Annotated in this window: 58 protein-coding genes (1 of these 58 only partly in view); 26 read left to right on the top strand and 32 right to left on the bottom strand. The window is 62.0% G+C overall.

What is annotated here, in order from left to right:
* The 4 genes from C484_RS06550 to C484_RS06535 all read left to right on the top strand — a co-directional run.
* Nucleotides 1-518: the end of a hypothetical protein gene (locus tag C484_RS06550; RefSeq protein ID WP_006825155.1), read on the top strand. Its footprint begins 1,285 nt before the window's first position; the window shows 518 of its 1,803 coding nt (coding positions 1,286-1,803); the start codon falls outside the window, past its left edge; its stop codon occupies nt 516-518.
* A 212-nt stretch (nt 519-730) separates the two neighbouring features.
* Complete coding sequence (gene pan2 / locus C484_RS06545) at nt 731-1,963, top strand: proteasome-activating nucleotidase Pan2 (protein WP_006825154.1); 1,233 nt, start codon at nt 731-733, stop codon at nt 1,961-1,963.
* 60 nt (nt 1,964-2,023) lie between these two features.
* The gene (locus tag C484_RS06540) at nt 2,024-2,503 is read left to right on the top strand and encodes a pyruvoyl-dependent arginine decarboxylase (RefSeq protein WP_006825153.1); all 480 of its coding nucleotides are present in this window, start codon (nt 2,024-2,026) and stop codon (nt 2,501-2,503) included.
* A gap of 216 nt (nt 2,504-2,719) precedes the next feature.
* Nucleotides 2,720-3,112: a DUF5811 family protein gene (locus C484_RS06535; protein ID WP_006665656.1), complete on the top strand. Its 393-nt coding sequence runs from the start codon at nt 2,720-2,722 to the stop codon at nt 3,110-3,112.
* 133 nt (nt 3,113-3,245) lie between these two features.
* Here C484_RS06535 and C484_RS06530 read toward each other — a convergent pair whose 3' ends face one another.
* From C484_RS06530 to C484_RS06520, 3 genes are all read right to left on the bottom strand, one after another.
* Nucleotides 3,246-3,746 carry a DUF6276 family protein gene (locus C484_RS06530; RefSeq protein ID WP_006825152.1) on the bottom strand — a complete coding sequence of 167 codons (501 nt, stop codon included), beginning with the start codon at nt 3,744-3,746 and terminating at the stop codon, nt 3,246-3,248.
* A gap of 6 nt (nt 3,747-3,752) precedes the next feature.
* Nucleotides 3,753-4,490, bottom strand: coding sequence for a V-type ATP synthase subunit D (locus C484_RS06525; RefSeq protein WP_049915069.1), 738 nt, complete (start codon nt 4,488-4,490; stop codon nt 3,753-3,755).
* Between the two features lie 97 nt (nt 4,491-4,587).
* Nucleotides 4,588-4,827 (bottom strand): zinc ribbon domain-containing protein, encoded by a 240-nt coding sequence (locus tag C484_RS06520; protein ID WP_006825150.1) that lies wholly within the window; start codon nt 4,825-4,827, stop codon nt 4,588-4,590.
* A 70-nt stretch (nt 4,828-4,897) separates the two neighbouring features.
* Between C484_RS06520 and C484_RS06515 the strand changes: the two genes are divergently transcribed.
* Nucleotides 4,898-5,185, top strand: coding sequence for a hypothetical protein (locus tag C484_RS06515; protein ID WP_006825149.1), 288 nt, complete (start codon nt 4,898-4,900; stop codon nt 5,183-5,185).
* A gap of 25 nt (nt 5,186-5,210) precedes the next feature.
* Here C484_RS06515 and C484_RS06510 read toward each other — a convergent pair whose 3' ends face one another.
* The 9 genes from C484_RS06510 to ahaH form a co-directional block, all read right to left on the bottom strand.
* Nucleotides 5,211-6,884 (bottom strand): long-chain-fatty-acid--CoA ligase, encoded by a 1,674-nt coding sequence (locus C484_RS06510; RefSeq protein ID WP_006825148.1) that lies wholly within the window; start codon nt 6,882-6,884, stop codon nt 5,211-5,213.
* A 243-nt stretch (nt 6,885-7,127) separates the two neighbouring features.
* Nucleotides 7,128-8,558, bottom strand: coding sequence for an ATP synthase subunit B (locus tag C484_RS06505; protein WP_006825147.1), 1,431 nt, complete (start codon nt 8,556-8,558; stop codon nt 7,128-7,130).
* Between the two features lie 2 nt (nt 8,559-8,560).
* On the bottom strand, nt 8,561-10,324 hold the full coding sequence (locus C484_RS06500; protein ID WP_006825146.1) for an ATP synthase subunit A: 1,764 nt from the start codon (nt 10,322-10,324) through the stop codon (nt 8,561-8,563).
* 3 nt (nt 10,325-10,327) lie between these two features.
* Complete coding sequence (locus tag C484_RS06495; RefSeq protein WP_006107798.1) at nt 10,328-10,696, bottom strand: V-type ATP synthase subunit F; 369 nt, start codon at nt 10,694-10,696, stop codon at nt 10,328-10,330.
* Nucleotides 10,693-11,775, bottom strand: coding sequence for a V-type ATP synthase subunit C (locus C484_RS06490; RefSeq protein ID WP_049915079.1), 1,083 nt, complete (start codon nt 11,773-11,775; stop codon nt 10,693-10,695). Before C484_RS06490 ends, C484_RS06495 begins: the two co-directional genes overlap by 4 nt.
* Before the next feature lie 70 nt (nt 11,776-11,845).
* Nucleotides 11,846-12,427, bottom strand: coding sequence for a V-type ATP synthase subunit E (locus tag C484_RS06485; RefSeq protein ID WP_006825144.1), 582 nt, complete (start codon nt 12,425-12,427; stop codon nt 11,846-11,848).
* 20 nt (nt 12,428-12,447) lie between these two features.
* Nucleotides 12,448-12,717, bottom strand: a complete 270-nt coding sequence (locus tag C484_RS06480; RefSeq protein ID WP_006107801.1) for a hypothetical protein — start codon at nt 12,715-12,717, stop codon at nt 12,448-12,450.
* 2 nt (nt 12,718-12,719) lie between these two features.
* Complete coding sequence (locus C484_RS06475; protein ID WP_006825143.1) at nt 12,720-15,020, bottom strand: V-type ATP synthase subunit I; 2,301 nt, start codon at nt 15,018-15,020, stop codon at nt 12,720-12,722.
* Nucleotides 15,021-15,024: 4 nt separating this feature from the next.
* Nucleotides 15,025-15,357 (bottom strand): ATP synthase archaeal subunit H, encoded by a 333-nt coding sequence (gene ahaH / locus C484_RS06470; RefSeq protein ID WP_006825142.1) that lies wholly within the window; start codon nt 15,355-15,357, stop codon nt 15,025-15,027.
* 190 nt (nt 15,358-15,547) lie between these two features.
* On the opposite strand from ahaH, the gene C484_RS06465 reads away from it, so the two are divergent.
* Nucleotides 15,548-16,171 carry a methyltransferase domain-containing protein gene (locus C484_RS06465; RefSeq protein WP_006825141.1) on the top strand — a complete coding sequence of 208 codons (624 nt, stop codon included), beginning with the start codon at nt 15,548-15,550 and terminating at the stop codon, nt 16,169-16,171.
* A 56-nt stretch (nt 16,172-16,227) separates the two neighbouring features.
* Here C484_RS06465 and C484_RS06460 read toward each other — a convergent pair whose 3' ends face one another.
* Nucleotides 16,228-16,752, bottom strand: a complete 525-nt coding sequence (locus tag C484_RS06460; RefSeq protein ID WP_006825140.1) for a type IV pilin — start codon at nt 16,750-16,752, stop codon at nt 16,228-16,230.
* Between the two features lie 76 nt (nt 16,753-16,828).
* Complete coding sequence (locus tag C484_RS06455; protein WP_049915067.1) at nt 16,829-18,067, bottom strand: DUF7096 domain-containing protein; 1,239 nt, start codon at nt 18,065-18,067, stop codon at nt 16,829-16,831.
* 347 nt (nt 18,068-18,414) lie between these two features.
* Here C484_RS06455 and C484_RS06450 point away from each other — a divergent pair, with 347 nt between their 5' ends.
* Nucleotides 18,415-19,761: a helix-turn-helix transcriptional regulator gene (locus C484_RS06450; RefSeq protein WP_006825138.1), complete on the top strand. Its 1,347-nt coding sequence runs from the start codon at nt 18,415-18,417 to the stop codon at nt 19,759-19,761.
* A 32-nt stretch (nt 19,762-19,793) separates the two neighbouring features.
* On the opposite strand, the gene C484_RS06445 is transcribed toward C484_RS06450, so the two are convergent.
* Entirely contained in the window at nt 19,794-20,600 is an 807-nt protein-coding gene (locus tag C484_RS06445) for a hypothetical protein (protein ID WP_006825137.1), read from the bottom strand.
* Between the two features lie 320 nt (nt 20,601-20,920).
* A complete protein-coding gene (locus C484_RS06440) occupies nt 20,921-21,916 on the bottom strand; it encodes a radical SAM protein (protein ID WP_006825136.1) in 996 nt (331 codons plus the stop codon).
* A 134-nt stretch (nt 21,917-22,050) separates the two neighbouring features.
* Between C484_RS06440 and C484_RS06435 the strand changes: the two genes are divergently transcribed.
* Entirely contained in the window at nt 22,051-23,322 is a 1,272-nt protein-coding gene (locus C484_RS06435; protein ID WP_006825135.1) for a DUF373 family protein, read from the top strand.
* Between the two features lie 113 nt (nt 23,323-23,435).
* On the opposite strand, the gene C484_RS06430 is transcribed toward C484_RS06435, so the two are convergent.
* The 5 genes from C484_RS06430 to C484_RS06410 all read right to left on the bottom strand — a co-directional run bounded on the left by C484_RS06430 (nt 23,436) and on the right by C484_RS06410 (nt 30,366).
* Nucleotides 23,436-24,278 (bottom strand): polyprenyl synthetase family protein, encoded by an 843-nt coding sequence (locus C484_RS06430; protein WP_006825134.1) that lies wholly within the window; start codon nt 24,276-24,278, stop codon nt 23,436-23,438.
* 97 nt (nt 24,279-24,375) lie between these two features.
* Nucleotides 24,376-27,033 (bottom strand): methyl-accepting chemotaxis protein, encoded by a 2,658-nt coding sequence (locus tag C484_RS06425; RefSeq protein WP_006825133.1) that lies wholly within the window; start codon nt 27,031-27,033, stop codon nt 24,376-24,378.
* Complete coding sequence (locus C484_RS06420; protein WP_049915064.1) at nt 27,033-28,307, bottom strand: ABC transporter substrate-binding protein; 1,275 nt, start codon at nt 28,305-28,307, stop codon at nt 27,033-27,035. Before C484_RS06420 ends, C484_RS06425 begins: the two co-directional genes overlap by 1 nt.
* Nucleotides 28,308-28,624: 317 nt before the next feature.
* Nucleotides 28,625-29,578 (bottom strand): electron transfer flavoprotein subunit alpha/FixB family protein, encoded by a 954-nt coding sequence (locus tag C484_RS06415; protein ID WP_006825131.1) that lies wholly within the window; start codon nt 29,576-29,578, stop codon nt 28,625-28,627.
* A complete protein-coding gene (locus C484_RS06410) occupies nt 29,575-30,366 on the bottom strand; it encodes an electron transfer flavoprotein subunit beta/FixA family protein (RefSeq protein ID WP_006825130.1) in 792 nt (263 codons plus the stop codon). Before C484_RS06410 ends, C484_RS06415 begins: the two co-directional genes overlap by 4 nt.
* A gap of 235 nt (nt 30,367-30,601) precedes the next feature.
* Here C484_RS06410 and C484_RS06405 point away from each other — a divergent pair, with 235 nt between their 5' ends.
* The 4 genes from C484_RS06405 (at nt 30,602) to C484_RS06390 (ending at nt 33,949) form a co-directional block, all read left to right on the top strand.
* Nucleotides 30,602-31,132 carry a TRAM domain-containing protein gene (locus C484_RS06405; protein WP_006825129.1) on the top strand — a complete coding sequence of 177 codons (531 nt, stop codon included), beginning with the start codon at nt 30,602-30,604 and terminating at the stop codon, nt 31,130-31,132.
* 348 nt (nt 31,133-31,480) lie between these two features.
* Nucleotides 31,481-31,945: a Tfx family DNA-binding protein gene (locus tag C484_RS06400; protein WP_006665680.1), complete on the top strand. Its 465-nt coding sequence runs from the start codon at nt 31,481-31,483 to the stop codon at nt 31,943-31,945.
* A 117-nt stretch (nt 31,946-32,062) separates the two neighbouring features.
* Nucleotides 32,063-32,890: an SDR family oxidoreductase gene (locus tag C484_RS06395; RefSeq protein WP_006825128.1), complete on the top strand. Its 828-nt coding sequence runs from the start codon at nt 32,063-32,065 to the stop codon at nt 32,888-32,890.
* A 99-nt stretch (nt 32,891-32,989) separates the two neighbouring features.
* Nucleotides 32,990-33,949 carry a hypothetical protein gene (locus C484_RS06390; protein ID WP_049915076.1) on the top strand — a complete coding sequence of 320 codons (960 nt, stop codon included), beginning with the start codon at nt 32,990-32,992 and terminating at the stop codon, nt 33,947-33,949.
* A 57-nt stretch (nt 33,950-34,006) separates the two neighbouring features.
* Here the strand turns inward: C484_RS06390 and ubaA are convergent, their stop codons facing one another.
* Complete coding sequence (ubaA, locus tag C484_RS06385; RefSeq protein ID WP_006825126.1) at nt 34,007-34,843, bottom strand: SAMP-activating enzyme E1; 837 nt, start codon at nt 34,841-34,843, stop codon at nt 34,007-34,009.
* A 209-nt stretch (nt 34,844-35,052) separates the two neighbouring features.
* Here ubaA and C484_RS22055 point away from each other — a divergent pair, with 209 nt between their 5' ends.
* The 4 genes from C484_RS22055 (at nt 35,053) to C484_RS06375 (ending at nt 39,027) form a co-directional block, all read left to right on the top strand.
* A complete protein-coding gene (locus tag C484_RS22055; protein ID WP_083867296.1) occupies nt 35,053-35,235 on the top strand; it encodes an HVO_0416 family zinc finger protein in 183 nt (60 codons plus the stop codon).
* Between the two features lie 95 nt (nt 35,236-35,330).
* Complete coding sequence (locus tag C484_RS25130) at nt 35,331-35,489, top strand: DUF7563 family protein (protein WP_006825125.1); 159 nt, start codon at nt 35,331-35,333, stop codon at nt 35,487-35,489.
* Between the two features lie 358 nt (nt 35,490-35,847).
* Nucleotides 35,848-37,725, top strand: a complete 1,878-nt coding sequence (locus C484_RS06380) for a UvrD-helicase domain-containing protein (RefSeq protein WP_006825124.1) — start codon at nt 35,848-35,850, stop codon at nt 37,723-37,725.
* A gap of 9 nt (nt 37,726-37,734) precedes the next feature.
* Nucleotides 37,735-39,027: a M24 family metallopeptidase gene (locus tag C484_RS06375; protein ID WP_006825123.1), complete on the top strand. Its 1,293-nt coding sequence runs from the start codon at nt 37,735-37,737 to the stop codon at nt 39,025-39,027.
* 41 nt (nt 39,028-39,068) lie between these two features.
* On the opposite strand, the gene C484_RS06370 is transcribed toward C484_RS06375, so the two are convergent.
* Entirely contained in the window at nt 39,069-39,353 is a 285-nt protein-coding gene (locus C484_RS06370; RefSeq protein ID WP_006825122.1) for a DUF7533 family protein, read from the bottom strand.
* Between the two features lie 112 nt (nt 39,354-39,465).
* Between C484_RS06370 and C484_RS06365 the strand changes: the two genes are divergently transcribed.
* On the top strand, nt 39,466-40,131 hold the full coding sequence (locus tag C484_RS06365; RefSeq protein WP_006825121.1) for a riboflavin synthase: 666 nt from the start codon (nt 39,466-39,468) through the stop codon (nt 40,129-40,131).
* A 59-nt stretch (nt 40,132-40,190) separates the two neighbouring features.
* On the opposite strand, the gene C484_RS06360 is transcribed toward C484_RS06365, so the two are convergent.
* Together C484_RS06360 and C484_RS06355 are read right to left on the bottom strand one after the other, a co-directional pair.
* Nucleotides 40,191-40,742, bottom strand: a complete 552-nt coding sequence (locus C484_RS06360) for an HD domain-containing protein (RefSeq protein ID WP_006825120.1) — start codon at nt 40,740-40,742, stop codon at nt 40,191-40,193.
* 58 nt (nt 40,743-40,800) lie between these two features.
* Complete coding sequence (locus C484_RS06355) at nt 40,801-41,826, bottom strand: PrsW family intramembrane metalloprotease (protein ID WP_006825119.1); 1,026 nt, start codon at nt 41,824-41,826, stop codon at nt 40,801-40,803.
* Nucleotides 41,827-41,945: 119 nt separating this feature from the next.
* On the opposite strand from C484_RS06355, the gene C484_RS23590 reads away from it, so the two are divergent.
* The 3 genes from C484_RS23590 to C484_RS06345 all read left to right on the top strand — a co-directional run bounded on the left by C484_RS23590 (nt 41,946) and on the right by C484_RS06345 (nt 44,155).
* On the top strand, nt 41,946-42,119 hold the full coding sequence (locus C484_RS23590; RefSeq protein WP_169332871.1) for a hypothetical protein: 174 nt from the start codon (nt 41,946-41,948) through the stop codon (nt 42,117-42,119).
* Between the two features lie 97 nt (nt 42,120-42,216).
* Entirely contained in the window at nt 42,217-42,600 is a 384-nt protein-coding gene (locus tag C484_RS06350; protein ID WP_006825118.1) for a DUF7532 family protein, read from the top strand.
* Nucleotides 42,601-42,688: 88 nt separating this feature from the next.
* The gene (locus C484_RS06345; protein ID WP_006825117.1) at nt 42,689-44,155 is read left to right on the top strand and encodes a DUF402 domain-containing protein; all 1,467 of its coding nucleotides are present in this window, start codon (nt 42,689-42,691) and stop codon (nt 44,153-44,155) included.
* A 41-nt stretch (nt 44,156-44,196) separates the two neighbouring features.
* Here the strand turns inward: C484_RS06345 and C484_RS06340 are convergent, their stop codons facing one another.
* The 3 genes from C484_RS06340 to C484_RS06330 all read right to left on the bottom strand — a co-directional run bounded on the left by C484_RS06340 (nt 44,197) and on the right by C484_RS06330 (nt 47,038).
* Nucleotides 44,197-44,664 (bottom strand): NUDIX hydrolase, encoded by a 468-nt coding sequence (locus C484_RS06340; RefSeq protein WP_006825116.1) that lies wholly within the window; start codon nt 44,662-44,664, stop codon nt 44,197-44,199.
* A gap of 152 nt (nt 44,665-44,816) precedes the next feature.
* On the bottom strand, nt 44,817-45,803 hold the full coding sequence (locus tag C484_RS06335; RefSeq protein WP_006825115.1) for a bile acid:sodium symporter family protein: 987 nt from the start codon (nt 45,801-45,803) through the stop codon (nt 44,817-44,819).
* 140 nt (nt 45,804-45,943) lie between these two features.
* Nucleotides 45,944-47,038: an aldo/keto reductase gene (locus C484_RS06330; protein ID WP_006825114.1), complete on the bottom strand. Its 1,095-nt coding sequence runs from the start codon at nt 47,036-47,038 to the stop codon at nt 45,944-45,946.
* 443 nt (nt 47,039-47,481) lie between these two features.
* On the opposite strand from C484_RS06330, the gene C484_RS06325 reads away from it, so the two are divergent.
* The 3 genes from C484_RS06325 (at nt 47,482) to C484_RS06315 (ending at nt 49,165) form a co-directional block, all read left to right on the top strand.
* On the top strand, nt 47,482-47,691 hold the full coding sequence (locus tag C484_RS06325; protein WP_006825113.1) for a hypothetical protein: 210 nt from the start codon (nt 47,482-47,484) through the stop codon (nt 47,689-47,691).
* Nucleotides 47,692-47,823: 132 nt separating this feature from the next.
* Nucleotides 47,824-48,723: an acyltransferase gene (locus C484_RS06320; RefSeq protein ID WP_006825112.1), complete on the top strand. Its 900-nt coding sequence runs from the start codon at nt 47,824-47,826 to the stop codon at nt 48,721-48,723.
* Nucleotides 48,724-48,823: 100 nt separating this feature from the next.
* Nucleotides 48,824-49,165, top strand: a complete 342-nt coding sequence (locus tag C484_RS06315; RefSeq protein ID WP_006825111.1) for a DUF7577 domain-containing protein — start codon at nt 48,824-48,826, stop codon at nt 49,163-49,165.
* Between the two features lie 85 nt (nt 49,166-49,250).
* Here C484_RS06315 and C484_RS06310 read toward each other — a convergent pair whose 3' ends face one another.
* A complete protein-coding gene (locus C484_RS06310; protein ID WP_006825110.1) occupies nt 49,251-50,147 on the bottom strand; it encodes a hypothetical protein in 897 nt (298 codons plus the stop codon).
* Between the two features lie 327 nt (nt 50,148-50,474).
* On the opposite strand from C484_RS06310, the gene C484_RS06305 reads away from it, so the two are divergent.
* The gene (locus tag C484_RS06305) at nt 50,475-50,726 is read left to right on the top strand and encodes a hypothetical protein (protein WP_006665699.1); all 252 of its coding nucleotides are present in this window, start codon (nt 50,475-50,477) and stop codon (nt 50,724-50,726) included.
* Between the two features lie 41 nt (nt 50,727-50,767).
* On the opposite strand, the gene C484_RS06300 is transcribed toward C484_RS06305, so the two are convergent.
* Both C484_RS06300 and prf1 read right to left on the bottom strand, forming a co-directional pair.
* Nucleotides 50,768-51,556 carry a helix-turn-helix transcriptional regulator gene (locus tag C484_RS06300; protein WP_006825109.1) on the bottom strand — a complete coding sequence of 263 codons (789 nt, stop codon included), beginning with the start codon at nt 51,554-51,556 and terminating at the stop codon, nt 50,768-50,770.
* A 188-nt stretch (nt 51,557-51,744) separates the two neighbouring features.
* Nucleotides 51,745-53,004 (bottom strand): peptide chain release factor aRF-1, encoded by a 1,260-nt coding sequence (gene prf1 / locus C484_RS06295; RefSeq protein WP_006825108.1) that lies wholly within the window; start codon nt 53,002-53,004, stop codon nt 51,745-51,747.
* Nucleotides 53,005-53,242: 238 nt separating this feature from the next.
* Between prf1 and minD the strand changes: the two genes are divergently transcribed.
* Entirely contained in the window at nt 53,243-54,148 is a 906-nt protein-coding gene (gene minD / locus C484_RS06290; RefSeq protein WP_006825107.1) for a MinD/ParA family ATP-binding protein, read from the top strand.
* 378 nt (nt 54,149-54,526) lie between these two features.
* Entirely contained in the window at nt 54,527-55,048 is a 522-nt protein-coding gene (locus tag C484_RS06285) for a hypothetical protein (protein ID WP_006825106.1), read from the top strand.
* 159 nt (nt 55,049-55,207) lie between these two features.
* On the opposite strand, the gene argS is transcribed toward C484_RS06285, so the two are convergent.
* On the bottom strand, nt 55,208-56,091 hold an 884-nt coding region (argS, locus tag C484_RS06280), incomplete at its 5' end, for an arginine--tRNA ligase domain-containing protein (RefSeq protein WP_006825105.1).

Genomic DNA, 56,091 nt, shown 5'->3' with positions numbered 1-56,091 from the left:
TGACTATCGCAACCGGACTCGCGACGCTCTTCTCACCGTACACGGGTGCTGAACGTGTCGGTCTGATCGCCCTGGGTGTCTTCCTCTCGTGTATCGCAGTCACGATTGCGCCAGCAGTCGGGATGTCCTTTCCACGGTTCAGCGCAATCTCCGTCGGACAGAGTCGCGATGTTATCCCACCCCGGATGAGTGCCGTCGCCGTCCACGCAGTACTGATAGTGCTCCCCGGCGCCGTGCTTGCAGGGCTTCTCATCGTCCCCAAACTGACTCGAGCGGTCCTGGGAAGCGTGTTCGGTACTCTTCCAGCGTTCCTCCTGGAACTGCTCGCCAGTCGGACCAGCAACGCGTTGTCGGTGCCGGCCGGCTGGTTTACCGCACTCGGTGACGGCATTCAAGAACTCGACCCGACACTCTTGCAGACTGGCGGTGGGTCGGTGCTTCTTATCGGCGGCGTTCTCGTCGCCATCATCTCGTACCGCTACGCAGTTACGCAGTTTGAACAGTTTACGACGGCCTGACGAGAACCGTTATCTCCCTTAGTTGTATTCACCCCGAGTCGTCGTCTCGTCTCCTCTCAAGCGTTCACTGCTATCGGAGTCGGGCTCTCCCAGTCGACTAGCCGACTAGCAGATCAGCCAAACGGTCGACCAGCCGACCACTCGCGGTGTCCGAAAACCGTCCGCGACCCAAAGGCACATTTATCGTCGGGGACTTATCCGTGCACGTCAAGATGTCTCGAAGCCCGTCTCTCCCCGAACGACCTCACCGCGATATCGACCCCGATCTCCCCGACGACGAGCGGTTCGAGGCGCTTCGTGGACACTACACGGAACTCGTTGATGTCAACGCACAACTCGAAGAGCAACTCGAAGACACCGACGAGCGCCGCGAGGACCTTCGCGAGCGCGTCGACCGCGTCGAACGCGAAAACGAGACGCTCAAGAGTTCGTCGCTGTACATCGCGAGCGTCGAGGACGTCGTCGGCGACGGCGAGGTCGTCGTCAAGCAACACGGCAACAACCAGGAGGTGCTCACCGAGGTCTCCCCGCGCATCGCAGAGCGCGTCGAAGCCGGTGACCGCGTCGCCGTCAACGATTCCTTTTCCATCCAGTCGATCCTCGATACCGAGACCGACGCGCGCGCACAGGCGATGGAGATCACCGACCGCCCCGCGGTCAGCTACGAGGACATCGGCGGCATCGACGACCAGATCCGGGAGGTCCGGGAGGCCGTCGAACAGCCCCTAACCCAACCCGAACGCTTCGAGGAAGTCGGTATCGATCCGCCGAGCGGCGTCCTGCTCCACGGCCCGCCCGGCACCGGGAAGACCATGCTCGCCAAGGCCGTCGCCAACCAGACCGACGCCACCTTCATCAAGATGGCCGGCTCCGAACTCGTCCGCAAGTTCATCGGCGAAGGCTCGCGGCTCGTTCGTGACCTCTTCGAACTCGCTCGCGAGCGCGAACCAGCAATTATCTTCATCGACGAAATCGACGCTGTTGCGACCACGCGAACCGAATCCAAGACCTCCGGTGACGCGGAAGTCCAGCGGACCATGATGCAACTCCTCTCCGAAATGGACGGCTTCGAGGCCCGCGGGGAAATCCGCATCATCGCCGCGACCAACCGCTTCGATATGCTCGATCGTGCGATCCTTCGCCCCGGCCGTTTCGACCGCCTGATCGAAGTGCCGGAACCGGACCGCGACGGCCGCGAGCAGATTCTCAAGATTCACACGCGCGGCATGAACATCGCTGACGGGGTCGACTTCGCCGATCTGGCCGACGAGACCGGGGGCTACTCCGGTGCCGAAATCGAAAGCCTCGCCACCGAGGCCGGAATGTTTGCAATCCGACACGACCGCGACGAGGTCCACCACGAAGACTTCGTCGACGCCTTCGATAAGATCGAGACGGACGATTCGAGCGACGTGATCTCCTCTGCGGGCTACTTCTACCAGTAACGCCGGCATCGACGCTGGATCGCAAGTCCTTACGCCACTCGGCGCTGATTCCACGGTAGCATGAGTACGATTCGAATCGTTCAGGGCACCGGGGAAGCCCCGACAGCGATGGCCTCCTACGACGCCGCACTCGCGGCTGCCGGCGTCGAAAACTATAACCTCGTCTCCGTCTCCTCCGTGATTCCCGCCGACGTTCCCGTCGAAGACGTCGGAACCGCTCCGGAGCTCGGCCCCGCCGGAGAACGGCTCACCGTCGTCGAGGCCTGTGCGACGACCGCCGGTCCCGGTCAGGTCAGCGCCGCACTCGCCTGGTCCAGTGCCGACGACTCCGGTCCCGGTCTGTTCTACGAAGTCGCCGGCGAAACCGACCCAGAGGACGTCGAGAACCGCGTTCTCAAGGGGTTAGCCGCCGGTCAGGACCTCCGTGAGTGGTCGTTCGGCGAGCCACGCGTCGCCATCGAACACAGTCAGTCCGAGTCGGGCGTCTATACCACGTCGCTCGTCCTCGCCGTCTATGGTGAGAGTGAGCCGATCTGTTGAGAACCACTCCCGTCGCTGCGACTCCCGACACTGTCATCGGAGCTACTACTATCACTACTATTACCACTACCACTACTACTGCTACGCCAGTCTCGCCGCCGGTAGCAGTCCGTCTCACTCTCGCATCACCATTACCGCACCACACCCACCAAATCAAAGAGTGTCCGAAGGCGAACCCTTTTGACCCGCCGGGCCCTGATAGCAGACAGGCTTCTCATGAACGGAAATACGCCGTATGCAGGGCTTCCGGGGGAAACAGCTGCTGGTCAGCGCGCTGCGGCGGACATCCCCGACCTCTCGAGTTCACAAAAGCGGGTCCTTCACCGCGATGTCTCGCGGATCGCCGCCCGAACTCGCGAGTTCCTTCCGAACGAGTACGTCGTCGACGCCGATGTCTCGACGGGTGCGACCGGCCCGCAGGTAACGGTTGCCGTTCGGCCGCCTGTCGGTCACGCTGTTAGTGCCGGGTTTACGCCGGAGATGGAGGACATCTCCGAGGAGATCATCACGGCAGACGAGCGCGACGAGGTTGCCCGCGGGCTGGCTGCAAGTGCGGCACTGCAGGTGAAACGGGCGGTCAGCGATGCGGTGACGCCGACGGCGAAGTAACCGATACGTGGCAACAAGAAATCAGTAACCCGAACTGTCAACGGATCGCTAACGCTGGCGCTGACACCTATACTTGGCAACCGATGCCTCCGTCTGCCGACCGCCAGCCGGTTTATTTCCCGCGTTTCGCAACTCAGTACAGCAACTGCTCGAGTTGGTGCTGTCGGCGATCGAGATCGATCGCCGGCTCCACCGACGGATCGCGCTGTAATCGATCCAGCACCAACAACGGGTCCGTCCCGGCGCGTTCGACATCTTCGAGAAGCGTCTCGATCGCCGATCGGTTCGTCGCCAGTGAACTCGCGAGTCCGATCGCGAGCGCGAGCGGGATCGCCTGTGCTCGACGCGTGGGAAACGCCTCGCTGACGGCGGCGAACCCGGGTTCGGTGCCGGTGTCAGTGTCGGCGTCGCCCGTACCAGTACCGTCAGCGGGACACTCGAGTCGCAGACAGTGCGTGCAGAACTCGGCCACGAGTTCAGTAGTGGTGTCGGTGTCGGTGCCAGTATCAGCACCATCAGCGTCAGCACCCGTCGACTGAGCCGTCGCAGAAGAGTCGGCCGACGAGCAAACGAATCGGTAGTCAGCCGGAACCGCAAACGCGACAGTCGGCGAGCCACACACCGGACAGGCCATGCCGAGTTAGTCGTCGTTCCCGGGAACGCCACCCGTCGCCGGCGGTTCCATATCCTCTTTCTCGACGCCCTCGGCTTCTGCGTCGTCGGATTCGTCCTCGGCCGCCGCTTCCTTTTCTTCCTGTTCTTTCTTCTCCTTGATCTTCTTCAGCCGGAAGGTTTCCTCGCGCTCTTGCTCTTCGAGTTTCTGTTCGATGTACTCCTGATTTTCGTAGAGGTCGGGGAGGAGTTTGAACTCGAGTGCGTTGACGCGGCGCTTAGTCGTCTCGATTTCGCGGAGCATCTTCTTCATCGCCGTCTCGACTTCCGCGGCGAGGATGATGCTCTCGAGTAAGTCTTCGTAGGCCTCGGCGGCCTCGTCGATGCGGGCCGAAGTCCCCATGATCCCGTAGCCACGCTCGCCCAGGTCCTTCGAGACGCGCGAGGACTCGATCTGCGGGACGACGACGCCCATGATGTTCTTCGATTCGGTCGTGATCTCGGGGTGTTCCTGCAGTGCAGCAGCGGCACCGCGAACGGCAACGTCGCCGTCCATCGCCCGCGCCATGTTGATCTTTCGCTGGGCTTGCTCGTAGTCGTTGGCCAGATCCCCGCGGACGTCCTGGGCCTTGTCCAGGATGTCCATGAACTCCATGATCAGCCCGTCCCGTTTCTTCTCGAGTGTCCCGTGCCCGCGTTCGGAAAGCTCGATGCGATCCTCGATCGCCATCAAGTTCTTGCGGGTGGGCTTGACATCGTTGGCCATCTTGTGGCGAGATTGCGCCCCCAGTCGGATAACTGTTTACAGTTGGTTCGCTCGTCCGGACAGTAGCGCTCGCGAACGGTTCTGTTCTCCGGCCTGCCTATCCAAGAAAGAGGTCGGCCAGGTCGCTCGTCTTTCCACCTTTGTAGAGTTCAGCGTAGCCGCAGTTCGTACAGGAAACCACGCGAAAGCGGCGGTTCTGAATGTCGAAGAACTTCGAGAACCCGGTTCCTGTTGTCGAGATATCGTCGACTTCGGTTTCCGTGTGGCCGCACTTCGGACAGCCGCTGTCAGTCTCGCTCCCGTCGCCGTCTTCGGGTCCATCACTGGAATCAATCATACGACAGCCTACGAAGAGCGTCAGCAAATGTTTTGTGCTCTACGTGAGAACAGAGAATGGAAGAGCGCCCATGGCTGTCACCATCATTATCGTCCTCTGTATTGGGTTCGCGTTCATGGCCGGCATGTATCTCCTGGTCGAGAGCGAAACGTCGAATCCGACCGTCGTGGACCGAGACCAGGCCGAACAGGCAGCAAAGAAACAGGGCGGACTCGATCGGGACCACGAGACTGACAACGACCGTACGACGTGGGAGACCACTCGGGAGAGTGCTGCTACCGGCGGCGAGACAAAACAGGATTCCAAAAGGGAGCCGCCGGCCGAATCACGAAACGGCTGGGAATTCGACCGAGAGTAACATCCGGCCGACGACCACTTGGTCGCTATCCCTGCCCGACCATCCCCTCTTCGTCCTCCCACTCCCGTTCGCGCAGTTCGTACTTCTGTACCTTCCCCGTCGCCGTCGTCGGCAACTGCGTGACGAACTCGACCCGCTGGACCACCTTGTACCCCGCGAGATTCTCGCGGGTGAACTCGATCAGTTCGTCCGCCGATACGCCGGGTTCGTTCACGTCACCGCTGGCGGGCATGACGAACGCCTTCGGCGTCTCTCCCCACTGGTCGCTCGGCGACGGGATCACCGCAACGTCGGCAACCTGGGGATGGTCGAACAGCGTATCCTCGAGTTCGATACTCGAAATGTTCTCGCCGCCGGAGATGATGATATCTTTCTTGCGATCCTGTATCGCGATCATGCCGTGTTCGTCGACGGTTGCGAGATCGCCCGTGTGGAAATACCCGTCGAGGCGCTCGGAAAAGGCCGCTGCAGTCTCCTCGGGCTTGTTCCAGTACTTCTCCATGACCTGATTACCGCGGACGACGACCTCGCCGATAGTCGTTTTGTCGCGGGGGACGTCGTTGCCGTCTTCGTCGACGACGCGGACCTCGGTCCCGAGAAAGCCGAGCCCCTGGCGCTTTTTGATAGCAAACCGGCCGTCGCTATCGGCATCGAGGTGTCGCCGGGCATCCGAGGTCGTGATCAGTGGCCCGGTCTCGGTCGCACCGTAGACGTGTTTCAGTTGCCAGTCGAACTCGTCTTCGACGGTACGGATGGTCGCCTCCGGCGGCGCGCTCCCGGCCGTTGCAATTCGCACGTCGCTCGCCCCGCTCGTTTCCGGGGGCGAGGACGCGTCCTCGTAATGGTCGATCAGCATGTTCAGCACCGTCGGCGCGCCACACAGGTACGAAATGTCCTCCTCGCGGATCGTCTCGAGAATCCACTCGGCATCGACCCCGCGCGTACAGACGTGTTTCGCGCCCATTCCCGTCACGGCATAGATGTGGCCCCAGCCGTTGACGTGGAACATCGGCAGTGTCCAGAGGTACGTATCGTCGTCCGTAATGTCCTGATGGATCGAGATCAGGTACGCGTGGAGCGACTCGGTGCGGTGGGTTCGACAGACGCCCTTCGGGTCGCCGGTCGTTCCCGAGGTGTAATTGATCGTGATGATGTCGTCCTCGGCCATCGTCGGGCGGTCGTACTCGGCGGTTGCGTCCGCGAGTAAATCGCCGAACGACTCCCACGCCTCGTCGGTTGCGTCTGATTCGTCCGATGCGGAGGCCCCAGTATCGCCACCCTCAGTCCCGATGGCATCGATGTCGTTCGTGATGAACGTCTCCGTTGGCACCTCTTCACGAATGGCCTCGACCTTCTCGGCGAACTCGTAGTCGGCGTAGATCACGTCCACGCCCGCGTCTTCGAGAATGTACGCGTAGTCCTCGGGCGTCAACCGATAGTTGAGTGGCGTATGGACCGCCCCGAGTTGCATCGTCCCGTAGGCCGCCTCGAGCTGGTAGTGCGTGTTCGGATCGAGCACTGCAACGCGATCACCCTTCTCGACGCCGCGATCCTGGAGCATCGACGCGAACCGGTCCGCGCGCTCCCCGAGTTCAGCGTAGGTGAACCGTTCCCCCGTTGTCGCGACGACGGCCTCCTCGTCCCCGTAGTGACGCCGTGCCCGGTCGAGAAAATCCGTCACGAGCAGTGGTTTGTGCATACACCTCAACCAGGACCAACAATGATTATGGTTGTTTTGGTTGGGGCAGTACTGGGCTCACGGATCGGTACCCGATAGTAGCCACTGCAAGTCAGTACACACCTGATCCACAGCTGTCGAGCGAGTGTGTAAACAGTTTCAAGTGGTACGTCGCTGCCACTGTGGCTCGCGGGACCGGTGTGTCATCGAGCCAGCTATCAATAGCAAACCGAACGAATGAACGTAAACAGCGACTGAAGGCGCTTAGGCCTCGACTTCGGCAGCTTCCTGCTCGTCTTCGCGGTAGTGCTCTTCGATGAGTTCTTCGTCGATCCGGTTGAGTTCCGTTTTCGGCAGGTCAGAGAGCAGATCCCAGCCGAGTTCGAGCGTCTCCTCGATGGATCGGTTGGTATCGTACCCCTGCTGGACGAACTCTGTCTCGAAGCGGTCGGCGAAGTCGAGGAACTTGTTGTCCCGCTCGGACAGCGCTTCGCGACCGACGATGTTCACGAGGTCGCGCAGGTCTTCACCTTCCGCGTAGGCGGCGTACATCTGGTCGGAGACGTCGCCGTGATCCTCACGGGTCAGGCCCTCACCGATCCCGTCGTCCATCAGTCGGGACAGCGACGGCAGGACGTTGACCGGCGGCTCGATACCCTGACTGTTCAGGTTCCGGTCCATCACGATCTGACCCTCCGTAATGTAGCCGGTCAGGTCCGGAATCGGGTGCGTGTCGTCGTCGCCGGGCATCGTCAGGATCGGAATCTGCGTGACCGAGCCGTCCTTGCCCTCGATCCGACCCGCACGCTCGTAGAGCTGTGCCAGGTCGGTGTACATGTATCCGGGATAGCCACGCCGGCCCGGAACCTCCTCGCGTGCGGCACCGATCTCGCGCAGCGCCTCACAGTAGTTGGTCATGTCCGTCAGGATGACCAGCACGTGATAGTCCTTCTCGAAGGCGAGATACTCCGCCGTCGTCAGTGCGAGTCGCGGCGTGACCTGCCGTTCGACGGCCGGGTCGTCCGCGAGGTTCATGAAGACGACCGACCGCTCGAGTGCGCCCGTTCGCTCGAAGTCCTCCATGAACTCGTTCGCCTCCTCGGCGGTGATACCCATCGCACCGAAGATAACGGCGAACTCGGAGCCATCCTCGTCGCCCTCACCGTCACCGTCTCCGTCACTCTCCTCCGGCACGGTCGCCTGTCGCGCAATCTGCAGTGCGAGTTCGTTGTGCGGCAGCCCGGAACCGGAGAAGATCGGCAGCTTCTGTCCGCGAACCAGCGTGTTCATGCCGTCGATGGCGGACACGCCGGTCTGAATGAACTCTTCTGGGTACTCCCGGGAGAAGGGATTGATCGCCTCGCCGACGATATCCTGGCGCTGGTCGGGAATGATCTCCGGCCCCCCGTCGATGGGGTTCCCGGACCCGTCTAGGACCCGCCCGAGCAGATCCTCGGTGACGGGCATCTTCATCGTCTCGCCCAGGAAGCGAACGGAGGCGTTGCGGTCGATGCCGCCAGTCCCCTCGAACACCTGAATCGAGACGACTCCCTCACTCGATTCCAGTACCTGTCCGCGCAGGGTCTCTCCCTGTGGTGTCTCGATCTCGACGATCTCGTCGTATCCGACGGGCTCGTCGACCTCGGCGAACACCAACGGACCGCTGATCTCCGTGATAGTCTGGTATTCTTTCATCGTTAGTACAGTGCTCGCAGTTGTTCCTTGAGGTCGCTCTCGATTTCGTCGATGAACTCGTTCCACTCCTCTGCGGTACCCATCCGATTGAGCCGCGGGGTAGCGTCGACGTCCTGAATCTCCTCGACCGGAACGCTCGCCTCGAGCGCCTCGAAGGCCTCGTCGTTGAACGTCTTGATCGCCTGGAGCATCCGGTAGGTCTTCTCTGGCTCACAGTAGGTGTCGACGTCGTGAAGGGCGTTCTGCTGAAGCCACGCTTCACGCAGGTAGCGAGCGACTTCGAGCGTGAGCTGTTGGTCTTCCGGCAGTGCGTCTTTCCCGACGAGTTGAACGATCTCCTGGAGTTCGTCCTCCTCGTCTAACACGTCGACGGCCCACTGGCGAACGTCGGACCAGTCGCCGGCGACGTTCGACTCCCACCAGGGGTCGAGTTGGTCCTTGTACAGCGAGTAGGATTCGTTCCAGTTGATCGATGGGAAGTGTCGTCGTTCCGCAAGGTCTGCGTCGAGCGCCCAGAAGGTCTTGACGATACGCAGCGTGTTCTGGGTGACCGGTTCGGAGAAGTCTCCACCTGGTGGCGAGACGGCCCCGACGACCGAAATCGACCCCTCGCCGCCGTTGATGAGTTCGAACTTGCCGGCGCGCTCGTAGAACTCCGACAGCGACGCGGCCAGGTAGGCAGGATACCCTTCTTCTCCGGGCATCTCCTCGAGTCGGCTCGATATTTCACGCATGGCCTCCGCCCACCGCGAGGTGGAGTCGGCCATCAGCGCCACGTCATAGCCCATGTCGCGGTAGTACTCCGCGATTGTGATTCCCGTGTAGATACAGGATTCACGCGCCGCGACGGGCATGTTCGACGTATTTGCGATGAGGCAAGTCCGAGCCATCAGCGGGTTCCCAGTCTGTGGGTCCGGCAGCTCCGGGAAGTCCTCGATGACTTCGGTCATCTCGTTGCCGCGCTCGCCACAGCCGATGTAGACGACGATATCCGCGTCGGACCACTTGGCGAGTTGCTGCTGGGTGACGGTCTTCCCGGAGCCGAACGGACCGGGAATCGCCGCCGTTCCACCCTTCGCAAGCGGGAACAGACCGTCCTGAACGCGCTGTCCAGTCACGAGCGGCTCGGTCGGCGTTTCCTTGTCACCGGCGGGCCGGGCCTGTCGGACCGGCCACTCCTGGTGCATCTGGATCTCCTCGCCGCTATCGAGTTCAGCGACCGTCTCTTCGACGGTGAACTCGCCGCTCTTGATCGTCGTGATTTCGCCGCCCTCGTAGTCCGGCGGCACCATCACCTTGTGCTCGATGGTGACGGTTTCCGGAACGGTTCCGACGACATCGCCGGGTTCGACCGCATCACCCTCTTCGACTTCCGGAGTGAACTCCCACTCCTTCTCCAAGTCGATGCCGGGTGCGTCGACCCCGCGGTCCAAGAACGCGGTCCCCATCTTGTCTTCGAGGACGTCGAGCGGCCGCTGGACGCCGTCGTAGATGGAGTCCATCATGCCCGGTCCGAGGTCGACACTCAGGGGCTCGCCCGTGTTCTCGACGGGTTCGCCCGGGCCGACGCCGGAGGTTTCCTCGTAGACCTGAATCGTGGTCAGGTTCCCTTCGATCTCGATGACCTCGCCCATCAGCCCTTCGTCGCCGACGTAGACGACGTCGTTCATCCGGGCGTCGAGGTCCGTGGCGGTCACGACCGGACCGCTCACGCTTTCGATTACACCGTCTTCATCGACGGCTTCGGTGTCTGTTGCCTGGCTCATAGTTTACTCACTGTCTGCGTTCGCCTGCGCTGACTCCTCGGTTTCGCCCTCGCTCTCGTCCATCAGGTCGATCCCGATCGCTCGCTTGATCTGCTCGCGTAGCCCGCCACCACCGGTTCCGCTGCCGATCGTGACGACGACCGGTTCGACGCTCGTCTCGACGTTCTGACGGACGTTGCGCGAGAGGAACTCGAGATCGTCATCGTGCATCACGACAATCCCGACCTCGTCGTCGTTGAGCACCGTCGTGGCGGCATCATCGAGTGCAGCATCTTTCTCGTCGTCCGGGACGTTCTCGAATCGACGGACGCCTGCGAGTCGGAATCCGGTCGTAAACTCCGGACTGCCGACGACTGCGATTTCCTGACTCATAGAATCACCAGTTCCTCTTCGATCTCGCTCTCTGTCAGCCCGACCTCCCGACCCCGCGCGATCGCACGGATGTTCTCGACCTCGCGTTCTTTCGCGAGGATGTACGACAGCACGGCCGAAATCGAGACCGGATAGATGCTCGAGAGCGTATCGGCGTACTCGAGCAACGCAGCGTCTAGTGCGTGCTCGAACTGGATAAGGCTGTCAGCATCGCGCAATCGACCCAGCGCGCCCGACAACCGGTCGCCGTACCGCTTGTTCTCCGCGATATGGTCAACGAGTTCATCGTAGTCCGCGACGAGCCGGTTCAAATCGGATTCGTCGAACAGGACGCCGCCGTCGATGTAGTAGGCCGCCGGATCGAGATCCGCACCGCTGCGGGCGAGCCGCAACGCGTTCCGCGCGTTTCGGAAGTCGATTTCGGCCTGCAAGAACTCGACGTAGCGCCCCATCGGCCCCTCCTGGGGCAGCGTCTGGGGTTGGAGCTGTCCCGGCGATTGTCCAACGTCCTCGAGTAAGTGCTCGTAGAACTCGCGATCCAGCGCGTTCTCGAGTGCGACGAGGGTTTCGGTCTCCTCGAACTCCGCGTACGCTCCCGAAAGCGGCTCGTAGAAGAGCGTTCCCGACAGAATCTCGATCGCGTCCTCGATCGTATCGACTTCGAGAAGGCGGTCGAGCGTTCGATCGTCGAGTTCACCGGCACGGATGAGGTCCGTCTCGATCTCCTCGGAACCGGTGTCGGTGTAGATACCGCGGATGATCGTCTTGAGATTCCAGACGTCGAATTTTCGGAGGTACCGGGAGATGAGGTCGTACAGTCGTCCGTCCGACCACTCCAGCAGATCGTCGAAGTGCTTGGCGAGATTCTGGTTGAGGGCGTACTCGATCAGATCGACCCCCGAAAAACGCGTACCGAGTGCGTTGATCTCGCGTTCGTACTCCGTTTCCTCCATGAACCGCGCGATTTCGCTCGGCCCCATCCGGATCAGCTTCCGATAGTCTTCGTCTGCGAACAGCGAGGCTCGGCGGGACCGAACGCGAGCGTTCACGTATTCCGGATTCGAGGCACCGACACTCACGCGAACCACCACGTGTGGTGAGTGTTTGCAGGGAGTGGCTCACGAGCCATGCGAGTGGTAACGACCGTGCTCATTGATCGAAGAGTTGGGTGCTGATCTCCCGGAGGTTGTCTTCCCAGACGTCCTCGAGCACCGAGTCGAACGTGTTGTTGACTCGAACGCGGGACTGCTCGCTCTCGACGACGACGCCACCGAGACAGTCGTACTCGCCGGCGAACTCGTAGCCGTCGTAGTCCGCGAGGATCGACTCGATCAGTTCCCGGTCGTCGCTCCGACCGTAGACGCTGACATCGTCGTCCTCGTCGAACTCCGAACTCGCGGCGTCGAGGAGATCGCGGGTGAGTTCTTCGCGGGTGTCGTCCTCGAGGGACGCGAGTTCGGCTTCGACTTCCTCGCGGACGTTGCCGAGAACGTCACGGCGGGCCTCCAGGCGCTTTTGTTTCGCCTCCAGTTTCGCACTGGAGAGTCGCTGTTCGCGCAACTGCTCGATCTCTCGATCGGCCTCGGCCTCGGCCTCGGCAACGATCTCCTCGGCGTCGGCCTCGGCTGCCGATTCGATCTCCTCAGCGCGTGTCTCGCCAGTTTCACGGATGTCCTCCGCACGCGCGTGAGCCTCTTCTCGAATGTCTTCGACAACTGTGTCCAAACTCATTGGTGAGAGAAGGGGTGTGGTTACGCGCCGACGATGAAGACGACGACCAGCGCAAGGATCACGAGCGTCTCCGGCAGGACTGTCATAATCAGTCCCGGCACGAACAGGTCATCGTCTTCCGCGAGTGCGCCAACTGCAGCTGCACCGATCCCGCGCTCTGCGTATCCCGATGCGAGCGCGGCGAGACCGACGGCAAGCGCTGCGGCCCCGGCGTCGGTCAGGAACGGACTTTCTTCGACGGTACCATTCTGCAGGACGATATTTGCGAAGTCTGCTGCGTTTTCAATCATTATTAGTAGTGGTCCTCAGTGTCGTTTCGATCGTGTCCGAACGGTTCGTAGTTCGCTCCACCGCCTTCATAAAACTTGTTAAAGAACTCGACGTACTCGAGGCGTACAGCCTGTAAGCCGGCGCTTGTCACGCCAAGCGCTAGCACAACGAGGTGACCGACGACGAGAATGACGAGCCCGCCGACAAGCGCTGCGGTCCCCGAGTGCATGAGGCCGTTGAAGATGACCTCGGCACCGTCGCCGTAGTGTTCGGCGACGTAACTTGGCTCGTGGGTCCGCAGGAAGTGGAACGCGCCATCTGGGTCCCGGTACGCACCGAAGAACAGCAGGTTGACCACGAACGCCATGCCGGCCTTCGCGAGCAACACTGCGCCCATCCGGGTGTACGAGAACACGTTGACGATGACGTCGAGCGCCTCGACCGCCTCGACGGTGTCAGTGACGAGGAGCATAACGAAGCCGATCAGGAAGACGAGCAACGGTGCTGTAAGCAGGAATTCAGTAACTCCCAGCGGAATCGTCACGAGTCCCCACTCCGGGAATCCGGTGAACCCGATCGGGAACGGCCCGTCGCTCGCGAACGTGTTGAACAGGAAGTCCGGTTTCGATCCCCTGGCCTGCGCCGAGAAGATCCAGATCCAGATGCCGTTGAGCATCAGAAGCCACGAACCGCTGTGCATGACGGCGTCTTTGACGCCGTGGCTCATGTTCTCGTAGAAGTCGAGGATGTACCCGATGTTCAGGTGGACGATGCCGGCAATCACGCTTACGACCATCCAGCCGAGCGCGAAGTCGGCGGCCGCCGGCTCAAGTCCCTTGTTCAACGGGAGCAAGTCGACGTGCAGCGTGTCGTGCCAGAGCACCTCGCCGAGCACGTGTAACCCGAAGATTTCGCCGTAGATGAACCCAAACAGGATCGTGAACAGCCCCGCCCAGATGGCGACGCCGCCGAGACTCGTAATTCCCTTGCTGTCGAACTGGGTGGCCATGTACGCACCAATGGCCACGTACAGGAGCCCGTATCCCACGTCCCCGATCATGAACCCGAAGAACGCCGGGAACGTCAGGAACAGGAATATCGTCGGATCGAGTTCACTGTACTTCGGACGGTTGACCGCCTGAACCAGCACCTCGAACGGTTTGGCTGCAGAGGGATTGTCCTGGATCGTCGGAGGCTCATCGCCCATCGTAACCGCCGAGCCGCCGTCCGTGACAGCCGTCTGTTTCTCGCCGTCGGCGGCCTCGTCATCGGCGGTGGCGTCTGCGTCAGTCTGTGCTGGCGCATCCGCGTCTCCCTCCGGGGTTCCTTTCTGGATCTCTTCCGTGTGCGAGTGTGCACCGTGACGGTCGTAGCTCGCACGCTCGAGTTCTTCGATCTCGAGGCTGTCACCGACGGCGTTCCGCAGCGCCGTAGTGAGTCGACCGAACTCGTCGGATGGCACCCAGCCTTCCGCAATGAACGCCCGGTTGCTGGTCGCAAACTGCAGCGGGGCTTCCGCGCGCTGGACCTCGATCGTCAGTTCCTCTTCGAGCTGGAGCAGGAACTGGCCGTCCTCGCGTTCGATGCGCTCGAGTTCATCGTCGATTTCGGTGAGACGCGACTCGAGGTCGGTTTTTCGCTCTTCGAGTTCGGCGACGTAGCCTGACGGGCTCTGGTCGGTGTCCGGAACGTCGTAACGAGTGAACTCGATTCCGACGAGGGCATCGTCGATGACGTTGCCGTCGTCTTCGCTTCCGCTTTCGCTTTCATCGACAGCCGCCTCGACGGCGTCGGTCGGTGCGGCGACGATCGCGATGACATCGCCGCTGGTGAACGTTTCGTAGGCGCGGATGTCCTCGGCGGCATCGAGTTCGGCTTCGATTTCGCCGGGTGAGCCCTCGCCAACGAGGATGTCAACCGTTTCGTATCCCGAGAGCAAGTCGAGATCGATTCCGAGTTCGGCGAAGGGAGATACGCGGTCGATTCGGTCTTCGACCTGGCGTAGTTCTTCGCGGATCTCGGTGCGCTGGTCGTCGAGTTCGTTGACTCGGGTGCGCACTTCCTCGAGTCGCTGTTCCCAGTTGTCCGCAAGCGTGCCCCGGGGAGCGGGGGTCTCCGCGTCCGCGAGATCCAGCGTACTCTCGAGTGCTCGGACAGTGACGAGTTTTTCGGAGGCGTCGTCGGCACCCTCGATTGGGTTGCCGTTGTCGAAGCCCTCCCAGGACCCGTCGTAGTCCGAGAGATGGACCAGATTCAGTTCGTGAATCGTCTCGATGACCGTGGGCATGATGCCCTTTGCACCGGTCACCGAGACCTTGCTCATCCGCTCAGGTCTGAGCATGGACGTCCTCCTGGAACAGGGAGACGACGTGGTCTGTTACTTCGTCGACCCGGTCTTGGGCACGCTCGGCGAGCGCCTCGCGCTCCTGTTCGCCCTCTTCGAGGACGCGTTCACACTCCGCGTCGATCTCGTCGCGCGCCTCCTCCAGACGGCGTTCTTTGAGATCTTGCGCCTCTTGTTCCGCTTCCGTGCGAATCTCCTCGGCACGTTCCCGGGCCTCGGTAATTCGCTCGTCGCGGTCGTTTTCTGCCAATGCGACGATCTCGTCGGCCTCTTCCTCCGCCGACGTAATTCGTTCGAGAACCTGTGGCCTCGGCATACTCTAAGCAAGGGAACGTTTGCGACAGCGCGTATATGGTAGTTGCGAAAGCGTCTCGGGTTCACTGGCCTCGAAATTCGGTCTCTGTGTTACGTGCGAGCATCTCTAGTCGAACACTAGCCGTCCACTGGTCAGACACCGCGAGACGGAACAGCAGACATATCCCGGTTGGACGAAAATCGAACTCTCAATGGGAATCCTCGAGAACAAAGCCAGGGCACGGCTGTTCTATAAGTACCTCTCGACGGTCTACGATCAGGTGAACCCGTTCATCTGGAACGAGGAGATGCGTGAGGACGCGCTTTCCTTGCTCGAGTTCGATTCGGAGATGACGGTACTCGACCTCGGCTGTGGAACCGGCTTCGCGACCGAAGGCCTCCTCGATCACGTCGAGGAAGTGTACGCGCTCGATCAAAGCAACCATCAGCTCGAACAGGCCTACGCGAAGTTTGGGAAACGCGCACCACCGATCCACTTCCACCGTGGCGACGCCGAACGCCTCCCGTTCGCGAGCGACACGTTCGATGTCGTCTGGTCCTCCGGATCGATCGAGTACTGGCCAAATCCGATCCTCGCACTCAGGGAAATTCGACGCGTGCTCAAACCCGGCGGCCAGGTGCTCGTTGTCGGGCCAAACTATCCTGATAACGTACTGGCACAGCGACTGGTCGATTCGATCATGCTGTTTTACGACGAGTACGAGGCCGACCGGATGTTCAAACGGGCCGGCTTTGACAACGTGAAACACGCGTTCCTCGGACCGTCGTACAACCCGGATGTTGCGATTACAACGATTGGACGCGCGCCAAAGTAACGCGTCCCGAGAAGTTGCTTGATACTCGAAACCACCTGCCGGCAGTCAGTCCGCTCTTACGTTGCCGTCGTTTCTACTTCCGTTAGCAGTTGGCCATCAAACCCGAGCGTGACGGTCACTGTGTCGCCACTCTTCAGTGATGGCGTATTGTTCCCAGCGAGTGTAATGGTGGTTCGCTCACCGGTTTGCCACGTTGAATCCGCTTGAGCGTTGAACGGTCCGTCCGGCGTTCCACGAAATCCCTCCGCTCCGACGAACGGAATCGGCGGCTGTTTTTCGAGTTCAGTATTGTCAATACGAACCGTCAGTGAGAGTTGGTCGACGGTGACTGAATCGCCAGCGATGTGTTCGAGGGTGATCGTCGAATCGTCGCCGTCGGCCTGGAGTTCGAATGCCGCAGTTGGCGCCGGCGTATCGATCGACCACGTCGCGATACCGGCGGTGACAACTGCAACAAGACAGATAGTAACGGCAAGGAGTAAGACAACCCCAATAACGGGGCTAATTGCACGGGTACCAGAACGGTCAGCGCGTGCATCATCCCTTACTGATGCTGCTGATACAGCGGAACCGATAGTCACGTGCCAGACTGGATTCGGTTTCTGATATAAAGTATCGGATCAACGCTCCGTTGTCACGAACCGAGTTTCGCCACGACTACCACGGGATCCCCGTACTCACACGACTCGATTCACCGTTGATGGCGAGATCATACGTTTCGGCGGGTGGCAGATATTCGAGTTGTCCGTTCTCATCGGTTTCACCGATCTCGACGCCGTCAATCATAATTGTTGCCTGTATTGGCTCACCCGTATCTATATCGGTGGCCGTTAATTGGACTGGACCATTCGCTGGCGTCTTGTTCAGCGTCACCTCGAAACTCGAGTTCCAGGACTTCGTCTTGGATTCTACTGTCGGTAAGGAGTCGGCTGAGACTACTTGTATCTCTTGGTAAATATCACCCGTCCCGCCATCAAGATACGTACTGAGTTCACCGTGTGGATGATCGAGAGAGAGCCAATAGAAATTCTCCACGCTATTGTCCTGCGTGTGAGAGCCTCGATGGCTGAGCGTCCAGGGGTAGAGTTCCTTGAGGCGCTCTTGTGCCTCATCTTGAGACTGGTACTGATTCTGTTCAGTCGTATCGCGGTTGTCGAACCGTGCCGTCTCGATGAGATACGAATCACCGCTCAGTGTCGAAAGCCTATAGCCGTTCTGTGACGTCTGAATCCGGTATTCATACGTATTACCGGATCTAATTGATTGTGATGCATCGGCGATGTTCGTCCGTATCGTCGATGTGTAGAAATCGAGGGTCTTCTGGTCAGTACGCGGCTGTTGAGCGGGAAGTGAGTAATCTGACACCTGGTCGGCCCGGACCTTCAGGTCTGTGAGCAAGTCAGAAAGCACAACTGCCTCATGATAGGTCTCTAAATAAACCTGGATTAATTCTCTATCGCTTAAATCGCCGTCTGCATGGGCCCTGACAGCGGTGCGTTCACGTTCGTCAAGAGCGTTGATTCGCTCCTGAGTGCGGTTGTATGCCGCTTGGATCATCGCTACTTGCTCGTCATTCGTTGCTTGGGCGAACTCTTGATCGACAAGAGTATACTGCTCGTAATCGACCTGCATTTGAACACTGCTACTCGCGAGTGAGGCACCAAGGTCTGCTCCCGTTTCGGCGTGTGATCCTTGTATACCGCCCGATAGCGGAAGTTGGTTCGTCGTATTCTCGATCGCTATCGGCGTTGTTTGGGCCCCCTCTTGCAGACGATAGTGCTGGTTCGCGCTACCGCCAGTACTTGCTTCCTGTTCGGGTGATGCTGCGACGACTGTCATCACAGGCAGCGAACAGACGAGAAGCAACGCGAGGAGGGCAGGAGCCGCGTTGTTCATTGTCTGGGCTTATGAATTCATGATATAAAAACGAGTCGCACTTGCGAAATCACCGGTTCCCAACACAATACAAAAATATCACCGGTCGGGTGACCGGAGACGTTTCGTCCTCGTTGCCGGTGTGAAGCGGTCGGTTCGTCATTGGGATACATATCGTATGGATTACTTTTCATGTGACTTTAGACGGCTGATAGTACAGAAGAAGACGTTTCACGTGAGAATTCTATAGTATGCAACCATCAAACTACGAACTGCTGTTGGACGAAGATACCGTTTGCAAGTCGTGATAACGCTTTAATTGTCGATGGAAAGCGTTTTTTCCCCCGGGAAACCACCAGTTGATAGATATGCGGTTGTCCACCGCCGGAACACTTGCCCTCATCGCCCTCCTTGCCACCACGTCATTCGGTTCGGTGGCTGCGGCGCCGTCAGCACGCGCCGGCACCCCTTCTGCTGGAATCGAGCAGCCACAGGCAACAGTTGAGCAGTCACCTACTGCATCTACGGCCGAAGCCGCCACGCTAGCCGATAGCTATGGAAACACGGAGAAACGTTACGCATACGCGAGCTATGGCGACCAACTCGACCAAATCATACGCATCAACGTCACCGATGACGGCGACACACACTGGGCCATAGAACACCGCGTCATCCTGGATGATGAGGATGAAGTCGACGCCTTCACCGATTATGCAGCGGCGGTCACCGATGGTCAACGAGATGCAGACACCGACTTCCCGATCCAAGAGTTCCGTCAACAGGCGAGCGAAGCCAGTAACTCGACTAACCAAGACATGTCGATCACCGATGCAGGCTGGAACGAGTACGACGTGAAACCGTACGAGGATGCCATCGAGACAGACGATACGGACAGTACTGACTACGAGAGCGCTAAAATAGGTATCATTTCCTACACCTTCACCTGGACGAACTTTGCAACGATCGAGGGCGATCGCATCTACTTCGGCGAGGCGCTGCAGACGGATTCGAACGACTATGTAATCTCGACGCTCTCTAGCGGCCAGCGGCTCGTCATCGAATCACCGGACAACTACGGCCTCGACACGCCAACGCAGCTCACCTGGAACGGTCCCCACGAGTTCAGTGAGAACGAACTCGAAATTGTCTTCCTCCGCGGTGCCCAGCCGAGTACCGGCATTTGGGGTCTGATTACCGATGGACCGGTACTGGCGGTCATTGCATTGGTGGGTATTATCGCGATCATTGTCCTGGGCCGGGCGGTGGCGTCCCGGAACGGAAAGACGTGGGACGAGGTTCGGTCATCGCTCGAAGGGATACTTTCGTTTGAACGAGATGAGTCTCCTGATGGCGAACCGGGTGTTGCAGCCGATTCAGATGCTGTTCGGAGTGGCACTGAGAGCACCGGGCCCCCACGGGAGCCGGCTGCAGATGTGCCGTCGGAAGGCGAGGGGACGCAGTTCGAGTTCACCGAGCCGGTAAACGAGGATATTGATCCGGAGTTGCTGAGCGACGAAGAGCGGGTACAACGGATGCTCACCAGGAACGGTGGGCGGATGAAACAGGCGGCGATCGTTTCGGAGACGGGGTGGTCGAACGCCAAGGTTTCGCAGTTGCTCTCGCAGATGGATGAGGACGATCAGATCGAGAAGTTACGGATCGGGCGCGAGAACCTGATTACGCTACCGGAAGTGGACCCAACCGAGATCGACTGATCTGGACGAAATTGATCTCCAGTTACGGCGGGTTACTTGTCGTTCGACGTCGAGTTAGTTGTCGTCTCGGTTTCGGTTTCGCCCTCGGTTTCCGTCTCCGGGTTGAACTGAATGCTCGTGCCGACGGCGTCGTAGATGTCGTCCCAGTCCTTGTCCTCGTCCATCAAGAAGACTTCGAGAGACAGGTCTCTATCGGCGAACTCCTCGATTCCGGCCGGTCGTACGTCGATGTGGTACGTGCCGTTGTCCTCCATTTGGACCTGACCGGTTCGTTCGATGAGTTTTCGCTCACCCGGTCCCTCGTTGATTTTGACGAAGAAGTACGGCTCGCCGATCACGTCGCCGTGTTCCGGCGGGTCCACGTTCTCCATGCTGGTATTGGCGACGACTTCGAGATTGAAGTTCGAGTAGCCCCCCCCGTCTGCTGCGGGTTCCGTGTCGACGAACTCGACGCTCTCGATCCGATCCTCACTTTTGTCCTCCAGTGGCCGGTTCGGTTCCTGAGGGGGCGACCAGTCCTCGGTGGCCGTTTCGTCTTCGCCGTCGGTGGCTTCATTGCCATCGCCGGCTGTATTACCACTATTGTCGCCCGTTTCGGACCCTGTATCCGCGGTTCCGTTCGAGTGAGTCGTGTCGTTGGTATTCTCGGTTCCGTTGTCACCTGTGTCTCCATCTGCATTTGGGCCTGTATCAGTATCATCTGCCGTCGACTCGTTCGACGCGTCCGGCTGTGATCCACCGAAGGCACTACACCCCGAGAGGACCACGAGTAGTGCAACCGCGACGACAGCGAGTTTCCTGAACTGCATCGTAACCGTTCGGTCACGCCGACGGGCCATTATTACGACGTGGATAAGCGACACTGGCTCGATTGTCGGCTGACGGGCTTGTTCCGGCTCGAACTGGCTGATTCTGCAGTGTTGGCCGCTGTGGAACGGTCAGTCTATTGGGTCTACAGAGTAAAGCGAACAGCGAGAGTTCAACGGGTCACCCGACCCGTGGTCGTTTACTCGCTGGGTCCTGTTCCTGTTCCTGGTCGCAGATACTCACAGCGTTACAGCGGACGCCGCTCGATTGGGTTGCTGTTTTATGTTTCATCACTCACAGCGCACAAAAGGGTACGCACCTTGTTGTCGTCTTGCTGTCGTCTCGGACGCGGTCAGGCCAGCGGCGTTCGCTCGACGACCTGTCCGTCGTAACTCGGATACTGCTCGACGATTTCACCCTCTTCCAGATCGCCCTCCTCGATCATCTCCTCTAACAGCCACCAGGCGACCTCCACGTGCGCCGATTTGACGGTATAGAACTCCTCCGGCACCCCGAGTTCAGCGAAGCGCTCCGGTTCGGCGTAGGTCTTGCCGTAGACTAGCGTCCCGTCGTCGGTCACGTCGTCGAACTCGCGGCGGACGTTTCGGGCCATGCGCTTGAGTCGGCGGCGGTGCTGGGCGGCGTCCTTGAACACCGAGGTACAGAAGTAGACGCGCTCGTGGTCGCCCATTACGTCGAGAATGTCCTCCCGGGAGCCGTCGACGGCGCTCATGTGGCCCTCCTTAAGTTCGAAGCCCTGCTCTTGCATCCGGCGGTAGTTCCCCTGGGACATCTCGAACTCGTTGACGTTGCAAAAGTCGGCAGCGCCCTCGTCGAGAAAGTCGAGGAACTCCGTTTCGGCGCGGATACCGGGGATCTCGAAGGCCGGAGTAAGTCCTTCTTCACGGGCGATATAGAGGATGTCTTCCCACTCGGTGCCGTGGAGGTCGCCCCACTGTTCGTACGGCGGGTGGAAGCGAATCTCGTCGAGACCGGCCTCGGAGAGGCGGCGCATGTTCTCGCGGCCGCCGGGGATGCCCGTATAGAGGTGGGTGTGGTGATCCTCACCGAACTCGTCCGTGAGCAACTCAAGGTAGTGACAGGTGCGGTCGAGAGCCTCCTGGGGTTCGCCGCCCGTAATCGAGGTTCCGAGCGCGTCCATTCGGTGGGCTTGTTCGAGAACGTCTTCATCCGACTCGACGAGTCGCTCGTTCGCGTAGACGTCGGTGACGTTCTTGCGGTTCTCGCCGAGCGGGCAGTAAAAGCAGTCGCGCTGGTCGCAGTAACCGTAGACGAACAGCACCATCTTGCCGCCCTTCGCGCACTGCTCACAGCCCTTCGATATCATTCAGTATACTGGGTTGTCGGGCCGCGTTCAAAAACTGCACGGATCGGACCGCGGCCTGTTTGGGCCATTGTGGCATCCCTGTACACTCGGTCAGCCCAGAAAAGGCATATACCGCGCCGACAAACATCCCATCGATGCTGCTGGTCCTGTGTGTTGATCTCGACGATGACCTCGGTCGCAAGACGGGCTTTTCGACGCCGGTTATCGGCCGCGAGCCCGTCGAAGAGGCAGCCGTCGCGCTCGCGACCGCAGATCCGGAGGACTCGGATGTCAACGTCATCTTCCAGGGGTTGCACATCTACGACGACTTAGACGAGCGCGACGAGAGCGTCGAGGTCGCCGTCGTCACCGGGAACGACGAGGGCGATGTCAAGGCCAACCGGGAGGTCGGCGACGAGGTCGATACCGTGCTTGCGAGCCTCTCGACGGCGGAAGACGTTACCACGCTCGTCGTCACCGACGGTGCACAGGACGAATCCGTGATCCCGATCATCCGCTCGCGAGTTCCGATCGACGGCGTCCGTCGGGTCGTGGTCAGGCAAGCCCAGAATCTGGAGTCGATGTACTACACCATCAAGCAGGTTCTCGACGACCCCGAAACGCGGGGAACCGTGTTGATCCCGCTCGGAATCCTGCTGCTCATCTACCCGCTCGCACTGCTCGGGAGCGCGCTCGAGATGCCCGGCTTGGTGCTTGGAACGACTTCGGCACTCCTCGGTCTCTATCTCATCTCGCGCGGGTTGGGTCTCGGCGAGCGACTCGACGCGGCGGTCGAACGCGCTCGCCGCTCGTTGTATGCCGGTCGGACGACACTGCTCGCGTATGTCGTCGCCGCCGCGCTGTTCACCCTCGGTGGGATGAACGGACTGAACACCTTGGAACGAGTGCAGCGTGAGACTACTGGCCGCGTGAGCGCGCCAGTCATGGTCGCCGCGCTCGTCTACGGGTCGATTCAGTGGCTCGCGGCGGCCGGGATTACGACGAGTCTCGGCCAAATCACCGACGAGTACATCGCGGGGACCTTCGAATGGCGCTACCTCAACGCACCGTTCTACGTGCTCTCGATTGCGATCGTCCTCCACGCCGTGAGCGCCTTTTTCCTCGGCACCGTCACGATCACGTATCTCGCAACGGCGCTGACAGCCGGCACGCTCCTCGGTATCGGAAGCACCCTGCTCTTTGCAGTCGCCGAGTCGAAATTTGCCGACTCGAACGCGGGCTCGGAGAGAGGAACCGAAACTGGTGCGGGTTCCCCGTCGGACTCGGATCTTGGGCCGGGCCCGGGTCCGGGGCCAGAGCCGAGTTCAAACGCAAACGCACACCTGAACGCAAGATCGGCGACGAATACGGAGTCGGAAGCTGAGGCGGAATCGGAGGAGCGACATGCGACGGACAACCCTCCCTAATCCTCGACGATTCTCGATACCCATCGATAATCCACCGTCGTCACACCGGGTGCACGTTGCGGTTGCATCCCATCCTCTCCCACCTCCATCCCCACTCGCGTTCATATCGACCGCTATCGCTCCCGTTCGACGACGAACTCTGCCAACTGTTGCAGATACGCGCTGGCCTCTGGATCGGCGGCATCGACTCGATCCAGGGCGGCTAACGCTCGATCGGCTTCAGATTGCGCACGGGCATTTGCCTCCTCGGGCGAGAGGTCGGTTACCTGGATGACCGACGGGCGCTCCATGGCGGCATCGTGGCCGGTCGGCTTTCCTAACTCCTCGGCATCGGCAACCGCGTCCAGCACGTCGTCTCTGATCTGGAAGGCGACGCCGACTCGTTCGGCATACTCGCCGAGCGCCTCGACCGTCTCCGGCTCCGAATCGGCGGCGATCGCCCCGAGTTCAGCCGCGGCTCGGAAGAGCGCGCCGGTCTTTCGTCTCGCGAGCGTCATGTACTCCGCTTCGGAGGCGGGCTGGGCGGAGAGTTCGGTCGCTTCGCCGACGCCGAGTTCGACCATAGCATCGGTGACGGCGCGCATCGCGTCGGGATCGGCGGCGAAGAGGTCGAAAGCCTCACCGAGGAGGCCGTCGCTGGTGATGATCGCGGGGCCGTGGCCGAAGGCGGCCCAGGCGCTTTCGGTGCCGCGGCGCAGTTCCGAGCGATCGATGATGTCGTCGACGACGAGGGAGGCGGTGTGGACGAGTTCGATGCCGACGCCGAACTCGACTGCGTCCTCGGCGGTGCCGCCGACGGTCTCACAGGCGAGAATGGTGACCATCGGCCGGACGCGTTTGCCTCCGGAGAGCGTGACGTGGCGCACTTCCTCGGAGAGCGCCTCGGGGTCGATACCCTCGACCACGTCGCGGAGACGTTCCTCGATTAGCGCCCGTCTGCGCTCCAGAAGTTCCATTGCCAGCGTTTGGGAAGGTGGGAAAAAGTACGTGACGGTTCGGTCGAGGGTTCGTGAGTGCGTGTCTCAGTTCGCCCCGTTCACGCGACTCGAGCCGTCAGTTGCTCCCGTCGTCGACTTCGTCGTAGGTGAACGGATCGACCGGTTCGTCGTCCGTTTCGGTCGTCTCGCCGTCCGTATCCGTCTCGGCATCGGCATCGGCATCGGCATCGGTATCGTCGCTGGATTCGGTTTCGATGTCGTTCGAGTCGGAATCGGGTTCAGACGCGGACTCAGTTTCGGAGTCAGCTTCTGAGTCGAATTCTGAGTCAGGTTTCTCCCCACTTGCCGCCTCGGTATCGGCCGTGTCGTCGCTTGTCGATTCGTCCAGTATCGTGCCCGAGTCACCGGTCGCATCGGTCGTCGCGAGTTCAGCCGACGCGTCGTCGGTACCGGCGTCGGTTTCGAGATCGGTCTCGTCGAACTCGAGCGTTGGCTCGTAGTCGCCGTCGACGAGTTCGCTGGGCGAGACGCCCGCCGACTCGACCGCGGAATCGGTGTCGAAGCGGTCGAGCATCTCGTTCAGGTGCGAGGCCTGGTTGGCGAGCGAGCCGGCGCTTTTCGTGACCTCCGAGAGGGCGGAGGTCTGTTCCTCAGCAGCGGCGGCGACGCGCTGGGATTCGGTCGCCGTCGATTCGGAGATGTCCGTCGCCGTCGAAACCATGGCGACGACCTCCTGGGTCGAGGCGGCTTGCTGTTCGGTCGTTGCGGAGATCTCCTGGACGCCGTCGTTGGTCTCCTGTGCGTAGTCGGCGATCTCGTCAAGCGCCTCCGCGGCGTTCTCGACCGCGTCGACGTGCGAGGAGATCTTGTCCGCCGTCTTCTCGACCTCCGTCGCCGTCCGTTCAGTGCGGTCGTTGATCCGTTCGAGACGCGTCTCGATGTCCTCGGCCGTCTCCTTCGTGTCGGCGGCCAGTTCCTTGACCTCGGCGGCGACGACGGCGAACCCTTCGCCTTTCTTGTCGCCGCTGCCGCTCCGGGACGCTTCGATGTTCGCGTTCAACGCGAGCATGTTCGTCTCGCGGGCGACCTCCGTGATGAACTCGATCAGTTCGTCGATCTGTTCCATCTCGGCGGTGAGGTCCTCGATGGCCTCGACGGTCTCGGTCGATTCGGCTTCGATTTCGTGCATGCCTTCGATCGCCTCACGGGCCGCTTCGCGACCGTATCGGCCGGTTTCGGCCGTCTGTTCGGCGATGTCGGCGACCTGGTTCGATGAGGCGGCGATCTGTTCGGTGGTCGCCGAGAGGCCACTCATCTCGTCGGAGACTGCCTGCAGGTTCTTGTTCTGTCGGTCCGCGCCGTCGGAAATCTCCTGAATGGAGTGACTGACCTGCCCGGACGCGGAGCGAACCTCCTCGGCGCTCGCTGTGACTTCCTCGCTCGCTGCGGCCACCTCGTCTGCGAAAGACTTGACGTGTGCCGTCGTCTCCTCGAGTTCGTCGACCATTTCGTTGAACGCGACGGCGATGTCGGTCATCGCTTCGTTATCGCTTTCGGGATCGAGTCGCTGCGTGAGATCGCCTTCGGCACACAGTTCCATCACGTCGCGGTACTCGTCGGCCTTCGATTCGAGGTGGTGATTCATCGCCTCGGTCTCGGCGCGTGCTTTCTCGGCATCCGCGCGGGCGGATTCGGCCTCCTGAATCTGGTCTCGCAGCGACGTGCGCATGCTGTCGAAGCCGTCGTAGAGACGCCCAATCTCGTCGATACGGGACGTTTCGAGGTCGACCTCGAGATCGCCGCCTTCCATCGCCGCCGCCCGGTCACGAAGTTCGGTGAGCGGGACGACGGTCTGTCGTCCGAGCACGACGCCGACGAGTCCGAGCGCGACCAGACTCACGAGGACCATCACGATGACGTTCGTGCCGACGTCGCTCGCGACGCCGTAGGCCTGCTCCGTCGGAACGGTCGTGACCGCGACCCACTCGGTGTCCCCGACGGGGACGTACGCCTGAACGACGTCCTCGTCTTCGATCTGGCTCGACCGACCGCCGAGAGCGTCTTCAATCGCGTCCTCGTCGGTCTGATTCGTGAACTCGCCCGAACCGGTCTGGAGCACGGCATCACCGCGCTGGTCGACGATCGCCGTCGATCCGGCTGCCCCGTCCTGCTGAAGCTGGTCGACGCGGTACTCGAGCGTTCCGATAACGACCATCACGTGGTCGTCCCGCTCGGGGACCGGACTCGCGAAGGCCATCACCTGATCGTTCAGGGCCGCGGATTCGTAGGCCTGCTCCGAGTTCCAGACGTCCTCGTCGAGCGTGAGTTCGTCTTCGAAGTCGGTCTCGGACCACGGGTCCTCGACGGCGTCGAGTTCGGTGCCGCGAAGTTGGGCGTCCGTACTCGTGAGGACTTCACCCTCGCTGGTATCGACGTAGTGGATCGCCCGCACGTCGACGCCCATCCGCGCCTGTTCTTCGACGATCGCGCCCTGGATCGCCTGCACGTCGCCGTCCTGGACGGCCGGCGTTGCGGACGCAGTCCGCGTCTGAACGTTCATGTTTGCGACCCAGTCGCCGATCGCTTCAGCCTGTAACTCGGCGGTCGACTGGAGCTGGTCGCTCGAATCGTCCCGTACCGTCTGGTCGATCTGGGCGTAGCTCACCGCACCGATGGCACCGATCACGAGCACAACCGCCAGGATCGAGATCACGAACTTGAACAGGTATCGCCGTCTGATGAACGACGGCACCAGTTTCGAAAGCGCCGACATCAGGCGCTCACCTGCTCGAGTTCTGTAATACCGCCATCTGCCTGTTCGTCGAACTCCCAGTACGAGAAGTTCGCCCCCATCACGTCACCGTTCTCATCAAACGTGACTGAACTCGAGGCGCCCTCGTAGGCGACGTTCTCACCCTGCGCTGCGCGTTCGAGTCCCTCGGCGAGCGACGCCGGCGTGATCGTCTCCCCCGGCGTATACGTCACGGATCGCATCGCGTTTCTGATTGCCGTCCCGTCGTTTTGCCCGGCGTAGGCGTTCGCGAGCAACAGGACCGCCGACGCGTCGTAGGAGTGGGCCGTAAAAAGCCCCGGTTCCTCGTCGTAGGCGTCGACGTACTGCTCGCTGAACTCGTCGTAGCCCGGCCCGCTTGCGAGCGGTGCCGTCCCGCGGATTCCGTCGAGCGAGTGCTCGGTGCGTTCGTGGAGCGTGCTCTCCTGCATTCCTTCGGTAACGAGGACATCGACATCATCGCGCGCACCGCGGTCGGCCAGGTCGTCGAACAGCTGCGCCCCGGTATCGGGGTAGCCGATGACGACCAGGAGGTCGGGATCGTCCGCCAATGCAGTATCGAGCGCATCGTCGTAGGAGTCTGCACCCTCCGTAACGGCCACTTTAGCAGTGACCGTGCCGTCCCGTTCGGATTCAAACGCCTGCGAGAACGACTGTGTAAGCTGCCAGCCGTAGTCGTTGTCGACGTACAGGGACGCCGCGCTCTCGGCACCGAAGTCCGCGACGGCCTGTTCGGCGAGCGCGACGGCCTGCAACGAGTCCGACAGCGCGGTGCGAAAGCTCAGTCCGGCGTCGTTCACCGAGGTGATCGTCGGCGAGGTCGCGCCGGCCGAGCAGTTGACGACCCGGTACGGAATCAGCACCTGCTGGGTCGCCTGCAGCGTCACGTCGGAGGCCAGTGGCCCGTTGACCATCGGGTATCCCGCATTGACGAGGTCGTTCGCACTCTGGACGCCCGCGCTGGGCGAGGTCTCCGTGTCGCCGACCTGATAGTCTATCGACAGGTCTGTTTCGTCCTCGAATCGTTCGATCGGTAACAACGCAGCATCTCGAGTCGCTGTACCGATCCCCTCGAGACCGCCGCTGAGTGGACTCAGTATCCCGAGTTTGAGTGTTCTGTCTGTACCACCGACACTGTCGTCGGCTTGTTCATCCGTGCCAAGCACGGGAACGTCAGAAAGGCATCCGGCAAGCCCGCCAAGTGATGCGGTACCGGCCCCCACCAAGAGTTCCCGGCGATTCGGTCGGAACGTCATATCCGTGCTATCAGATTACTGGTTTATAATTGTGCTGTACAGTCACCAAAAACTGTATAAATATATCTGACACTCTCTTCAAATGATTAATCATTGTCCAGTGTTAGCTACACACGTGATTGTCCGAGAGCCGGAACCAGCGGTACGGAACTGATATTCTATAGACAGTCCCCTGCAGAAATCCCCCTCTATAATCCTCGTTTATGACTACTAGTGGGGAGCGCGAATCAGCGTCCACACTGATTGCACTCGCTCGACACTGCGTCCGTGCCCGTACAATCACGTAACCGCCACAAAGCCGCAGTGAGGAGAGTTCGTTACTGGAATTCCTCAGTCAGTGCCGGGACGACGTCGAAGAGGTCGTTGTGGATTGCGTAGTCGGCGATGTCCATGATCGGCGCGTTGGGGTCCGTGTTGATTGCGACGATCGTATCCGAGCCTTTCATGCCAGCGACGTGCTGGACCGCACCGGAGATCCCGATAGCGATGTAGACGTCGGGCGTGACGACCTTTCCGGACTGGCCGACCTGCCGGTTCTTCGGCAGCCAGCCGTTGTCGACGATCGGGCGCGACGAGGAGACCGTCGCGTCGAGTGCATCCGCGAGATCGCGGATGATGTCGAGGTTCTCCTCTTCCTCGATCCCACGGCCGACAGAGACGAGCACGTCCGCCTCGCTGATGTCGACGTCGCCGCCGCCGACTTCCTCGAAGCCGTTGACGGTGGAGCCGACCGCGTCCTCGTCGATATCGGCGTCGAACGCTTCGACGGACGCATCGCCGGTTCCTTCCGCAGCGGGCCACTCTGCCTCGCGGATCGTGACGACGGCCTCGCCGTCGAGTTCGTTCGTCGTCTCGACCTTGCCCCCGTACATCTCGCGGGTCGCGGTCAGCGTCTCGCCGCTGGTCGCGAGGTCGACCGTGTCGGTGACGACCGGCAGTCCGAGTCGGTTTGCAACGGCGGGCGCGTAGTCGAGGCCGTTGACGCTGTTGGGCGTGAGAACGTACTGCGGGGCGAGTTCGTCGTAGAGCTGCGTGATCGCCTGCGTGTAGACGTCGTGGTTGAACTCCTCGCCGTGGGAAACGGTGTGGATTGCGTCGACGCCCTCGCGGTTTACCTTCTCGGCGAACTCGTCGACGGTGCCGCTGATGACGGCCAGATGGAGGTCGCCGCCGGTCTCGTCGGCGAGTTGGCGACCCGCGGTGATGAGTTCGTAGCTGGAGTCGCGCAGTTCGCCGCGGCGGTGGTCAGTGACTGCGAGGATATCGGTCATGGGGCCACCCCCTTGTCGCGGAGCAGTTCACCTAACTCCGCGGCGGTCTCGTCGGCGCTGCCCTCCCAGACCGTGACATCGCTCTCGCTCTCGGGTTCGTACATGTCGGTGAGTTCGAGGGCGGACTCGACGGCGCTCTCGTCGACGCCGAGATCGGCGAGCGTCTGCACGTCGAGTTCCTTGCGCTGAGCCTGGCGAATACCGCGCAGACTCGCGTAGCGCGGTTCGTTGATCCCCGTCTGGATCGTCAAGACGGCGGGCAGTTCGATTTCCGTGAGTTCCTCGACACCGCCCTCGAGTTCACGTCGGACCGAGGCGACGTCGCCGTCGAACTCGTGTTCGAGGTGGTTGACGACAGCGCCCCACTCGTAGCCGATGTCCGCGGCGAGGGAGACGCCCGTCGCGCCGAAGCTGTCGTCGCCGGCCTGGACGCCGGTTAGCACGAGATCGGGGTCCTCTTCTTCGACGACGGCGCGCAGAATTTCGGTCTTGGCGTCGACATCGAGCAAGTCGACACCGTCGAGGGAATCGTCCCAGACGCGAACCGCGCGATCCGCGCCCTTGGCGAGTGCTTGGCGGATGGTCTGTTCGCAGTCTTCGGGGCCGATGGTTACCGTCACGACTTCGTCGGCGACGCCAGCTTCCTGGAGCTGGACGGCCTCTTCGACGGCGTAATCGTCCCACTCGTTGAGATCGGCACCGAGGTACTGGTCTGCAATCTCCGTTCCCTCGATTTCGAACTCGTCTTCGACGGTCGCAACTTCCTTGACCGTAACGAGGATCTTCATCGTTTATCACTCGCACGTCACCCCCCGTAAACGTTTTCGAAACGCACAGTATTGGAGTCGGCGTTCACTTGACACATCGATTCTGGTCTGTCCCGTCCGCGTTCGTGGCCGAGAGGCGAATCCGAGCGACCGGCATCGGCCAGCGGACACACGAGCGACGAAGATCGGCGGCTCGACGGCCACCACGCGCACACAAGACGGAAACGGTTTAACGCCGCCACCGGTAGTACACCGTATGGCAGACTGTCCACTGGCCGACGACTGTCCGAGTTTCTCCGAACGGATCTCGGGAATGGGCTGTCAACACTACGGCGACCGCGGCGGTAAAGAGTGGTGTAACCACTACAGCCAGCCGATCGAGGACCTGAAGACACAGCCGGTCAAAGCCGGCGAGGAAGTCGTCATCGACGTCGTCGACATGCACGAAAGCGGTGCCGGCGTCGGGCGAACCGAGGACGGGTTCATCGTCATGGTCGACGGTGTGCTCCCGGAAGCACGCGCTCGCGTGGAGATTACGCGGGTACACAGCAACCACGCGCGTGCAGAGGAGTTAGAACTGCTCCCGATGAACGGTGAACTCGACGAGTCGAATGGGGACGAACCCGACACTGACGAGACGGCTGCAGACACGGATTCGGACGACACAGCGGACGAGGATAGCGACGGTAGTACTGAGACTGAGACTGAGACCGAGACCGACACTGACACCGACAGCAGCCAGACCCGTGAACGCCTCGGCAGCCGCGAGAACTTCTGGGGCTCCTGATCGGCTGCTGAGTCCGGGACCACACGTTTCGAGTGGACAGTCGACCGTCGGTCACCGGACACGGAACACGGACACCGATTGCGGCCACCGCCCCGCCATCATCGTCACCAGCTATCCGGGCCACCCACGCCCAGCCCACAATCGGACAGTCATGCGGTCAGTGAACTCGATTCTGCGATCCGTTGGCGACCGGTTCGTTCCCCAGAGCGTCAGTTTGAGGGAGCGACCGGGAGAGCTTTGATCCCGCCTCCGTTTAGTTCGAATACGCCATATGAGCACGCGAGTTCAGGACGAGCGGAGCCGTCCCGTCGGTAGTGGTGCCGGTACACGGAGGCGGTCACGATATCCATGATCGACGAAGTCGACGAGTTGCTCGCGGAGATCGGTTTCGAGGCCGAGACGAGCGTGCTGACCGATCGGCAGGCCCAGGTGCTCGCGTTGCGCGAGCGGGGGACTTCCCAGGCCGATATTGCGGCCGCACTCGGGACCTCGCGGGCGAACGTCTCTTCGATCGAGGCGAGCGCCCGCGAGAACGTCGAAAAAGCCCGCGAGACGGTTGCTTTTGCGGAGGCACTTCGTGCGCCGGTACGCGTTCGCGTTCCGGCCGGTACCGACCTGTACGATGTCCCGAACCGAGTCTACGACGCCTGCGACGACGCCGGTGTCAAAGTCGATCACACCGCACCGGATCTGATGAAGGTCGTCAGTGACGCAGCGGGGCCGGCAGTCACCGGCCGACAGATTTCGACGCCGCTGATCATCGGTGTGACCTCGGAGGGGATGGTTCGCGTTCGCCACCAGGACGGCGAGTAAGTACCGCGACGAGCGGTGCCGAACGGCCGGGGATGAGGCCAAACGGTGAGAACGGGAACATGAGATTCGACGCCGGCAGCCCCCGATCAATTTGGTTCTCCGCGTCGTCGCTTGGCTATGGACCTCGATTTGGCCGATGACACGGCACTGGTCACTACCGCCAGCAGTCTCGGCTTCGCGAGCGCCAGGTCACTGGCTGGGGAGGGCGCGAACGTCACTATCTGCGGCCCAGACGCGGATCGCCTCGCGGAGGCACGCGATGAACTCGACGTCACGGGAGCCGGCGACGTTCTCGCACTCGACGCCGACCTCACGGACCCCGACGCGATCTCGCGACTCGTGAGTCGGACCGCCGACGAGTTCGGCTCGCTGGACCACCTCGTCACCGATGCCGGCTGGCCGCCGCGGACAACGTTTCTCGAAACGGACGAACAGGACTGGTACCGGGCCTACGACCTACTCGTGATGAGCGTCGTCTGGACGGTCGAGGCGGCGCATTCGCACCTGCTCGATGGGACGAACAGTTCGATCACCTGTCTCACCGCACACACCGTTCGTGAGGTTGGCGATGGACTGGTACTGTCGAACTCGGTCCGACGGGCCGTCATCGGTCTCGTGAAGACGCTCGCCCGCGAATTCGCGCCGGCGATCCGCGCGAACGCGGTTCTGCCGGGGCGGTTCGAAACGTCTCGTGACGGTGTCCCTGGTGCTGCTGTCAGCGGTAGGGATACTGCCGAGGGTGAGGTCGAGGCCGACGCCGGCACTGATACCGATACCGACACCGATACCGAGGTAGACACCACTGCACTCGACCGCGACGTACCGATGGAGCGACTCGGCGAGCCAACTGAACTCGGCGACGTGGTTGCGTTCCTCGCGAGTTCGCGCGCGGGTTTCGTTACCGGGGCTGCCGTGCCGGTCGACGGGGGGTTGTTACGCAGCTAGTAATTGCTCGGTTGAGCGTCACAGATCGTAACGTACTCGGTCGCCCTCCGGGGAGTGGGGCGTGTGTCAGAGTCCGTGCCCGCACCCGAATTCGCGTCTATATATCGTCCGATCCAGTTCGCAGGCTACGTCGCGCTTCTCCTGACGCCCGCCACGTTGCTCGCCAGCGCCGTCGCCGGTCTTCCTAGTCTCTCCGCGGAAAGCCTCAGCGTACAGACGGGGATCGCGCTCACCCTCACCGGGACCGTCGCGGCCGCCGCGGAACGCGATCGCGTCGTCGATGAGCTCGCTCTCGATACCGCCGGTTTCGACCGAACGGACGGCAACGACGTGATCGCAGTCACCGTCGGTGCCCTCGTCACCTACGGTGCGAGCGTCGGCGCTGAACTCGGGCCGGTACTTGCGTCCGCGCTGGTCGGACTGGCCGCCGGCCTCGCCCTCCCGCGGGTCGCGGTCCCGCTCTACTGCGGTTCGTTCGTCGGCATGGCCTCGCCGGCGGTGTTTCCCGGCCCCGAATTCGTCGCGGTCGCCGGCCTGCTTGCCGGCCTCGCGTTCGTGGCGACGGCGGAGTCCTTCGGGGGCTTCGGCGGCAAACTCGGCACGATCGCCCTCTTCGGCTGCATCACAACGGTCGCGTGTCTGGGTCTCGAATACGGCGCGACGAGCTCGCCCGCGTGGGATCTTGTTCCGATCGTCGTTCCGGTCGCGGCCGTCGCCGCCGTCGCGACCGTCGTCCTGAGTCTCCACCTCGAACTGGGAACAGTCGTCGGCTCCGCGCTCGTGGGCACCGTCGCCGGAATCGCGTTCCCGCTCGCGCTCGCTGAACTCGGGACGACGCTTGCGACCGTCGCGTTCTGTGCCTCTTTCGTCGGCATGTCGAGTACGGAGCGGCTGGCGACGGCGGGTCACGTCGGGGTTGCCGGCGGACTGTGTGGACTCGTCTATCTCGCGGTGATGCCGGCGGTCGCCGGTGCGGGCGGCAAACTCGGGACGACCGCGTTCGTCTCCTGCATCGCCCTCGTCGGTGTCGGAGAGGTGCGCGATGCTGTGACCGCATGAGTCGAGTGAGCCAGTCGAGAAATTACAACGGCGTCCGCAAGTTCGACGAGTTAGCTATCAGTCGGCCGAGATCGTACAGGTTCCGTCGTAGGAGACGTCTTCGACGGATTCGATCTCGGGATCGTCGCCGCAGACGGGACAGGATGGATTCGATAGCACGTCCACCGTCTCGAAGGTCATGTCCATCGCATCGTAGAGGAGGAGACGGCCTTCGAGGAGGTCTCCCTTCCCGAGCAGGTACTTGACGGCTTCGGTCGCCTGGATGCAACCGACGGTTCCGGGGAGCACCCCGAGGACGCCGGTGGTCGCACAGTCGGGAACGGTTCCGGGTTCGGGTGCCTCGGGGAAGATACACCGGTAACACGGTGGGTCGTCGTCGCCGCTGCGTTCGTTCGTAAACGTCGTCACTTGTCCCTCGAATCGGTAGATCGCACCGTGACAGAGCGGCGTTTCGGTGAGTACGCAGTGGTCGTTAAGCAGATAGCGCGTCGCGAAGTTGTCGCTCGCATCGAGGACGAGATCGTAGTCGGCGACGAGTTCAGTCACGTTTGCCGCGGTCAGACGCGTTTCGTGGGTTTCGATGTCGATGTCAGGGTTGAGTGCGGCGACGTAGTCGGCGGCGCTGTCGACTTTCGGGCGGCCGACATCCTCGTCGCGGTGGACGATCTGGCGCTGGAGGTTCGATCGTTCGACGATGTCGTCGTCGACGATGCCGAGGCGGCCGACGCCTGCGGCTGCGAGGTACTGGATCGCCGGGGCACCGAGACCGCCTGCGCCGACGACGAGGATACTGCCTTCGAGCAGGCGCTGTTGGCCCTCGGGACCGATTTCGTCCATGATCACGTGTCGCGAGTAGCGATCGAGTTGGGTGGCATCCAGACGCAGGTCGCTCATAGTCGAGTGTTCGGGCGAGAGGTGGAAAAGTTCGCGGGTCGGACGGAGTGAGTACGCTGTCGCTGTCTCGTTCTCGTAGTGTCCGTCAGTGCATCTCCGGAAGTGGTTCGAGCAGGGGTGTGTATGTACGTGTGAGTTATAGTCCCAAGATATCGGCAGCGTCTTCAGCGACCCCACAATTTAAGACTGTGCCTGTCTTTCACACACCCATGGCATCCGCACCCGATGATGCCGGTGACGTTTTCGACCAGTTCCTTACTGACCGCGGGCACGCTGTCGATGAAGTCGGCTGGGAACGCGAGTATAATAAGAAACAGTGTCCCGAGTGTAGCGGACTCCACGACCTTTCTGCGAGTTCGTGTACAGTCTGTGGATGGGAGCCATCGGTATAGGGCTGGCTGACGGCGGCCGACGCCGGTAATTTCCGCCAGCCGGTGACGATACAATTATAATGGATAGCTCACCAATAGGTCACCGAAGAGGACCTATGCCGGAATGCCAGAACTGTGGGTCGTTCGTGACGGATGCGTACGCCCGCGTTTTTACGCCCCGTAACGTCGATGAGCCCCGCGTCTGTCCGGAGTGTGAGGACAAGATTCGCGACGGAGCGGACGTTCGAACCGCCCGCTCATCACGAACCACGTGAGTTGTGGCTGTCGGTACCGGTGCTGACGCGCTATGGGCGTCTCCGGGAGCGGCTTCGAGGCGGCGGCTGTACCGCTACCGACCGTAATACAGTCGCTGCCACCGCTACTGGCACAGCACTAGAGCACCATCTGCAATTGCAATTTGTGCTGTCAGTATCGACTGTGAGACGGGCTGCTGTACCGATTTCCCGGCGCAACCGCTGGACGGGTCGGGGTGCGCCGGCACTGACTAATAGCAGTCCGTCTGCGTGCTGGCAATTGTCGTCCGGAGTCCGGCCGTGAGAAGCGTGTACAGCCCATCTAGCGCTCGGGGAAAACCCACGTCACTTATGGGTGTCGCGCCCCTGAACAGGGATAATGGCTACCACGGAGACGAAGGTGACCCGGTTGTTCGGTGGTCCGGGGAGCGGAAAGACGACAGCGCTTCTCGACCACGTTGAAGAGATTCTAGAGCAGGACGGTGTGACGTTTCGGGACATCCTCGTCGTTTCCTATACGCGAGCAGCAGCACAGGAGGTTCGCGAACGATTGGCCGACCGACTCGGCGAGAGTCCGCGTGCACTGCAGGGCAACGTCTGTACGATGCACGCCAAGGCCTACGATCTTCTCGATCTTTCTCGAAGCGACGTTATCGGCGAGTCGGACAAAGAGGAGTTCTGCGAGGACTTCGGTCTCGAGTTCGAGGACGAGTACAGCGGTGCCGGTCGCCGGACCGCCCGGTCGACGACGATCGGAAACAAGGTTATCGCGACGAGTCAGTGGCTCCAGCGAACGCGACGGGACGTCTCCGACTGGTACGACGTGCCGTTCCAGTGGGACGACGAGGAGGTCCGACTGCCGCCGGAGATCGACCCGAACGCACAGGAAGGCAACAAGTACACGCCGACCTGGCCGAGCGACGACGATCGAATCGACGTTCCGGAGGCGATTCGCGCCTGGCGCTCTTATAAGGGCGAGCAGGGCAAGATCGGCTTTGCAGACATGCTGGAGCGGGTCCGGCAGCGATCGCTGCTCCCGAGCGTCGACTACCTCGTGATCGACGAGTTCCAGGACATCACCACGCTCCAGTACGACGTGTACGACGAGTGGAAGTCCCACATGGAGCAGGTCCTGATCGCCGGCGACGACGACCAGGTCGTCTACTCCTGGCAGGGCGCAGACCCCGCGCTCTTGCTCGAAGAATCGGTCGACGACGACGTGATTTTGCCGAACTCGTACCGGCTACCGTCGAACGTGCTCAACGCGGTCAACCAGGAGATTCGCCACATTGACCACCGACAAGACAAAGACCTCAAGCCGCGCAAGGAAGGCGGCGCAGTCGAAGCGCGGCGGAACGCCTCGATGCTCGACGTGGTCCGGATGGTCCGGCGCACGCTCGCCGCGGACGCGGGGACGATCATGATCCTCTTCCGGGCGCGCTACCAGATGTTCCAGTTCATCGATGAGTTCATCACCGAAGGGGTGCCGTTTACCTCGCTGACGGATCAGCGGATGTGGACCGATCGACTCACCCAGTACGTTCGCGCCGTCGAGGCGATCGACGCAGGCGACGACGTAACGGGCCTGCAGGCGCGTCGTCTTGCGGATATGCTCCAGGAGTCCGCCTTCGGGACCAACGAGCGCGACGAACTGTTCGATACGATCGACGAGCGCCAGGAAGAGACGGGGATCGACGATCTGCAGGAACTCATGATCCCCGCCAAAGTCATCGAGGACCACGCGCCGTTCATGCCCGGCCCGTCCTCGGCCGGCGACATGCTGCGCAAGGTGACGAACTTCCAGAAGAAGAGCATCCGCTCGTACTTCGGTATCGGGGAGTACACCGGCATGGATACCGACCGCGTCCGCGTCGGCACGATCCACTCCGCGAAGGGCCGTGAGGCCGACCACGTCATCGTCGGCACCGACCTCACCGAGAAGGTCGTCGAACAGATGGTCGCAACCGTCGACGACCCCACGGACGTTCCCGGCTGCGAAGAGTTCACCAAGACGACCTCGCCCGTCCCTGTCCTGACGGACAACGAACGTCGCGTCTTCTACGTCGGCATGTCCCGCGCCCGCGAACGGCTCGTCATACTCGAAAACCTGGTCGACGGCGCACCGACGCTGCCGATCGACGTGTTGCTCCACAACCGGCTCACCGAGACGCCGCTCGAGGAGTTGATCGAAACGGCCCAGCAACCGACCGATGCAGACGCGACGAGCGAGGACGAACTCGAAGCCGAAGCGCCGTAAGTCCACACTGTGACCGCGGACGAATTCGATCCGAACGACGGGGACGGTGCACTCCTCAGCGACGCCGTTGAGCGCCGCGAGGCCGCGGCGTTCGTCCACGTCGGACCGCTTCGCGAACCGGCGATTCGCTACTGTGTGGCGCACAGCGGAGTCGACGTTGACGCCGGACCCGAGTTCATCTCGGACTCGAAATCACAATCGAGACCGAGACTCCAGTCCCCGTCCGCCCCGGCACCATCGACACTCGTTGCAGTCGCCTTCGTTCGGCCGGCGGAGAGCCGGTCCGCCGCCGAATCGGCCGGCCGGTGGCTCGTCCGCACTCGGGCACCGACCGACGACTCGTCGCCCCACCCCGCTTCTGAACTCGCCACGACGCTGGCAGAGCGCCTCGGCTCGGCCACGGTGCTGACGCCGCCCTCGATTCCACACGATGCCGCGCTCTACCTCGAGAACGCCGGGCTCGCGCTCGCCTCGACGACGGTTCTCGAACGCGCTCGTGCGAAGAAAACACCATCCGAACGGCAGGAAATTGCGGCCGCGCAGGCGGCCGCAAGCGCCGGCATCCGACGAGCAGCAACCCTGCTCGCGGCGGCGACGGTACGCGACGGTGAACTCGTCAACGACGACAGCCCACTGACCCCCGAGCGGCTTCGAACGGCGGTCGACGAGGCCATCGTCGCAGCGGGCGCGTTCCCCGCCGGCAATACGGTCGTCTCTCTCGAACGGGATCACACGTCCACAACTGCCACGGACGGTGAAACCGCGTTTGCCCCCGACGACCTCATCGTCATCGAGGCCGCACCCCGCGGACCGTCCGGGTACCACGGTGGGCTCGTCCGCACGTTCGTCGTCGACAGCGACGGGGGCCGCGAGCGCAGAGCACACGTCGGCGTCACGCAGTCGTTTCGCTCGGCACGGGCCATGCTGACCGCGGCCACCGAAACGGTCGGTGCCGTCGAGGCCGATCTCGAGGCCGAGGTCCGCGCGTTCGGCTTCGAGGAGGCCGACGCGGTCACGACCCGCGTCTCGGGTGTCGGGCTCGAACCGACCGAGTTCCCGCGAGCCGTCGGCGACGATATCGAACCCGGTCACGTCGTCCGGCTCGAATCGGCGGTTCACGTCGCGGACGGAGCCTGGCTCCGGATCGCGGATCTACTCGCGGTCGGTGAGGCATCTGAGGTGGCTGGCGATGCCGACGAACACAGCGAATACAGCGAACACAGCGAATCCACTCCCACCAACTGGCTCGCTGCACCGTCACGATCACTCGATCCGAACGCCGTTCGAGAACCGAACTCGTAAGAACTCGGCAGGTCGATCGATCCAGAATCAGGAACGTCCAACTAGCGCCCGTTTGCAGTATCAGTCGTCTCCGTCTCGCTCTCATCGTCTGCCGACTCTGGATCCGTGACAACCGATCCGACGACGCGGCTGGCAACGAGTTCGGGAATATCCGACGGCATCGTTATCCATCGTTCGACGACGACGAGTCCGGCGGCCAACCCGAGCAAGATCACGCCCGTAGTTGGGTCGCCGCGGACGAGGGCGAACTCAAGTCCAGCGAGTGCGGCGGGAATCGCCAGGACGAGGACGCCAGCGAGCTTGATCGTATCGAGGATGCCGGCCATTGCGCCGGGCTACGGTGGGTGTCATCAAAAGGTCGACGACTGCGCTCTATCACAGAAGTGGGATGGATGACGGTATCGGAACGGATTTAGGGGTCGACTGGCACCTTCGAGTATGTTCACGGGAATCGTCGAAGAGACCGGGACGATCGTCGGACGGGAGCAAACTGCCGACGGGCTCCGGCTTCGGATCGCCGCCGACGAGGTCGCTACCGGCCTCGAACACGGACAGAGTATCAGCGTCAGCGGCGTCTGTCTCACGGTCGAACGCTACGAAGCGGGCGCGTGGTTCGAGGTCTTTCTCGCGGCCGAGACCGTCGCCCGATCCTATCTCGGTGAACTCGAGGAAGGTGACGCGGTTAATTTAGAGCGAGCGATGCCGGCGGACGGGCGATTCGACGGTCACGTCGTGCAGGGTCACGTCGATGCGGTCGCGACGATTTCGGGGATCGAATCCGTAGCGGAAAGCGAAGCACCACGTGCTTCGGACGAACCGACCGATGACGAATCGGGAGGTGACTGGTTCTTCGAGTTCGAACTCCCCGACGGGTACGGTCAGTACGTCGTCGAGAAAGGGTCGATCACGCTCGACGGAATCAGTCTGACCGTTGCCGATCTAGAAACCGACGGGGACGGGCGTGCCCAAGTGACGGTCGCGATCATTCCGACGACCTACGAGTTCACGACGCTGTCGGAGAAGGCGGTCGGCGACCCGGTACACCTGGAGGTCGATGTGCTCGCGAAGTACGTCGAGCGGTTGCTCGAGTCGCGATTCGAGTAACGTTGCTGGCGTGTGGTGATGCGGTGGTGAGAGAGGTGCGTCGGGACCGGTCTGTTCTCTTAGACGGTTCGGCGGTCGTCAGTCGACTGAGAGCGGATGGCGGCCGCCGCGACCTCATCGGCCCGCCTGCCGAGTTCGGCTTCGATCGTCGCCGGTTCGACCGCGGTTCGACTCGTGTGCGAGAGGACGATATGGGCGAGTTCGATCGGCAAGTCCGCCCGGGTGACGACGTGGACGCCGTAGTAGGGATGTCCGAGGAGGCTATAGACGGCCGTCTCGTCCATGCCGTTGAACTCGGCGAGTTTGCTCACGTCGTGGACGAGTGCGCCTGCGATGACCGTATCCAGCGAGAGGGGAAGTGCTCGCCGCTCCAGGAGGGTCTCCGTGAGCGCGACGGCGCAGGCGGTCTCGTCTCGCACGTGGTCGACCAGGAACTCGTTGTGCAGCCCCAGTTCGCGCTGTGTCGGCGGCAGCCAGGGAATTGCGGTGAGGTCGTCGATCTCGTTTTCCGCGATAGCTGTCGTCCAGGCATCGACGACCCGGGCCCGCAGGTCGTCGTCTTCGATAGTATCGAGTTCGGGGAATGCCGTCCGGACCGTGTCTTCGCTCATGCGCGAGCCATCGGGCCGCGGTGTAAAAGAACGATTGTTGCGTCGAGGGGCGGCGGGACTATCGCTGTGGTGGCTCGAACTCGGTCAGTTCGGACCGCGGCGCAGGTTCCATGTCGTCCCTGACGTCCCGATAGTGCCGGCGGTAGCGGGAGAGTTTCCGGTAGAGGAAGTAGCCGGCACCGAGGTTGTACGCGATGACGTAGCCGAGAAACGCCAGGCCGAAGCCGACGGGGAGGACGGCGGCGAGGAGGTCGGGAACGATGCCGACGGTGACGTTGTAGGTGGCGTGGATGAACGCTGCGATAAGGAGGCCCTTGACGACGAGTGGGCCGGCGTATTTGGGATTGAATTTCGCGAGGCCGAGGTAGTAGCCGGCGATGGCGGAGTAGATGACGTGGCCGGGACCGACGAGTGCGCGGAGGGCCGCGATGCTGGTCGCCGCGGCGGTCGGGCCGAGTCCGGTCTGGGATTGGGCCTGAATTTCGGCGACCGTGCTGGCGATGTAGGTCGCGTTTTCGATCGCTGCGAAGCCGAGGCCGGCGACCGCGCCGTAGACCGCGCCGACGATGACGGCGTCGAAGGTGTCCCGACGGTAGGCGAAGACGCGGACGGCGAGGAGTTTGACGGTTTCTTCGACCGGACCGACGATCAGGTAGAAAAAGAGGATCGTTCCGATTCCCGGAATCGCCCGGACCCAAAGCCCGACGGTCGAGTTCACGAGAGCGGCGAACGCGGTAAAGAGGACCGCGAGGACGAACGTGGCGACGAGGACGCCGAGCGGTTCGTTGGTCGTGATATCCGAGTACCAGATGAACGCCGCGAGGATGGCTGCGGGGATGATCGAGAGGCCGAAGAAGACGGCTATCGACGGGTCTTCGGAGACGAGAACTGCCGGTTGGACGAGGACGAACAGCGTGATCGCAGTGGCGACGATGAGGACGATCGCGCGGAGGCCGTAGTTAAGCCCGTTGTAGACCGAGTAGGCGAGCCGGTCGGTGACTGACCGTGGCTCCCACGTCGAGATATCGTACAGATCCTCCGACTCGTCGGCTGCTCGTTCGACTGGGTCACGCCTCCGTTGCATGAACGGGGATACAACGGCCGGTCCGGTAAGCGTTCGCCGTCAGAGATCCTAGTATGATATTGAGTCTCATGTTCGTATAAGGGCGATGTTTATGCTGGTCCACCGGCCATGACCGATACATGTACAATGCACGTCGCGGCATCCACTACACTGCCCCACCGGATCCGGACGGTGAGCGCGATGACGACGACACGACAGCCGCCGCCGGCCGCGAGCAGACGGACCCTGCCACTGCCGGTCAGTCTCGATCGGACACCACCGACACGCCAGAGTCGGCTCTTGCCGACGACTGACGATCGACACTACTGGCCGACTGAGTCAAACGTTCAGTAGTCCGTCACACGAGACGGACTCGGAATCCACAAAGGCCTGCCGTCCAAACGGGCCGGTATGCACTTCGACCAGCGAACGCAGCAGGCACTGCGGGCAGTCGGTCTCGACACCGACGACCTCCGGGCGGCGTCCGACGCCGTCGTCGAGTTCGTCGAGGAGGACGCGGGGGCATTGGAAGCGTTTTTCGACGAGCACGATACCGTCTACTCCGACATAGACATGGCTCACTCGGCCTCTGACTATCCCGAACATACGGTCGAGTTCATCGACATCACGACACACGCAGCCGAGATGCGCGGCTGGCTCCGGTTCGATACGTGGGGCGTCTACGTTGAGGATGGGCGTGTACTCGATGCGGAGAGCGAGTTCGTCGAGTTGACGCTCGGGCCGACGATCAACGGCCGCGTTCGGTTCGCGGCAGACCGCGAGACGCTGCGGTGATCGTCATGGCCGTAGCTCCGATTTCCACTGTGTCCATGACTGCGGTTGCCCGTATTGTGACCGACGCGACGGAAGGGGCTCGCTTTCGATGACCGAGACGGCGGTTCGCGTTCGCGGCATCTACACCACGGCAGTAACGCATCTGCTCGAGGACGCGGGTGGGAACGACTCCGAGAACGAGTACAGCGTCGTCCAGGCATCCGAGCCGATCCGCGAGCGCTTCACACAGTCGTTCGACGCTGCACCGGCGGACGTGGCGATCGAGACGACTCGAGACAGACAGGGGCTGTCGGTGTCGGGCGACGGCGATGCCGTCGAACCCGTTGCTGACACGCTCACAGTCGGGATCGATACCTTCCGGTGGACTGCGACCATTCCCCGCGGAGCCGTCTTCGACGCCGAAGTGATCGACGCCGCTGGCGGCAGCGGTGCCGTCGTCGACCTCGGCGACGGTCGCCGCGGCTACCTGAATTACGACGACGTCGACGGCTACGTCGACACCGGAAACCGCTACCGGGTGCAGGTCACGGAACCCGCTCCGCCGTGGGCCGACGACGAGCCGCGGGTCACCCCGACCCTCGCCGTTCGTAGCGGCCTCGGAACCCTCTCGCGGGATCGAACCGGCGTTTCAGCCGCACTTCGTGGCGAGCGCGCCGACGAACTCGTCGGCATGACCGACCTGCTCTCCGCGGACGTTCCGGACGACTGGGGACTCCGCTGGCACCACGCCGCCGCCGACGCGGATCTCGAAGCGATGGAAGCCGGCCTCGAACGCCTCGTCGAACGCGCCCGCGAACTCGAAACTGAACTCGCCGACGCACCGGCCGAACCCGGCGAACCAGAACTGCTCGCCGCCCCTCGAACGACCGCGTGGCTCTGGTTCGGCCGGCAATCCCGGTTCGCCCTGGACGACGCCCGCCGCGCCGTCGAAACGACGATGCCGGGCCACCACCGAACCAAGGCCGCCGACAGGGCGGCGAGTTCAGCCGTGGACTTCGCGGAAGCGATCTGTGGCTCGGTCGCGGCTGACCTGGACGCGGACGCGGACGGCGCGTTCCCCTTCGACGCCGTCGCTCGCCAGTTCGGTCCCGTTTCGGACGACCGACTCGAAATCGGCCACGGCAAACCCGACGGGAGGCGCATCTCGCTCGGGTACGGCGACGTGACCGACTGGGACCCCGAGGGAAAACTCACGCTCGAGCGCACGATGAGCGGCGGCGGCACCTACGACGCCCTCGGCACGCCGAAGGAAGCGGGCGACACCGCCGTCACGAAGTTCCGCGAAGGGCGCTGGTGGTATCCGACGACCTACACGGCAGCCGACGGCTCGACGAAAGGCACCTACGTCAACGTCTGCACGCCGGTCGAACTCTTCCCCGAAACGGTCCGGTACGTCGACCTCTACGTCGACGTAATCCGCACTCCCGACGGAACCGTCGACATCGTCGACGAAGCTGAACTCGAGGCTGCCGTCGACGACGGCCTCGTCTCGGCTGCACTCGCGGAGAAGGCAACGACCGTCGCGACGGCAGTCAAACGGGCGCTTTCGACGTAGTGTGTGGCTGGCAGATGGCCCGTAGCAACGAGCGAAGCGCGTCAATCCGAGGCCGCGAGTTCAGCGTTGCGTTCGCCGGCCCGGTCGGGCAGCGGGAGCAACTGCACGTAATCGTCGAGGTCGAGGGCGAACTCGCGGGCGGTCGACGGGTGAATCCAGTAGAGTTCGAACTCGGCGCCGTGTTCGTCGCCGCCGTCGGTGACGGTGTGGGTCCATCGATCGCGCGGTTCGTAGACGGTCGCGTGGAAGAAGTGGCGGACGTACCACTTCGGCGGGGAGTGTCGTCGAGTCCAGACGTCGGTCGAGAGGTGTCGGGTCGCGTTGAGCGTTCCGAGGCCGCTCTCCTCGATAACTTCCCTGAAGAGTGCTTCTCGTGGGGTTTCACCCGGTTCGAGTGTCCCCTTCGGGATCTGAAGGCCGTCGTGTTCCGGTCCCTCGAACACCAATAACTCGCCGGATTCGCGAGTAATGTAGGCGCATGCCTTCTGTACGTACGTGGGGTCTGCCATGCTACCGCGTCTCGCAACGACCAGCGTGAAAAGCGTATCTCCAAGGAGATTAAGAGAGACTAAGGAAATTCGCGCATGGGGTTGTGGTGAGGTCTGGTATTAGTTCTATAATTGGTTGTGCGTGCTATTTTGGGGCGTATATTGACATAGTATCAATCCGCTGTCGACGCCCCATCAGCTGTCGGAACTGGCGTTCCATCAGTACGAGCGAATGCTGTTGCCAGCGCCGGACCGGTGACATTGTGCCAGACACTGAACAGCGCCGGAATGAGGGCAGTAATGGGATCGAAAAACGCCACGGCCAGCGCGACTGCTAGGCCACTGTTCTGCAGACCGACCTCGAACGCGCAGGTCCGCGCTCGCTCCTCGCTCATTCCGGTCAGATGACCGACGCCGTAGCCCGCTCCGAGGCCGAGCGCGTTGTGGACGATGACCGCGAGGAAGACGACGGCGCTCGCGCTGTAGATTTCGTCGACGTTGAGACCGACGATTGCCGCGACGATGAGGACGATCGTCAGCACGCTGATCGCCGGGAAGATAGAGAGCCCCGCCTTCGCTACCGTCGGTGCATACCGATCGAGAAGCACTCGGAGGACTAACCCGGCGACGACTGGAATCAGGACGATCAGCAGGATCTCTTCGGCCATCGCGCTGAAGGTGACTGTAATTTCCTCGCCTGCGAGCAGCACGATCCACGCCGGCATGACGAGCGGAGCGGCAAGCGTCGTCACCGACGTGATCGTCACCGAGAGGGCAACGTCGCCCCGACCGAGGTAGGTCATCACGTTCGAGGCCGTCCCACCCGGTGCAGCCCCGAGCAGGAGCAGTCCGATACCGAGTTCCCACGGGAGATCAAGGAGCGTAACGAGCAGATACGCGAACACCGGCATGCAGACCCACTGGGTCAGTGCACCGATAAGAACGTCCCGTGGTCGATCGAGGATTCGCCGGAAGTCCGCCGGCGTCAGCGTGAGCCCCATCCCGAGCATGATGACGCCGAGGAACAGGGCGATGTGGTCACCGAGCGGCGTGACCGTCGCCGGCGAGTACAGCGCAACGGCCGACCCGAGCAGGATCCAGACGACGAAGTACGTGCTCGTGAACTCGCCGATACGCTCTCCCAGTCGTAGCACGTTCATCGGATTGGCTCCTCCTCGATAGTCATACTCACCCATGGATGTACGCGTGATGATAAATGAATCGATACCAAGCCGGAATCCCAGCAAAATCCAAGCGCTGGCCGGTCAAACCAGTACGCAGCCACAACCGCTATCGCACGTCAGTCGGCCGCAAGTTTGTCCAGTCCGGCCGACTCGATGTCAGCACCGTCGACCGACGTACGGAGGGAGTCCATGCCGTCGTCGCGGTCGATTCCGAAGTCGTTCTCGTAGAGTTCAGCGACGCGATCCAGTTCCTCGGTCGAGAGTTTCGGAACGTCACTCGCCGCCGCCCATTCGTCGATATCATCGGTCGTCCGGAACGTCGGCGTGACGGTTGCAACGGCGTCGTGTGAGAGGAGCCACGCGATCGAAGCCTGGCCCATCGTCCGCTCGCGGTCGCTTCCGTCGCTCGCTTCGCTCGCGGAGCGTGGCTCCGCGCGTTCGAGGAAGCGCAGTTTCTCGAGTTTCTCCCACCCGGTTTCGTACCACTCGTCGGGACGGAAGCCGCGGTGATCGCCCTCGCCGAGTTCAGTTTCTGGTGTAACCTGCTCGTTGAGGATGCCGGAGGAGTGTGGGACTCGCGGGATGAGACTCGTCGATGAGTTCGTCTCCGCGATGGTTTCGAGGAAGTGGGTGCCGACCTCCTGTTCGAGCATGTTCCACACCAACTGGACGGAGTCGAACTCCTTTTCGATGGCGAAGTCACCCTCGGCGAGCCAGCCGATCGAGGGGCCAAGCGCCAGTCCTGTGGCGTCGATCTTCCCTTCCTCTTCGAGTTCATCGAGCAGTTCGAGCACGTCGGGCGTGATCTCGTCGACGTTGGCGTTGTGGAGCTGAAGGACGTCGATCGAGTTCAGTCCGAGTCGGTCGAGGCTCTGCTCGACGGCATCCCGGAGGTACTCGGGAGTCATCTGCTTGGGAATCTCGCCGTGTCCGGCCTGGGGATTGTTGTAGAAGTCGTAGCCGACTTTGGTCGCGATCGTCACGTCGTCGCGGACGTCGGCCAGCGCCTTTCCGACCAGCTCCTCGCTGCGGCCGTGGCCGTAGACGTCGCCCGTATCGAAGTAGGTGATGCCCTGATCGACGGCGTACCGGAGCATCTCGATCGCCTCCTCCTCGGAGCGATCGCCCCACCAGTCGGTGCCGACGGTCCACGCGCCGAACCCGACTTCGCTCACCTCGACACCGGAGTCACCGAGTTCACTGTGCTGCATGTTCGGGCCTTCGTAGCGAGGAACCTTATGGAGTACGGAACGTGCGAGCGCGGAATCCGAACTCGTTCGGGTTTGCTATCGCCCCGTCGTGCTGGGCGGAGTGACGATAAGTTGGGACGGCAGTGGACCGTGCGCTAAACGCTTTTCAAAGATCACTTGAAGAGTAGTTCTACTCATGTTTCGCTGAATCTGCCAGCGACTAGACGTGCAGATCGAACTTTTGCGCTGCGGGCCAGCAAAGCTGACCCTCGGCAAAACTTCGATGAAAAGAACTCCTCCCCCCCTACGGGTCGGTCGTCGGCCCGCTCGCTCCCTTCGGTCGACCGCACAGCGAATCAGTGAACCGTTCCATGATGGGATGGTGGCGGCGACTACCTGATCGAATCAGGTCTGGTGACCCAGTGAGTCGAACCACTCTTGTATTGTCGCTGAGACGTTTGCGTATGGTCGGTATCTGTCGGACGACGACCGGGCGATGGCTGCTCGGCGTCGTTCTCGCCGTCGTCGTGCTCCTGCCGCTTGCGCTGACCCAGTTCGAGATCAGTCCGCATCGGGTCACGCTGGGAACGGTCGTCGTCACAGCGTTGCTGCTGATCGGGACGATTTCGCTCCCGGCGCTACTGTTTGCGGAGTGGCACGGTGTTGATGAGTGACGGCGTTTCGTGGAACCTAACCGACGATCCCGAGATTCAATATCCAATGGAAAGTACCAGTAGCGAAGCAGTCTCGGCAGATTCGGCGGCACAACCGAACCCCTATCAACTCCGCGGACAATATCCCGGTGTATGACAAAGCGGTACGTCTCGCTCCCCGACGAGGCGGAGGCGGGCATGCGCGAGTTCATCGACGAGGTCGACCGACGGCTTGCAAGCGACGAGAGTACGTGTTCGGTCGTCGAGGACGTACTGATCGATCTGTCCGGTGATCGCGAGGCCTACGATCGCTGGCAAGCAGGCGAATCGGTTTCGGCAGCAGAACGGGTTCGGCTGCAGAGCTACGATCCCTGCAACACGACCCTAGAGAGTGAGTACTACGCTGAGAAAAACGAAGACCTGTTTCGGCGGTCGAAGCACCTCCAGTGGCTCTGGCGGCAGTTCGATAGCCTGCCGATCGCGGACAACGTCGAGTTCGCGCTGCGGTTTCGACGGATGCTTGCGGATCATCTCTTCGAAGAGTGTGGGGAGAACTGTCGGTTCTTCAAGGGCATCTCGGTTACCTACGGCCACAACATCACCATCGGCGACAATACGATCGTTCACGACGATGTCCATCTGGACGACCGCGGGAAATTGACCATCGGCGACCGCGTCTCGATTTCCGACGGCGTTCATATCTACAGCCACGATCACGACGTCGTCGACCAGACCGAGGTCCGAAACTACCACACGATCGTCGAAGACGACGTGCGTCTCACTTACGACTCGATGGTCCGTGCCGGCAACAAGGTTGGCGAAAACGCCATCGTCGGTGCCCGTGGCGTCGTCCAACACGACGTACCCGCCCACCACATCGCCGTCGGCATGCCCGCGACGAGCGTCAAAATCAAACCCGGCTGGGAGTCGGTCGCCACCCCCATCGACGAGGCCGGCGTCAACCGTCAGGACGAGCGCCACCTCCCCTACTCCGTCCCCGACGAACTCGAGGTCTTCGACGAGTTCCGCCGCGATTTGCGGCCCCAGAACTGACTCGCGATCGGTACCGAATCGGGACCGTCCGTTCGAGAGGACCGTCAGCTACTGGTGAATCAGGGAATATCCAAGTGCCTTGAGAACCTATGTCACGGTGATGGAACGCTGGGGCTGGCTCATCGGATACGTGATCGTGTTTGCCCTCCTCCATCTGCTATTGTACTACGTCTACGTGCGCCGTGCAGACGGTGACGAGGCGAGGTCACCTTCGTTTGCCGATCCCAATCGCGGCCCCTCGCACGCCTCGCGCCACACCGATCGGTACCCAGGGAACACTGATGATTCTGGAGACGCCAGCGATGCCGGCGACCCATCGGCCAGCAACAGGGATCGCGAACTCGACGGGGAGACGATGCGGTGTCCCCACTGTGGGGCACAGAACGTAGCTGATCAGACGTATACGTACTGCTGGAACTGTGTGACGACGTTACGGCGGTAACGCGTGGACGCTGCGGGCACGGACAGTCGTCGGGATGGCTGGACTCGGTTAGAAGCGAGCGTAATTACGGTCAGAAGCGACGTGATTACGGTGATGGCGTTGACGAGTCGGTGTGGTAGCTCGTCTCGGTAGTCGCCATCTCGTCGGCCGAGAGCGCAGTAGCCAGCGTTTCGAGGTGGTCGATACCGACGATAGCGAGGACAGTGCCGTCGTTCTCCGCGCGGATTTCGGCCAGTCGGTCGATCATACAGCGCTCGCGGGTCTCGTCTCGGTAGGCGAGCGCGCTATCGTCCGTCTGCACGCTTCCGAGGAGTGCCTGGACGCTTGCAACGTGAGCGCGCTCGTGAGCAGCCTGCGTTTCCGGCGGGTCATCGAAGTCGCAGTCGTACTCGATCGGGTCGCCTCGCGTGATCGTCATCGAGGTGGCGTGTGTCAGCGTCGCCGCGATGCGACAGCGCAGTGCATCTCGCGTCGCCCCACCGAGGCTCGAAAGGAGGCGACGCGCCGTTCCAGCCGAGACGCGGTCAGCGACGAGACGCGTCACGAGTCGCCGCAAGAACGACCAGTTCGGGGCGTCGATTCCGACGAGTTCAGCGTCGGTGGCGGAGATCGCGGCGCTCATTTCGCCGCCGTGTGCTGGTGGGGTGTGCGTCGGGTGCGTCGGTGGCGGAGATTGCGCCGTGTCGCTCGAGCGGTCGGGATCGGTATCCGTCGCGGGCACGGTACGCGTAGCGGACGCACTCGAGTCGCCGTCGCGGGCGTAGACGCGGTACAGCGGGAGGGCTGCCGGTGGGAGTTCGAGTGCGAGCACGGCGGGGTCGACCGCGTCGGCAACGCGCATGACGCGGTTGATACTCGCGGGGTGGTCGTGAACGACGCCGAGGAGGTAGCAGTCGCCGGTTGGACCGGAGACGCGCCGGCAGAATTGCCCGGTAATCCGCGGGTCGTCGACCGATTCGGGGCGAAACGGAGACTCGTCCATCGATCGGATAGTAATACGGGACTAGCGCCATAACGCTTCCGTTGTGCTCACAGCGACGGTAGAAGAAACGGATTACCATCGCAACCGAACGATTCGCTCGACGGCGAGCGAGCGTAGGAGGTGGGTACATGCCAGGCCCTGTCCGGTAATCACTACTTACTGTCGCGTTGCAGTATAACGGTTCAGTGGGCCAGCATGACGGTTTGTGCGATTTATTGTCCTCGTGTTCTTCCGTGGTGATGGGACGCGAACGCGGGGGCGACAGTGCGCTATCACTCGCGGAAGGCGCTGCTGATGCCCCGACCCGGCACTCTACCGCTCACTGCTATGACTCAGGACGCTCACACGCTCACGGCCGCCGACAAGGGAAAACGAGTCTTGAATATCGACGGGACGGAAGTCGGCCGGATCGTCGCCGTCGAGGACGGGCGCGGCTACGTCGATCCCGAGCCAACGATCACGAAAACGATCAAGTCGAAACTCGGCTGGGGCGATATAACCGAGAGCGCCCACCCGCTCGACGAGGGCAGCATCGAGGAGATCACCGACGACGCCGTTCGACTCCGCGGGACGCTTTGAGCGTGTGCTGTCGACTACTGACCGACATCAGTCGGCCGCCGTTACTCCGGCGGTGACACCGATCTCGCAGCCGAACGCACCTCCCGAAAGACGGACTCACCCCACTCGAACGCCGCCTGCGTGTTGTTGCTAATCACTCCCTCTATCTCCGTCCGTTCGTTCAACACGAAGACGAACACGTACTGCACATCCGATTGCTCGATAAGCGTCAATTCGTACGGTATCGACTCGATCGCGTACATGTCGAACGCCCCCTCTGTCGCAGAACTGCGCACCTGCTCTGGATACTCCGCGAAAAGAAACTCCGCGAGATCCTCGGTGAAAACCGCCTCAACAGTGAGATCCTCTTCGACAGTTCGCTCGTACAAGCGCATCCGCGTCGTCGGAATCCGCTCCGCCGCAGCAAACCCTCGAACCCGAGTCGCCGTCTCGAAGCGCGAAACCAGTTCCTGAAGCGGCTCGATCGGCGCATGTGGCTTCACCTCGTACGTCCGTGCATCGTCCAGCAACGTCGTCGACAGCGGTGCTCCTGCCGGCACGTGCCGCAGCAAACTCCCACTCTCCTCGATCGCCGTAAACGCCTGCTCCACCCGTCGATACTCCGACAGTGCCAGTCGTCCCCCCGCCGTCAACTGATACCCCGCCTCCGTCCGCGCGATGAACTCGAGGGACTCGAGTTCACGAATCGCACGGTCGATCGTCGAACGGGAGCACGCGAGCGCTTCGACGAGGTCGCGTTTGTACTGTGGCTGGTCGGCGAGCGCCGCGAGTAGCTCCGTTCGGCGAATGACCGTCCGAACGACATCGTCGGTCGGGTTCGACTGGTGCATCGAAAACGACGTTTGCGTTCTCCCGCTCGGGAGCCAAGAGCGTACTGGCCGTTACGAACGTTGCCAGTGCGACAAACGTGTGCCGGTTCGTCCACAAAGGTTCGTCCACGGGGGTTCGTCCACGGAGGCGACCGAAGAGACAAACGCAGTCGCAAACGGATGGACGATGTGAGGGAGAAAGAGGAGATTTACACGCCGGTCGAGTACCGGAGGATGCCGGCGAAGCCACCGAACGCGTTGTACAACTGCTCGCCCTTCTCGAAGTCGGTCGAGATGAACTTGGTCTCGGTGCCGCGCTGCTCGGCGATCTGGATAAGGTGGTCAATCGCGTCTTCGCGGTCCTCTTCGGTCGCCTCGATATTGGTTCCGCACTCGCTGCAGGTGTGCTCGGGGGTGGCCTTGCGCCGGTCGATCACTTCGCGGTCGGTGTTGCCACACTCCCCGCACTCGTAGGTGATGACATCCTTTCGCAGATCCTCGCTGATCAGCAGTCGGTCGACCGCCCCCATCATCAAATTTTGCCGAGTCTGGTCGAACCCGTAGGTTGCGAGGTCGCCCGCGTTGAGTTCCTCGAAGAACTCCTCCATCTGCTTTTTGTCCTTCATCACCTCGGCGTCGGCCAGCGCGTCCTCCGCGTTGTCGACGAGGTCGTACAGCCCCGACTCGTCGGTGTAGGCCACGTCGAACTTGCCGATCACGTTGTCCTGAATCTCGTGATGGAGGTAATCGCCGTCCAAGAACTCGTCTTTCGTCGGTGAGGGTCCGCCGACGAGGATGCCGTCGAGTTCGTGGCGCTTGGGAACGAACAGGTCGTTTGCCATTCCGGCGACTTCCTGGTAGAAGTTGTCGATCGCTTCGAGGCGCAGGCGGGCGAATCGCTGGGCTGACTGGCCACCCTTTCGCTGCTTACCGGGGACGAGCGAGGAGGCGGACTTGACCGGTTCGACGCGCTTGCCACGCAGCCAGCCGACGTTCGCCTCGCGCCGGTCGAGGACGACCAGGCCGTAGAGGCCCTTGTCCGCGAGCATCTCCTCTAGCGGCTCCGTGAGGAAGTCAGAGTCACAGTGATAGCGGAACGACTCGATCGGTTGTGGCGGACTCTCGAGGACGCGAGTGACCATCTCGGTCTGCCCGCCGCCGGAGTCGACCGCCCCGGAGAACAGTACGATGCCGTTTTCCGGCGGGAACGTATCGAAGTACCGAAGGCGGTCCTTGATGCTCGTCAGCGCGTCCTGGACAGCCGTTCGAGTCTGCTTGGACTTAATGTTTGCCGCCTCGCTGTGTTCCTGCGTGACGTGTGCGACCACGTCACTGATCTGTCTATCGTCGGGGATATAGATCGTGACGAGTTGTGTCCCGGAGCCATCGTAATCCTTGAGATCCTCGATGACCTTCCGGAACTCGTATTTCTTCCGGTCGGATTGCTCCCGTTCTCCCTCCTGGCTCATTATCCATACAAAGCGGAGCTGCGGGTAAGTATTCTTTGACACGCACCCGGCCGTATGCGGGACAGTACCGGGAAACACGCCGCTATACGACGCTGATTCGATGGCGGGTCGTGATGGGCTGTTGTGAATTCGACGGTGGTCGGGGACGGATCGCTGTGGATTCGACGGGAGCCACGGGCGGTCCGCTGTGGTGACGATTTAAGGTGTTCCCGTTCCACTGTCCGGACAGTAATCGAATATGTCTCACGAGACGGTATATTCCATCGCGAGCGGGAAAGGCGGTGTCGGGAAAACGACGACGACGGTGAATCTGGGAACCGCGCTCGCACAGGCGGGCAAGCGCGTCGCCATCGTCGATGTCGATCTCGGCATGGCGAATCTGGCCGGGTTCGTCAGCCTCTCCCCCGACTCGACGACACTCCACGACGTACTGGCCGGCAACGCATCAGTCGAGGACGCAACCTACCGACTGGCGGAGAACATCGTCGCCGTCCCGAGCGGCATCGGCTTGGACGAGTACGCAGAGACCTCGCCGGAGGGCTTGCGCGAAGTCGTCTCCGAACTCCGGTCGACGTACGACTACGTCCTCCTCGATGTCGGCGCTGGCATCAGCCACGAAACCGTTCTCCCGCTCGGACTCGCGGACGCCGTCGTGCTCGTCTCCACGCCCGAACCCGCCGCTATTCAAGACTCACGGAAAACGATCGAACTCACCGCCCGCGCCGGCGGCACCGTCGCCGGACTCGTCCTCACTCGCACCCACCCGGGCAGCGACATCTCCCACCCCGACCTCGCCGACCGACTCGACCTCCCACTGCTCGAAACCATCCCCGAAGACAGCGCCGCCCGCGAGAGCGTCTACGCCGGTACCCCCCTTGTCGCCTACGAACCGAACGGCCCCGCCGCAACGGCCTACCGACACCTCGCCGCTGAACTCGCCGGCATCGAACTCGCCGGCACTGCAGACGATACCGACGCCGACGACAACGACAACACCGGCGACAACGACAATACCGACACAGCCACCGCTGAAGACGCGGCTGGATCAGAAACCGAGGACGGGAACAGCCCCGAAAGCACCGACGAGACATCTGCTACCGATGATGTCTCGAGTGCGATCACAGAAGCCGAATCGGATCACTAACGAACAGACGAATGCACGTCGTCCGCTGCACTCTCATTACGCACCGCTCTCCTCGACACAGCCATCTCGGAACTCTCCGGGATCTTGGAGATGTCGGGAATCTCGGTCGGTAGGCACCGCCTGAACTCCCGAAATCGCTACCAACACCGTCGTTCCATCGGTTTCGATGACTACAGCCACGACAGGACTGTTGCCGTTTTACGACTGTGTTTGGAACTAACTGATTCGATTTCATGAACGTCGGAATTCGCCCCTATCCGGACAGAAATACGGCTCTAACCGGAGTTCTTCGAACCCTCGTTCCCGAAAAATCGATTTTTCACCCAGAGAAACGGTACGAGCTAATTACTAATTCTACCCGTTCTCGATGGCTCGTCCATGGAGCGACGAAAGATCCTCCTCGGAAGTGGCGCCGCACTCGCAACCGTACTCGCAGGCTGTTCGAGTAGCGAAACAGATGAACCGAACTCCGATGACGACAGTTCCGACGGCAGTTCCGGAACCGGCGGCAACGGATCGTCGGATTCCGATCCGGACTCGGACTCCGATTCCGACGACGTTCCCGGTTTCGACAAGGACGAGTTCGATCTCAGCAGCGACAAGCTGTCCGTCATGGAGATCAACCGAAGCGGCGGGACGGTCGACATCCTCGTGAGCACGCAGGTCACCGAGACCGAAGAACTCTACGCGGAGATCGAGAGCGTGGCCGAAGACCTCGTGACCGCGATCGTCGACCCCGAGAGATTCAAAGCCGAGATCGATACCGTCGAGTGGGTCCTCGAATACGAGGGCAGCCGAGTTGTCGGACTGTACGTCGATGTCCAGTGGGTCTTCGACTACCTCGAAGACGAAATTTCGCGCGAAGAACTGGCCGACAAGATCCGCGCGTCGGCGGACTGACCGCGGACACCCGCTGTTCTGTCGGACGTGCGTGTGGGGCGACCAGAGACCAGCCGGGCCGCAACTCGACTCGACCCAGCCCGACCGTGAGCGATGCTGACCGGCGCGGCTGGCACGATCGAGTGCGACCCACAAAATACTGGAAACTGCGACGCCGCGCTACATCGACCGCGGCGCAGCGACGCCGAGGATCGACAGCGCGTTCGCCATCGTGTGCTTCGAGGCCGCGACGAGCGCCAGCCGCGTCTCGCGAACCGCGGGATCGACATCGTCCGCGAGCACCGGGCACTCCCGGTAGAAGGCGTTGAACCGATCGGCGAACTCGCGCGTGTAGGTCGCGATCTGGTGGGGTTCGAGGTCCGCTGCTGCTTCGTCGATGACGGCCGGGAAGCGCGCGATCGTCTCGAGCAACGCCTGTTCTGCGGGCGTGCCGAGCAGGTCGGCGTCGAGCGCGTCGAGATCGAGTTCAGCACGCTGGCCGGCGGCGGCGAGCGGTTCCGCGGGGTCGAAGCCGGCTTCCGCCAGGATGCCACAGCAGCGGGCGTGGACGTACTGGACGTAGGGTGCTGACTGGGCCTCGAAATCGAGTGCGCGATCCCACTCGAAAGTGATCGCCTTCGTGGGCTGTTTGGCCACGATGTCGTAGCGCACGGCACCGATCCCGACCTGATGGGCGATTCGCTCGATGTCGTCGTCGGTCAGATCGTCGTCGCGGATACGGTCGTCAAGGCGGTCTTCGACCTCCTCGCGGGCGCGGTCGATCGCCTCGTCGAGCAGGTCGTCCAAGTCGACGCCGGTGCCGCGGCGGGTCGACATCTTCCCTTCGGGAAGGTTGACGTAGGAGTACAGCACCTGGCGGAGCGGATCGGTATCGTTACCGAGGAGTTTGAGCGCCGTCCGGAGCTGTCTGGCCTGTAGTTTGTGATCTTCGCCGAGCACCGTCACCGCGCGGTCGTAGTTGTCGAACTTCCACTCGTGGTGGGCCAGGTCCCGCGTCGGGTACAGCGAGGTGCCGTCCGAGCGAAGGAAGACCAGATTCTTCT

This window comes from Natrialba taiwanensis DSM 12281 (assembly GCF_000337595.1).
Lineage (GTDB): Archaea > Halobacteriota > Halobacteria > Halobacteriales > Natrialbaceae > Natrialba > Natrialba taiwanensis.
The sequence above is the reverse complement of the archived record's forward strand: the minus strand, read 5'-3'. Positions and strand labels throughout refer to the sequence as shown.

Bases quoted from the DNA above. Each gene is read 5' to 3' on its own strand.
- pan2 (WP_006825154.1), top strand. From the start codon at position 731: ATGTCTCGAAGCCCGTCTCTCCCCGAACGACCTCACCGCGATATCGAC.
- C484_RS06540 (WP_006825153.1), top strand. From the start codon at position 2,024: ATGAGTACGATTCGAATCGTTCAGGGCACCGGGGAAGCCCCGACAGCG.
- C484_RS06535 (WP_006665656.1), top strand. From the start codon at position 2,720: ATGAACGGAAATACGCCGTATGCAGGGCTTCCGGGGGAAACAGCTGCT.
- C484_RS06530 (WP_006825152.1), bottom strand. From the start codon at position 3,746: ATGGCCTGTCCGGTGTGTGGCTCGCCGACTGTCGCGTTTGCGGTTCCG.
- C484_RS06525 (WP_049915069.1), bottom strand. From the start codon at position 4,490: ATGGCCAACGATGTCAAGCCCACCCGCAAGAACTTGATGGCGATCGAG.
- C484_RS06520 (WP_006825150.1), bottom strand. From the start codon at position 4,827: ATGATTGATTCCAGTGATGGACCCGAAGACGGCGACGGGAGCGAGACT.
- C484_RS06515 (WP_006825149.1), top strand. From the start codon at position 4,898: ATGGCTGTCACCATCATTATCGTCCTCTGTATTGGGTTCGCGTTCATG.
- C484_RS06510 (WP_006825148.1), bottom strand. From the start codon at position 6,884: ATGCACAAACCACTGCTCGTGACGGATTTTCTCGACCGGGCACGGCGT.
- C484_RS06505 (WP_006825147.1), bottom strand. From the start codon at position 8,558: ATGAAAGAATACCAGACTATCACGGAGATCAGCGGTCCGTTGGTGTTC.
- C484_RS06500 (WP_006825146.1), bottom strand. From the start codon at position 10,324: ATGAGCCAGGCAACAGACACCGAAGCCGTCGATGAAGACGGTGTAATC.
- C484_RS06495 (WP_006107798.1), bottom strand. From the start codon at position 10,696: ATGAGTCAGGAAATCGCAGTCGTCGGCAGTCCGGAGTTTACGACCGGA.
- C484_RS06485 (WP_006825144.1), bottom strand. From the start codon at position 12,427: ATGAGTTTGGACACAGTTGTCGAAGACATTCGAGAAGAGGCTCACGCG.
- C484_RS06480 (WP_006107801.1), bottom strand. From the start codon at position 12,717: ATGATTGAAAACGCAGCAGACTTCGCAAATATCGTCCTGCAGAATGGT.
- C484_RS06475 (WP_006825143.1), bottom strand. From the start codon at position 15,020: ATGAGCAAGGTCTCGGTGACCGGTGCAAAGGGCATCATGCCCACGGTC.
- ahaH (WP_006825142.1), bottom strand. From the start codon at position 15,357: ATGCCGAGGCCACAGGTTCTCGAACGAATTACGTCGGCGGAGGAAGAG.
- C484_RS06465 (WP_006825141.1), top strand. From the start codon at position 15,548: ATGGGAATCCTCGAGAACAAAGCCAGGGCACGGCTGTTCTATAAGTAC.
- C484_RS06455 (WP_049915067.1), bottom strand. From the start codon at position 18,067: ATGAACAACGCGGCTCCTGCCCTCCTCGCGTTGCTTCTCGTCTGTTCG.
- C484_RS06450 (WP_006825138.1), top strand. From the start codon at position 18,415: ATGCGGTTGTCCACCGCCGGAACACTTGCCCTCATCGCCCTCCTTGCC.
- C484_RS06445 (WP_006825137.1), bottom strand. From the start codon at position 20,600: ATGGCCCGTCGGCGTGACCGAACGGTTACGATGCAGTTCAGGAAACTC.
- C484_RS06440 (WP_006825136.1), bottom strand. From the start codon at position 21,916: ATGATATCGAAGGGCTGTGAGCAGTGCGCGAAGGGCGGCAAGATGGTG.
- C484_RS06435 (WP_006825135.1), top strand. From the start codon at position 22,051: ATGCTGCTGGTCCTGTGTGTTGATCTCGACGATGACCTCGGTCGCAAG.
- C484_RS06430 (WP_006825134.1), bottom strand. From the start codon at position 24,278: ATGGAACTTCTGGAGCGCAGACGGGCGCTAATCGAGGAACGTCTCCGC.
- C484_RS06425 (WP_006825133.1), bottom strand. From the start codon at position 27,033: ATGTCGGCGCTTTCGAAACTGGTGCCGTCGTTCATCAGACGGCGATAC.
- C484_RS06420 (WP_049915064.1), bottom strand. From the start codon at position 28,307: ATGACGTTCCGACCGAATCGCCGGGAACTCTTGGTGGGGGCCGGTACC.
- C484_RS06415 (WP_006825131.1), bottom strand. From the start codon at position 29,578: ATGACCGATATCCTCGCAGTCACTGACCACCGCCGCGGCGAACTGCGC.
- C484_RS06410 (WP_006825130.1), bottom strand. From the start codon at position 30,366: ATGAAGATCCTCGTTACGGTCAAGGAAGTTGCGACCGTCGAAGACGAG.
- C484_RS06405 (WP_006825129.1), top strand. From the start codon at position 30,602: ATGGCAGACTGTCCACTGGCCGACGACTGTCCGAGTTTCTCCGAACGG.
- C484_RS06400 (WP_006665680.1), top strand. From the start codon at position 31,481: ATGATCGACGAAGTCGACGAGTTGCTCGCGGAGATCGGTTTCGAGGCC.
- C484_RS06395 (WP_006825128.1), top strand. From the start codon at position 32,063: ATGGACCTCGATTTGGCCGATGACACGGCACTGGTCACTACCGCCAGC.
- ubaA (WP_006825126.1), bottom strand. From the start codon at position 34,843: ATGAGCGACCTGCGTCTGGATGCCACCCAACTCGATCGCTACTCGCGA.
- C484_RS22055 (WP_083867296.1), top strand. From the start codon at position 35,053: ATGGCATCCGCACCCGATGATGCCGGTGACGTTTTCGACCAGTTCCTT.
- C484_RS25130 (WP_006825125.1), top strand. From the start codon at position 35,331: ATGCCGGAATGCCAGAACTGTGGGTCGTTCGTGACGGATGCGTACGCC.
- C484_RS06380 (WP_006825124.1), top strand. From the start codon at position 35,848: ATGGCTACCACGGAGACGAAGGTGACCCGGTTGTTCGGTGGTCCGGGG.
- C484_RS06370 (WP_006825122.1), bottom strand. From the start codon at position 39,353: ATGGCCGGCATCCTCGATACGATCAAGCTCGCTGGCGTCCTCGTCCTG.
- C484_RS06365 (WP_006825121.1), top strand. From the start codon at position 39,466: ATGTTCACGGGAATCGTCGAAGAGACCGGGACGATCGTCGGACGGGAG.
- C484_RS06360 (WP_006825120.1), bottom strand. From the start codon at position 40,742: ATGAGCGAAGACACGGTCCGGACGGCATTCCCCGAACTCGATACTATC.
- C484_RS06355 (WP_006825119.1), bottom strand. From the start codon at position 41,826: ATGCAACGGAGGCGTGACCCAGTCGAACGAGCAGCCGACGAGTCGGAG.
- C484_RS23590 (WP_169332871.1), top strand. From the start codon at position 41,946: ATGTACAATGCACGTCGCGGCATCCACTACACTGCCCCACCGGATCCG.
- C484_RS06350 (WP_006825118.1), top strand. From the start codon at position 42,217: ATGCACTTCGACCAGCGAACGCAGCAGGCACTGCGGGCAGTCGGTCTC.
- C484_RS06345 (WP_006825117.1), top strand. From the start codon at position 42,689: ATGACCGAGACGGCGGTTCGCGTTCGCGGCATCTACACCACGGCAGTA.
- C484_RS06340 (WP_006825116.1), bottom strand. From the start codon at position 44,664: ATGGCAGACCCCACGTACGTACAGAAGGCATGCGCCTACATTACTCGC.
- C484_RS06335 (WP_006825115.1), bottom strand. From the start codon at position 45,803: ATGAACGTGCTACGACTGGGAGAGCGTATCGGCGAGTTCACGAGCACG.
- C484_RS06330 (WP_006825114.1), bottom strand. From the start codon at position 47,038: ATGCAGCACAGTGAACTCGGTGACTCCGGTGTCGAGGTGAGCGAAGTC.
- C484_RS06325 (WP_006825113.1), top strand. From the start codon at position 47,482: ATGGTCGGTATCTGTCGGACGACGACCGGGCGATGGCTGCTCGGCGTC.
- C484_RS06320 (WP_006825112.1), top strand. From the start codon at position 47,824: ATGACAAAGCGGTACGTCTCGCTCCCCGACGAGGCGGAGGCGGGCATG.
- C484_RS06315 (WP_006825111.1), top strand. From the start codon at position 48,824: ATGGAACGCTGGGGCTGGCTCATCGGATACGTGATCGTGTTTGCCCTC.
- C484_RS06310 (WP_006825110.1), bottom strand. From the start codon at position 50,147: ATGGACGAGTCTCCGTTTCGCCCCGAATCGGTCGACGACCCGCGGATT.
- C484_RS06305 (WP_006665699.1), top strand. From the start codon at position 50,475: ATGACTCAGGACGCTCACACGCTCACGGCCGCCGACAAGGGAAAACGA.
- C484_RS06300 (WP_006825109.1), bottom strand. From the start codon at position 51,556: ATGCACCAGTCGAACCCGACCGACGATGTCGTTCGGACGGTCATTCGC.
- prf1 (WP_006825108.1), bottom strand. From the start codon at position 53,004: ATGAGCCAGGAGGGAGAACGGGAGCAATCCGACCGGAAGAAATACGAG.
- minD (WP_006825107.1), top strand. From the start codon at position 53,243: ATGTCTCACGAGACGGTATATTCCATCGCGAGCGGGAAAGGCGGTGTC.
- C484_RS06285 (WP_006825106.1), top strand. From the start codon at position 54,527: ATGGAGCGACGAAAGATCCTCCTCGGAAGTGGCGCCGCACTCGCAACC.